This window comes from Mesomycoplasma ovipneumoniae, assembly GCF_038095995.1.
GTDB lineage: Bacteria > Bacillota_I > Bacilli_A > Mycoplasmatales > Metamycoplasmataceae > Mesomycoplasma > Mesomycoplasma ovipneumoniae_F.
The window spans coordinates 807,402-865,072 of record NZ_CP146005.1; the positions used below are offsets into that span (position 1 = coordinate 807,402).

Annotated in this window: 35 protein-coding genes and 5 tRNA genes (1 of these 40 only partly in view); 22 read left to right on the plus strand and 18 right to left on the minus strand. The window is 28.9% G+C overall.

Annotated elements, in window-relative coordinates; translation table 4 throughout:
* The first annotated feature begins 156 nt into the window (after positions 1-156).
* The 5 genes from V3249_RS02925 (at position 157) to V3249_RS02945 (ending at position 10,045) form a co-directional block, all read left to right on the plus strand.
* The gene (locus V3249_RS02925; protein ID WP_337897054.1) at positions 157-2,673 is read left to right on the plus strand and encodes an RNase J family beta-CASP ribonuclease; all 2,517 of its coding nucleotides are present in this window, start codon (positions 157-159) and stop codon (positions 2,671-2,673) included.
* Between the two features lie 3 nt (positions 2,674-2,676).
* Positions 2,677-5,520 (plus strand): excinuclease ABC subunit UvrA, encoded by a 2,844-nt coding sequence (gene uvrA, locus V3249_RS02930; protein WP_341517476.1) that lies wholly within the window; start codon positions 2,677-2,679, stop codon positions 5,518-5,520.
* 692 nt (positions 5,521-6,212) lie between these two features.
* Positions 6,213-6,791, plus strand: a complete 579-nt coding sequence (locus V3249_RS02935; protein ID WP_341517477.1) for a hypothetical protein — start codon at positions 6,213-6,215, stop codon at positions 6,789-6,791.
* A 75-nt stretch (positions 6,792-6,866) separates the two neighbouring features.
* Complete coding sequence (locus V3249_RS02940; RefSeq protein WP_341517478.1) at positions 6,867-7,679, plus strand: MAG4940 family membrane protein; 813 nt, start codon at positions 6,867-6,869, stop codon at positions 7,677-7,679.
* Positions 7,680-7,699: 20 nt separating this feature from the next.
* Positions 7,700-10,045, plus strand: a complete 2,346-nt coding sequence (locus tag V3249_RS02945) for an MSC_0775 family lipoprotein (RefSeq protein ID WP_341517479.1) — start codon at positions 7,700-7,702, stop codon at positions 10,043-10,045.
* Between the two features lie 353 nt (positions 10,046-10,398).
* Here the strand turns inward: V3249_RS02945 and V3249_RS02950 are convergent, their stop codons facing one another.
* The 6 genes from V3249_RS02950 to V3249_RS02975 all read right to left on the minus strand — a co-directional run bounded on the left by V3249_RS02950 (position 10,399) and on the right by V3249_RS02975 (position 18,743).
* Entirely contained in the window at positions 10,399-11,652 is a 1,254-nt protein-coding gene (locus tag V3249_RS02950) for an IS256 family transposase (protein WP_341517461.1), read from the minus strand.
* Positions 11,653-12,160: 508 nt separating this feature from the next.
* A complete protein-coding gene (locus tag V3249_RS02955) occupies positions 12,161-12,640 on the minus strand; it encodes a PTS sugar transporter subunit IIA (RefSeq protein ID WP_318088992.1) in 480 nt (159 codons plus the stop codon).
* A 32-nt stretch (positions 12,641-12,672) separates the two neighbouring features.
* Positions 12,673-12,963: a PTS sugar transporter subunit IIB gene (locus tag V3249_RS02960; protein ID WP_069099495.1), complete on the minus strand. Its 291-nt coding sequence runs from the start codon at positions 12,961-12,963 to the stop codon at positions 12,673-12,675.
* A gap of 161 nt (positions 12,964-13,124) precedes the next feature.
* Positions 13,125-14,870 (minus strand): PTS ascorbate transporter subunit IIC, encoded by a 1,746-nt coding sequence (locus V3249_RS02965; protein WP_337897031.1) that lies wholly within the window; start codon positions 14,868-14,870, stop codon positions 13,125-13,127.
* 71 nt (positions 14,871-14,941) lie between these two features.
* A complete protein-coding gene (locus V3249_RS02970) occupies positions 14,942-16,003 on the minus strand; it encodes a phospho-furanose lactonase (protein WP_337897030.1) in 1,062 nt (353 codons plus the stop codon).
* A gap of 907 nt (positions 16,004-16,910) precedes the next feature.
* The gene (locus tag V3249_RS02975) at positions 16,911-18,743 is read right to left on the minus strand and encodes a P68 family surface lipoprotein (protein ID WP_337897085.1); all 1,833 of its coding nucleotides are present in this window, start codon (positions 18,741-18,743) and stop codon (positions 16,911-16,913) included.
* Positions 18,744-18,881: 138 nt separating this feature from the next.
* Here V3249_RS02975 and V3249_RS02980 point away from each other — a divergent pair, with 138 nt between their 5' ends.
* From V3249_RS02980 to V3249_RS03005, 6 genes are all read left to right on the plus strand, one after another.
* Complete coding sequence (locus V3249_RS02980) at positions 18,882-20,042, plus strand: ABC transporter ATP-binding protein (RefSeq protein ID WP_069099491.1); 1,161 nt, start codon at positions 18,882-18,884, stop codon at positions 20,040-20,042.
* On the plus strand, positions 20,029-20,958 hold the full coding sequence (locus tag V3249_RS02985) for a sugar ABC transporter permease (protein ID WP_337897086.1): 930 nt from the start codon (positions 20,029-20,031) through the stop codon (positions 20,956-20,958). Before V3249_RS02980 ends, V3249_RS02985 begins: the two co-directional genes overlap by 14 nt.
* Positions 20,942-21,781, plus strand: coding sequence for a carbohydrate ABC transporter permease (locus V3249_RS02990; protein ID WP_337897087.1), 840 nt, complete (start codon positions 20,942-20,944; stop codon positions 21,779-21,781). Before V3249_RS02985 ends, V3249_RS02990 begins: the two co-directional genes overlap by 17 nt.
* 9 nt (positions 21,782-21,790) lie before the next feature.
* A complete protein-coding gene (locus tag V3249_RS02995) occupies positions 21,791-22,357 on the plus strand; it encodes a YigZ family protein (protein WP_333503603.1) in 567 nt (188 codons plus the stop codon).
* A 776-nt stretch (positions 22,358-23,133) separates the two neighbouring features.
* Positions 23,134-25,434, plus strand: coding sequence for an ABC transporter ATP-binding protein (locus V3249_RS03000; protein ID WP_337902701.1), 2,301 nt, complete (start codon positions 23,134-23,136; stop codon positions 25,432-25,434).
* Between the two features lie 235 nt (positions 25,435-25,669).
* Positions 25,670-26,848 carry an IS3 family transposase gene (locus V3249_RS03005; protein WP_341517480.1) on the plus strand — a complete coding sequence of 393 codons (1,179 nt, stop codon included), beginning with the start codon at positions 25,670-25,672 and terminating at the stop codon, positions 26,846-26,848.
* A 719-nt stretch (positions 26,849-27,567) separates the two neighbouring features.
* Here the strand turns inward: V3249_RS03005 and V3249_RS03010 are convergent.
* Entirely contained in the window at positions 27,568-28,821 is a 1,254-nt protein-coding gene (locus V3249_RS03010; protein WP_341517461.1) for an IS256 family transposase, read from the minus strand.
* A gap of 89 nt (positions 28,822-28,910) precedes the next feature.
* Positions 28,911-30,740, minus strand: a complete 1,830-nt coding sequence (locus tag V3249_RS03015; protein ID WP_337899234.1) for a P68 family surface lipoprotein — start codon at positions 30,738-30,740, stop codon at positions 28,911-28,913.
* A 975-nt stretch (positions 30,741-31,715) separates the two neighbouring features.
* Between V3249_RS03015 and V3249_RS03020 the strand changes: the two genes are divergently transcribed.
* On the plus strand, positions 31,716-34,016 hold the full coding sequence (locus tag V3249_RS03020) for an ABC transporter ATP-binding protein (protein ID WP_341517481.1): 2,301 nt from the start codon (positions 31,716-31,718) through the stop codon (positions 34,014-34,016).
* A 716-nt stretch (positions 34,017-34,732) separates the two neighbouring features.
* On the opposite strand, the gene V3249_RS03025 is transcribed toward V3249_RS03020, so the two are convergent.
* A complete protein-coding gene (locus tag V3249_RS03025) occupies positions 34,733-35,347 on the minus strand; it encodes a thermonuclease family protein (RefSeq protein WP_081311141.1) in 615 nt (204 codons plus the stop codon).
* An 11-nt stretch (positions 35,348-35,358) separates the two neighbouring features.
* A complete protein-coding gene (smpB, locus tag V3249_RS03030; RefSeq protein WP_303466459.1) occupies positions 35,359-35,796 on the minus strand; it encodes an SsrA-binding protein SmpB in 438 nt (145 codons plus the stop codon).
* A 61-nt stretch (positions 35,797-35,857) separates the two neighbouring features.
* Between smpB and V3249_RS03035 the strand changes: the two genes are divergently transcribed.
* Entirely contained in the window at positions 35,858-38,473 is a 2,616-nt protein-coding gene (locus tag V3249_RS03035) for a cation-translocating P-type ATPase (RefSeq protein ID WP_341517482.1), read from the plus strand.
* Here V3249_RS03035 and V3249_RS03040 read toward each other — a convergent pair whose 3' ends face one another.
* The 5 genes from V3249_RS03040 to V3249_RS03060 all read right to left on the minus strand — a co-directional run bounded on the left by V3249_RS03040 (position 38,474) and on the right by V3249_RS03060 (position 43,247).
* Positions 38,474-39,424 carry a nucleotidyltransferase gene (locus tag V3249_RS03040; RefSeq protein WP_341517483.1) on the minus strand — a complete coding sequence of 317 codons (951 nt, stop codon included), beginning with the start codon at positions 39,422-39,424 and terminating at the stop codon, positions 38,474-38,476.
* Between the two features lie 54 nt (positions 39,425-39,478).
* A complete protein-coding gene (gene yihA / locus V3249_RS03045; protein WP_341495332.1) occupies positions 39,479-40,027 on the minus strand; it encodes a ribosome biogenesis GTP-binding protein YihA/YsxC in 549 nt (182 codons plus the stop codon).
* A gap of 23 nt (positions 40,028-40,050) precedes the next feature.
* On the minus strand, positions 40,051-41,382 hold the full coding sequence (locus tag V3249_RS03050) for a hypothetical protein (protein WP_341517484.1): 1,332 nt from the start codon (positions 41,380-41,382) through the stop codon (positions 40,051-40,053).
* A 21-nt stretch (positions 41,383-41,403) separates the two neighbouring features.
* Positions 41,404-42,660: a hypothetical protein gene (locus tag V3249_RS03055; protein WP_337896904.1), complete on the minus strand. Its 1,257-nt coding sequence runs from the start codon at positions 42,658-42,660 to the stop codon at positions 41,404-41,406.
* Between the two features lie 281 nt (positions 42,661-42,941).
* On the minus strand, positions 42,942-43,247 hold the full coding sequence (locus tag V3249_RS03060) for a hypothetical protein (protein WP_337896903.1): 306 nt from the start codon (positions 43,245-43,247) through the stop codon (positions 42,942-42,944).
* A gap of 231 nt (positions 43,248-43,478) precedes the next feature.
* Here V3249_RS03060 and V3249_RS03065 point away from each other — a divergent pair, with 231 nt between their 5' ends.
* Positions 43,479-45,242 carry a surface lipoprotein gene (locus V3249_RS03065; RefSeq protein WP_337896902.1) on the plus strand — a complete coding sequence of 588 codons (1,764 nt, stop codon included), beginning with the start codon at positions 43,479-43,481 and terminating at the stop codon, positions 45,240-45,242.
* 687 nt (positions 45,243-45,929) lie between these two features.
* On the opposite strand, the gene V3249_RS03070 is transcribed toward V3249_RS03065, so the two are convergent.
* The 3 genes from V3249_RS03070 to V3249_RS03080 form a co-directional block, all read right to left on the minus strand.
* Positions 45,930-47,588 (minus strand): MIP family Ig-specific serine endopeptidase, encoded by a 1,659-nt coding sequence (locus V3249_RS03070; RefSeq protein WP_337902471.1) that lies wholly within the window; start codon positions 47,586-47,588, stop codon positions 45,930-45,932.
* Positions 47,589-47,716: 128 nt separating this feature from the next.
* Positions 47,717-50,743 carry a P110/LppT family adhesin N-terminal domain gene (locus tag V3249_RS03075; RefSeq protein WP_341517485.1) on the minus strand — a complete coding sequence of 1,009 codons (3,027 nt, stop codon included), beginning with the start codon at positions 50,741-50,743 and terminating at the stop codon, positions 47,717-47,719.
* A 10-nt stretch (positions 50,744-50,753) separates the two neighbouring features.
* Positions 50,754-53,864, minus strand: a complete 3,111-nt coding sequence (locus tag V3249_RS03080) for a P97 family adhesin (protein ID WP_341517486.1) — start codon at positions 53,862-53,864, stop codon at positions 50,754-50,756.
* A 299-nt stretch (positions 53,865-54,163) separates the two neighbouring features.
* Here V3249_RS03080 and V3249_RS03085 point away from each other — a divergent pair, with 299 nt between their 5' ends.
* The 8 genes from V3249_RS03085 to V3249_RS03120 form a co-directional block, all read left to right on the plus strand.
* Entirely contained in the window at positions 54,164-54,844 is a 681-nt protein-coding gene (locus V3249_RS03085) for a hypothetical protein (RefSeq protein WP_069099377.1), read from the plus strand.
* 8 nt (positions 54,845-54,852) lie between these two features.
* Positions 54,853-57,009, plus strand: coding sequence for a phenylalanine--tRNA ligase subunit beta (locus V3249_RS03090; RefSeq protein WP_337896947.1), 2,157 nt, complete (start codon positions 54,853-54,855; stop codon positions 57,007-57,009).
* A gap of 25 nt (positions 57,010-57,034) precedes the next feature.
* Positions 57,035-57,232, plus strand: coding sequence for a 50S ribosomal protein L32 (gene rpmF, locus V3249_RS03095; RefSeq protein WP_277446666.1), 198 nt, complete (start codon positions 57,035-57,037; stop codon positions 57,230-57,232).
* A gap of 71 nt (positions 57,233-57,303) precedes the next feature.
* A tRNA-Asn gene (locus V3249_RS03100) sits at positions 57,304-57,378 on the plus strand.
* Positions 57,379-57,380: 2 nt separating this feature from the next.
* Positions 57,381-57,456, plus strand: a tRNA-Glu gene (locus V3249_RS03105).
* A 6-nt stretch (positions 57,457-57,462) separates the two neighbouring features.
* Positions 57,463-57,538 (plus strand) — tRNA-Val (locus tag V3249_RS03110).
* 3 nt (positions 57,539-57,541) lie between these two features.
* Positions 57,542-57,617, plus strand: a tRNA-Thr gene (locus V3249_RS03115).
* 29 nt (positions 57,618-57,646) lie between these two features.
* A tRNA-Leu gene (locus tag V3249_RS03120) sits at positions 57,647-57,671 on the plus strand (it continues 59 nt past the right edge of the window).

Consider the following 57,671-nt stretch of genomic DNA (forward strand, 5'->3'; position numbering starts at 1 on the left):
TTCAAATGAAGTCAATCCAATTTTTAGTCTAGCAGTTATGACTAAAAATTGTTGTTAGTTTGAAAATCATTTTTATAATAAATAATTCATTTTTATAAATTTAGAATTTATTATCTTTTAAAAAATATAATATTTGATAATTATGACAGGAAAAATATGTCACTAACTACTAACCCAACGCGTTTTTTTGGTCTTGGCGGAATGCAAGAAATCGGCAAATCAACCCTTGTAATTGAAGATAATTATGATATTGTAATTATTGATGCTGGTATTAAATTTGCTAACCTTTTTTCAACAGGAATCAAAGGAATGGTTCCAAATTACCAATATCTTTTAAAAAATCAAGCAAAAATTCGCGGTATTTTTATCACCCACGGTCACGAAGATCATATCGGCGGAATTGTCTATCTTGTTCAAGAAGTTCCAATTAAAAAAATTTTTGCGCCAAAAATTGCAATTGAATATTTAAAAGCCAAATTTGTTGACCATAAAATTAAAAGGGAAATTGAATTTGTTGAAATAAAAAAGGACGATGTCTATCATTTTCAAAGTTTTAAAGTTGACTTTTGAACAGCTCAGCACTCAATTCCTGATGCCTTTGGTGTTCGGGTAACTTCAAAACATGGCTCAATTATGTGTACTGGTGATTTCAGGTTTGACTATACACCAATTGGAAATTACACAGATTTTGATAAACTAAAACAAATCGGGAAGAACAATCTGACAGTACTTTTTTCAGATTCAACTAATGCAATGCGGCCAAACCACTCTCCCTCTGAACGGGACATTCTTGCTGATATTGAAATGCACATGCGTGCTGCGACACGAAAAATTATTATTACCGCATTTGCCTCAAACTTAACAAGAATTAAGGCACTAATTGAAATTGGAATTAAATTAGATAAGAAAATTCTTGTCTTTGGAAGATCAATGGTAAATGGAATTAATATTGGACGGCGTTCTGGCTATATTAATGCTCCTGATGAGGCTTTTCTTGGTAAAAATTTATCAGGTGTTGAAGAAAATCAGATGCTAATTTTAACAACAGGATCTCAAGGCGAGCAACTAGCTGCTCTTGATCGAATGTCAAACAAAAAACACCCTAAAATCAGTATTGAACCGCGTGATATGGTCATTTTTTCTTCATCGCCAATTCCAGGAAACAAAATTAAAATTGAGCATTTGATTAATCGACTTTATAAATTAGGGGCAATTATTAAAGAAAATGGGCCTGATGGTTATCTTCATACTTCAGGACATGCTTATAAATCTGAGCATGAAAAAATTTTCCAACTGACAAAACCAAAATATTTTTTCCCGTATCATGGCGAATACCGAATGGCGCTTGCTCACTCTCAGACGGCAATTGAATCTGGAGTCAGTCCAAAAAATGTAATAATTCCGGATAATGGTGAAGTTTTTGAAATTGTTAATCAAGAAGTTCGCAAAACTAAGAGAAAAATTCCGTGCGAGCCTATTTATATTGATGGAGATACAATTTCCCGCGATAATTCGCGGATTATAAATGAACGTCAATACATGCGTGAAAACGGTGTTGTTTTTATTTTTGTTCCTTTTGATAAAAAAAACAATGAAATTAAAGGTAGAATTTCGATTATTACAAAAGGTGTCTTTTCTATTCGAACAGGAAGTCCAATTATTGCTGATATTAGGCGAATTAGTTATTCATCAATTCGCTTTTTTGTGCAAAAAGATCCAAACTGATCAATGCCCCAAGTAAAGCAACTGTTAAAAAATAGATTGGGTGCATATTTCCATCGGTCAAAACGTTGAAATCCGGTTATTTTGTCAAAATTTATTTTTGTTGATGAAAAATTTGATTTTTTAGCAAACTATGAACAAAAAGAAGCAGAAAAATTTGTTGACTATAAAGCAGACCAGACAAAATTGGCAAGTGCAGTTGACAAAAAAGTCGCAAAACCAAGTCCAAATAATAAGTCATCAAGCACAAATTCACAAAAAAGTGGCAACTCAAGCGAAAAAACAGCTGTTAAGCCGAATAATTCAAGCAAAAAAAATCTAAATTATTATAATATCCCAAAAAGCACAGATGAAAAATTAAGTCAACCAAGTCAAAAAAATATTCCAAATAAAACAGTAAAAAAATCATTAAGTCCGCAAAATCTTCTAAAAAATGAGGCTCAGACTAACTTAAATCAGGAAAAAACTTTTTCTAATAGTGAGTCTTCTCAAAATAAAAAAACACGGATTATACGAAAAAAACCTGATTATTTGACAGCAAATTCAGCTAATTCTGGGGATAATTTAAACACTAAAAATATTCAGTCAAAATTTAGAAAAAATCAAAATACACCAAATTCTAAACAATTTTTTGCAAAAAATATAAAGGAAAATCCTGTTGCTTTTTCAAAAAATGCTGATAGTGATAATTTTGAAAACTTAAATTATAATAATAAAAAATTTAATAAAAACAGTAAAAATTTAAATCAAAATTTTGTTAAAAAGCAAACTGCCGGCTTTAAAAACACTAAAATGTGTCCGGTTTTTTACCCTAAAAGTCCCGATTCTACGCAAGCAACTTTTCATAAAAAGCCAATGGCAGCCAGAAAAAATTATAAAAGCCAAAATTTGAATGATAAAATTGGCAAACCTGAAAATTCAAAACCTAAACAAACAACAGAAAGCAATTAAGAAATGTTAAAAAATAAAGACACGCATAATTTTATTTACATCAAAGGTGCAAGCGAGAACAATTTAAAGAATTTTGACCTTGTAATTCCTAAAAATAAATTAGTTGTCTTTACTGGGGTTTCAGGATCAGGAAAGTCATCTTTAGCCTTTAATACGATTTATGAAGAGGGAAAACGACGTTATATAGACTCTTTGAGTTCATATGCGCGACAATTTTTAGGCGGAACTAAAAAACCAAAAGTTGAAGCTATTTACGGACTTTTGCCAACAATTTCGGTTGAGCAAAAAACAAGTCATAATAATCCCCGTTCAACTGTTGGAACAATTACCGAAATTTATGACTATTTTCGGCTTTTATTTGCCAAAATCGGTAAGCCTTTTTGCCCTAATCATAAGGCTGAAATTATTCCGCAAAAAATTGTCAACATTTTAAATTCAATTTTGTCGCGGCCAAAAGGCACAAGAATTGTGATTATGGCTCCGGTTGTCCAATCTGAGCGCGGATCGCACCGAAATTTAATTGAAAATCTTAAAAATCAAGGTTTTTTGCGACTTAAAATTAATGATGTTACATATTATCTTGCAGATGAAATTAACCTTGATCCAAAACAAAGACACACAATTTCTGTTGTTATTGATAGATTTATTCTTGATGATGATGAAGAAACTAGACTTCAATCTTCACTTGAACTGGCTTTTCAAATGGGAAAAGGAATTGCGCTTTGCGAGTTCGATGATTCTGAAGTAGTTAGATTTTCAAAATTACAGGCTTGTCCTTTTGGTGATTTTGAAATGCCAAGTCTAGAAAACCGGCTTTTTTCATTCAATTCGCCTTATGGAATGTGCAAAACTTGTAAAGGATTAGGGACAAATTTAGAGGCTGATTTTGATCTTGTTGTTCCTGATAAAAATTTGTCTATTAATCAAGGCGCCATTAAATACTTCGGAAAATCGATAAATACAAAATCACTAGAATGGCAAGAGTTGCAAATTTTACTTGAGTATTTTGAAATTTCACCTGATAAAAAAATCCACGAACTTACAAAAAAAGAGCTTGAAATTATCAATTATGGCTCAAAAGAATCAATAAATTACTCCTTAGTTTCCGAAAGTGGAAAAAGATATGATTATTTTCGGCCAATTGAAGGTATTTTAAGTCGAATTCAGCGTAAATTTTGGGACACAAACAGTGAAGATCTTCGTCTTTGATTTAAAAAAATGATGTCTGAATTTTTGTGCAGCACATGTCAAGGCGCTAGACTAAATAATTATGCTCTTGCGGTAAAAATTGAAAATTACAATATTTTTGAATTATCACAGCTGTCTATTAAAAATCTAATTGAGTTTTTTAAAAATTTAAATTTATCTGATTTTGATCAACAAGTTTCTAAATTAATTCTTTCAGAAATTCGCGATCGGCTTTCTTTTTTAGATAATGTTGGACTTTCATATTTGAATTTAAGCAGGTCAGCGGCAACACTTTCTGGAGGAGAATCGCAAAGAATTCGGCTTGCAAGTCAAGTAGGATCACAATTAACTGGGGTACTTTATGTTCTTGACGAACCTTCAATTGGATTACATCAAAAGGATAATGACAGATTAATTGCAACTTTGAAAAAAATGGTTGAAATTGGTAACAGTTTAATAGTTGTAGAACATGATCTTGAGACTATTTTGGCTGCTGATTTTTTAGTTGATATAGGTGCTAATGCTGGTGAAAACGGTGGGTATTTAGTTGCTGCCGGAAAACTTGAGGACATTGAAAACGAACCAAAATCGATTACAGGGCAATTTTTAACTAATAAATTAGCAATTCCAGTTCCTAAAAAACGTCGCAGTGGCAATGGTAAATTTATAATTATCGAAAAAGCAAGAGAAAATAATTTAAAAAAAATCAGTATAAACATTCCTTTAGGTAAATTTGTTGTTATAACAGGGGTATCAGGTTCAGGTAAATCAACATTGGTCAATCAAATTTTGGTTAATGGGATTGCAAAACATCTTGGCGCAACAAATATTCGTGTTGGAAAATGTGATGAAATTAGGGGACTTTTTAATATTGACAAGTTAGTTGCTGTCAATCAAAGTCCAATTGGAAGGACACCTCGCTCAAATCCGGCGACATATACATCTGTTTTTGATGATATTCGCGAGATTTTTGCAAACACCGAGCAAGCAAGATCGCTTGGATTTTCTAAGTCAAAATTCTCTTTTAACTTACAATCCGGAAGGTGCGATAAGTGTCAAGGCGATGGGCAAATAAAAATTGAAATGCATTTTATGCCCGATATATATGTTTTATGTGATAACTGTCAAGGAAAAAGGTATAAGCCTGATGTTCTCCAAATTCGTTTTCACGGTAAAACTATCGCAGATATTCTCGAATTAACAGTCTCAGCGGCACTTGAGTTTTTTCATAACTGGCCAAAAATTGTAACAAAATTACAAACTTTAGTTGACGTTGGTCTTGGATATATAAAATTAGGTCAGTCAGCCACAACACTTTCAGGCGGCGAGGCTCAAAGAATTAAATTAGCGACATTTTTACAGAAAAAACCAACAGGAAAGTCACTTTTTGTTCTTGATGAGCCAACAACGGGGCTGCATAATTATGACGTTGCAAATTTAATTAAAGTACTTGATAGAATAGTGGATAATGGCGATAGCGTCGTGATTATAGAGCACAACTTGGATGTAATTAAAGTTGCAGATTATATTATTGACCTAGGACCTGAAGGCGGACAAGAGGGAGGAAATATCGTTGCAAAAGGAACTCCGGAGGCTGTTGCAAAAGTAGAAAAATCCTACACTGGCGCTTATTTGAAAAAGATTCTAAACGTTAAATAAGCCCCTTAATAGAAAAACCACCAAAAAAAGTTTTGGTGGTACAGTTTTTTGCTTTAACTACAACTGCAAAGTCAGAGAAGTTCATTTGAGCGGTTTGAACATAACCAAAGCATAACATACCTAAAAGGTAGCTCAAAGGTAATTATACAATATTTTTGAAATTTAAAAAATATTGTTTTTTTTTTTTTTTAAAAAAAAAAAAGCAGCAATTTTGTGGGCTAATGAATAAAGTGTCTAAAAAAGTAAAAACCCACAAATTTGCGGGTTTTTAAATAGAAAATAATCAAATTGAATTGCTAATTGCTGAAAAATAATGGACATGATTTGCAAAAATTCAAATTTTTGCAACAAACAGCAACATTTTTATAAACCTCAAGTAGTAAAATCCAATCAAAATTCCTTAAGTAGAGTTTATTGATTGGATGGTTTTTTCTTTAATTGTAATTAAAAGTAATTATGCTCAAATTGATAAAGCAAGTATCAAATTTTTATCGTGGATTTAGATAGAGAGGATTCTTGCAGGTGATAAAAAAATCACTACTTGTGAGTATATAATATTAAAAAAGGGATTATTTTTTACTTTTTGGTTAACAAAATGAAATTTTAATAGAAAAATATAGTAATACTTGCATAATTATTTTGCTATAATTTTATTTGCTTACTACTTACTCTAATAAAAAATAGGAGAATATTTGAAAGTAAAATTAAAAATTTTCATAGGCACTAGCATGAGACTAGCTCCTATGTCTTTTTTGGTTGCTTGTAAAGTTCAAAGTAATAATGATGATAAAATCCTTTTTAAAGCTTCTCAAGGTTTGCCAAGACCATTTATGCAAGCTTTGACAGGAAAAAATCAATTGGTAACATATTATAAAAAAATCTTGAAAAATGATCAAGATTTTGTTGCTGTTAAATCTCAAGTTAACCAAGAAAATCCTAACAAACTAAAAAAATTAGAGCAAAAATACTTGCAAGAAATTAATGATCAACAAAACAAAAAAGGAATCAGTGTAAAACAAACAGACAGTAGTAAGATTCACTGAAATCCTTATTTAAAAACGCTGAATTTAGCAAATTCAGTTATTATTTGGCTGAAATCAATGTTGAATTTTCTTAAATCACAAAATACTAGACTTGTCTGAAAAACTAAAAACAAAAGTATAGCACAAATTTCTAACAAAATTGAAGATGTATTAGGTGAAAGTACTCAGCTTAAAAATCCAATGATTACTAAAGCAAATAAAATTCTAGAACAATCGACGGTAGTATAAAATCACTAATTAGTCAAAAAAGTCTATAAAAATAGACACTTTTTATGAAAAATGATTAACTTATAAGGTTGGCTAATGACAAAATTTGAAATGCTTTCTGTCTTTTGAAATACTAGAGTTGCCTTTATTGAGTTTTTAGGATCATTGCTTTTAATATTTTTCTTTTTGACATCAAAACATATTGTACATCAACTAAAGTCAAATATTTTTGTTTCAAGTTTTCTCTATACTCTTTCATTTTTTTCAGCACTTTTTATCGCTCAAGCAGCTTCTGGATTTTTATCAAATTCAGATATTAAACCCTTTTTAATACCACAAATTGTCATATTTGAATCAATTATCAAAGGCCTGACAAATTCTTTTACAGGAACACTGCTTTATCAAGGTTATTTTTACATTTTTGCTAGTCAAATTTTAGGCGTTATTTTTGGTTATTTGGCCTTCTTTTTATATGTAAAAATGGTAAAAAATATCACAAAATATAAAGAAGATTTTCAAAAAATGGTTATGGTCGAAAAAGCCCCTAAAATTAGCACTTATTTACAAAAAGAGATCTTTTTTGGTTCACTGTTTGTCTTTATTTTAATGAGTATTCCAAGAATTCCGTTTAGTGCCAATTTAACTTTATTTGATCATCAGATTGTTTTATTTATCTTGTTGCTATTTTTCTTTATTATTAACACCAATACCGGTTTTATCAATTTTAATTTATGGTCAACTTTAGTGATCATACCTTACTTAGCAATAAGAAAAGTTAATAATTTTAATATTAGACTTTATTTGTGGCAAATCCTTATTAACATACTGACAACTATTTTAATACCTGCGATTTTAAGTCTGATATTTTTAGGTATTGCCAGTTCTTCAAACTTAAGCTTCAATTTATAAAATCTAACAAAGGAAAGAAAATGTTTAGAAAAAAATACAAAAAACTATTTTTAGGTGTACTAACTTCTGCTTTGTCCGTCTCAGTGGTGGTTTCTTGTGGAGTAACTAACAGTGCTAATGTATTTACGAGTTCTACTAATTTAGAGTTAAACAAAAACAACCCTTACTATTCAATTTATGAGCCACAATTTAATATTGATTTGTTTAAAGCGAATAATTTAGAACAATTTATAACAGCAGAATTTGCTAAAGTGCCTTATCAAGTGCAAAATTCTAACTCCAAATTAATTAACATTAATCAAGACTTTCAAGTATCGCATATTTCTGACTTACAACAACTTAATTCTAACAATGAAATAATTAATCCAACAGTTGAAAATAATACTTTAACTTTAGATCAAGCTAAAGTGGAAATCAAAAATTTTAAGCAAAATAAATTAGCAAATCGCTTTATCAAATTAAATTTAGATCTGCAAGGCCTAGAATCCAAAGCTAAACAAATCAATATGGACTTAAATAATTTCTATTATGAAATAAACTATAATCAAATTCAAGAAAATAATGATGACACAAGAATTTTAGATATTCCTATCACTATTAGATATTATAATGCCGATGACAAACAAAACCCTTATAAACGAGAAAATTTCATTACAATTTATAAACAAATTAGTGGTTTTGCTCCAAATAAAGCAAAGCAAGATAATATTAATAAAGCCAAAATGATTAGTAAAATTAACTATAAAAATAAGGCTAATGTTTCTATTTATAGCGCTCTAGAAAATTTAAATTCTAAAGAAGAAATCAAAGGTGAGACTGATACTTTAATTAGAACTAAATATCTTGATAAACAGCTAAAAAATATTGATTTGTTTACAGTAGAAATTCCTGAAAATACTAAAAGTCAATATTATCTAAAAGATGCAAAGCTAGGTGAAGATCTAAAGTCTATTTTAGTTACTGTTGTGACAATTACAGGCAGTGGACAAAATGCTTACAGTACAGAAAAAGTCTATAAAATTGAAGACTTTAAGCAACTGGATCAACAAGAAGTCCAGCAACTATTTAAAAAATATCTAAAAGTTCAACTCAAAGGTGGAATTAGTTTTTTTAACTATGATTTTGCCAATGTCAATAAAGATGATTTTGTAACTAATTTTGATCAAAATAGCTTTTTTGATATTAAAATTAATATTTTAGAAAAAACTAACGATACTAGTTTAGCTCCATACACAACTAAGGCTAAAATTAGCTTTAAATCAAAAAGTTCTATTTTCCAAGATTTTGATATTGACGATTTTAATATTGGAGTGCCAAAATTTGTTCCTTTATTTGATTCATCAACCTCATTATTAAATAAAAATCAAATTTTTTCACCTTATAATGCTTCAGTTTATATACCAGAATTAGAAAAAAGAAATATTGGCGAAATCAGTAACAGTATTAACGAAGAGAGTAAATCTTTTGTGACTTCTGGTGGTTACAAAGAATTTCGTACTTTCTACACTGATAATAAATTAACTCAGGCCGTTCACTATGGTGAAGATGTCTTAGTACCAAGTGGTCTACCGCTAAAAACTTTTTCAAAATCAAAATTACTAGGGGCTTACTACTTACCAAATCAAGGGGCCGCTGAAGGAATTGGAACTACCGTTGCATTACAAGTTGATGTTAAGGACTTAGAAATTAGCCAAGAAATTAAGGACAAATATTTGCGTAATGTAGATGCTGTTGTTTTCTTTTTTATCCACCTAGACAATAATACACTTTCACTTTTAGGTCAAACAGCACAAGTTGAACAAGGTAATAAAAATACTTCAAGAATAGCAACTTATCTAAAAGATGCTAGTCCGATTAATCCAAAAGAATTAGAAAAAAATACTACTTTTGGTACAATTGGACAAATGACTAACAATGGTGGTTGATCACCGCACGTTCACATCGAAGCTTATCCAATTCGATATGAAATCAAAAATGGTAAAAAAGTATTTGCCGAGAAATTTTTAAATCAGAAATATTTGCTTGAACCACAAAGAAATATTAGAATAGCACCAAACCGTATTAATAAATATATCAATGTAGACGAGCAAAATAAGCAAATTATTAGCTTAACCAGTCTTAAAGCTGCGGGTGTACAAATTGATCAAAGCAAAGACATTAACTTAGTTGATAATAGTGGAAAAGATACTAAAAAGCTTGACACACAATTTAAGGGCTATAAAAACAGAGATTACACTAAATCAATCGAGGATTTATTTATTAGAAATCAGGCATTAGATCCAAATATATTTTTCCAATTTCGTGATGATAAATCCTCGCGAGTAAGACTGGATAACTTATTTACAAAGGCAAAACAAAATAGTTAAAAACTAAAAGATAAAAACACAAAGTTCGCTGTTGAATTTTTATCCCGAGTTCCCCGTTTAATGTGATAATCTTAAAAAAGTGTCTGTTTTTTGGGCACTTTTTTAACTTTTTTGGCAAACCCAGAAAAAATAACTATCAAAGCAAAAAAACTAAATTTTAAATCTACCACTCATGAATCCAAAATCTACTTATTAATAAAATAAGGCAAACTAAAAAAGGCTAAATTTTAACTTAAAAGCAAAATTATGAAATGTTTAAACTACCTTTTTTAGTTAAAAGCTGACAAAAACAATGGGTGTGTTCATAATCTTGTGTTTTAAATTTTTATGGATTTTTCAAATAGAAATGTAATCTAATTTAATTTTACATTATTTAACCGATTAGGGAAAATAATTTCTAATTGTTTTTTAATCATGAATCAATTTCTTACCTTTTGTCATTTTGTAGATGCGTTTTGGAGAGTTAAATAAGTTATTTTTGAAAGGTAATTTACACTTTGAATTCCGCCTTTTGTTTTTGTATTTTTCCTAATTATTCTATTCATTGACTCAATTAAATTTGTCGTATAAATTGCTTGCCTCAATTCATATGGATATTTAAAAAATGTCGTTAGTTCAACGAAATTTGTATACCAAGACTTGATAATTGAAGGATATTTTTGGCCTCATTTTTCCGCAAATTTATCAAGATTTTGCATTGCAAATTCTTGATTAGCCGCTTGATAAATCTTTTTCATATCAAGGACAAACTCTTTTTTGTCTTTGTTAGAAACTTTTAAAAGCGAGTTTCTAATTTGGTGAACAACACATTTTTGAACATCTGTTTGCGGGAAAACCGCTTCAATTGCTTGACTAATTCCGCTTAGATTATCGCAAGAAATTATTAGAACATCTTCCAGCCCGCGAGTTTTTAGTTCGTTAAAAACATCAAGTCAATTACTTGCTGATTCGGTATTTTTAATCCAAAATCCCAGTGCTTTTTTATTTCCGTCCCAATCAATTGCAAGAATAAGATAAAGTGATTTTTTGACAAAAACACCGTTTTCTTTAACATTAAAAAACATCCCATCAATGTACAAAATTGGATAGGAATTCTCAATTTTTCGCGATTTTCACTTTTCAATTTCAGGCAATAATTTGTCAGTAACTGAAGAAATTCAGGCATTACTTATTTCTTTTTTATAGATACTTTTTATTGTGTTAACAATATTTTCATATGACATTCCTGATGCAAAAAGTGAAAACACTTGCTCTTCGATATCGCCTAAATTTGTTTCGTATTTACCGAGTAATTTGTTCTCAAAAGTGCCATTTCGATCTCTTGGTATTTTTAGACGAAAACTATTATGATTATAATTCACAGTTTTGTCCGAAAATCCGTTTCGCTTATTTGGCCTATGCACGCCTTTTTTGCTTCGGTTACTTTTTTCATAGCCTAAATGTTGGCTTAATTCCGCCCTTAAGAGCGCCTCAGTAAAAGTTTTAAACATATGCGAAATTTCGTTGTGAAAATCTTCTTTTTTTATTTTTTTATAATCAGCGTATTTGTCAACAAGTTTTTTAGCTTCTAACTCAAATGGGGATAATGTTTTTTGCTGTTTTTTCATATTTTGGTCCTTCATAATAAATTTTATCAAAATAAATTTACTTTAAAAACACAAAATATTTAACATTACCAAAACAATAAAAAAATACAACTACTATTTAAACTCAATGCAAATAGAAAACTCGTTTTTATTTGCTCGAGCCTAAAAAAATATATGAAGTTTTGAAAGAACAATAACCAAAAGCCCTAAATTTATAGATTTCTAAACGGGTAAATTTAAGACATTCCATCATATTTAAAAATATAATGGATAATTCGAGCTAACTGATTTTTTTATGCAAAAAACATTACTAATTCCCCCTTAATTCTAATTTCAAAATTTATTAATTATTCTTAGTGACTCAATTATAGCAAAAAATTTTTTTAAACCAAACATTTTTTTTTTTTTTCTTTTTGCAAACGGTCAACTTTAAAATAATAAAAAGCCCCTCTGGCTGAAACTCAAAGGGGCTTTTTATCTAAAAACCCACAAATTCGTGGGTTTTTAGCTTCAAATTTTAAAGAAAAAGTTATGAATTAAGGTATTTTGAAAAATCAACTTTTTCAAGGATGGCGATTATTTCTTCTTTTGATGTAGCTTTAATAATTTTGTCAATATTATCAACATCTTCAAAAGCGGCAACTATTTGGGGCAGGGCAACTGCGGTGTGAATATCAGCACTTGTTGCTCCAAGAGTTATTAAAATTTGAACAGGACGGCTGTCTTGGTCAAAATAAAAAGGCTTATCAAAAACCACAAGTGAAAAACAATCTTTAAATACGTCTTTTCCAGCTTCGGCATGAGGCATTGCCAAAAAAGGGGCTAATATATAATAAGGTCCGTGCTCGATTGTTGAGTTGATTATTGACTCGACATAATTTGGGCTTATTAAGTTTTTTTCAATCAGCGGCTGACATGAGAGTGCGATTGCTTCTTGCCAAGTTTGGGCTTTTTGATTAATTAAAATTGAATCATTTTCAATTAAATTTGTGAGTAAATTAACTGACATAAGATTTTCTCCTAAATCAAAAAAGGATAAATCTAAACAAGTTGCTCAAGAACTGGACTTAGTGCAGTTTTAATTTCATTTTCGTCCATTAAATTAGTTACACCAACAATTTTAGCTTTTTGGTTTGGATTAAATTCACTAACAAGATGTTTTGAGGCGATAATTATATCTACTGAATTTGTTAGTCCTTTTGACTGACCCATTGAAAGGGCCTCAACAGAAGCTTCAACCCCTAATTCCTTTACTATTTTTTGAACTTTCAACTTGATTATCATTGAAGTTCCCATTCCATTTCCACATGCAGCGACAATTTTTAATGACATAATTACTCCTTTTTTTAGTACAAACAGACAAACAAAAATAATTTTTAATACTATTTTAAAATTATATAACAATTTTGCAAAAAGCAAATAAAAAAATCTCGGTTTTTGCAAGAACCGAGATTTTTTGTACTAAAAGTATAAAAATGTCAAAAACTAAATAATTAGGCTGTTTTTTCAACTAAATCAACATTGACTTTCAGTAATTTTTGCAGTCATGTTTTTTTAGTTTGTTTTGTTGAGTCAACTCCTTGGGCTAAAAGAATTAGACCAATAATTCCAACAAAAACAGTAATTCATCCTAAAACATAGTGGAATTGACCGATAATTAGGCTTAGTCCGAAGAAGAGGTTTCAGTCACCCATTCCTAAAAATCCGGTTGTAACTGGATTTTGACCTTGCGGAATTCCAACATCGCCGATATTTTGCACCAGTTTTAGACCAAATGAAATTACAATAATTTCAAAAAATCCAATAATTGCCGGAACAATAAAGGCAGCTTTTCAACCTCCAGATGCATTAGCATAAACTCCCATTGCTCCTGAGTTGAAAAATAGTGTAATAAAGAGTGGAATTGCAACTAGAGAATAATTATTTCCTGGAATTGCAGCAAGTCCAACTGCGACAAATACGGCCAAAAATTGCCCTAGAACCCCACCAAGGAATCCGTAAGTAACAGCATTAATTGAGTATCCATAAGTAGCGGCAATGTCAATAGCAACAACAGCACCAGGAATTACTTTTTCGGAAATCCCGTGGAATGACTGTTGTAATTCAGTAACAAACATTCTAACACCAGTTATAATTGCAATTAAGGCAGCAATTATTCTGAGTGTTCCACCTAAAATTAGGAACACGAAGTTTGCGCCTTGGAATGTACTATTATTTCAAGCACTACCGATTTTCGCTGCTTGCCCAGCAAAGCCACTGTAAGTAGAATTAAGAGTATTTTCTATACCGTGGTAGCCAATAATTATAGCAAATAAAACTGCAAAAAGAAGTAAAATAATTATTGTTTGTGTGAAAATGTTATCTTCAAAAATTTTGAGTGATTCAGGAAGTTTACGATTTTCAGCACTGTGCTCTTTGTTTCCAAAAAAGCGACCCATTTTGTAGCTAGTAAATAAAGTAAGCATTTGTTGGTGGCCAACAGCAAAACCAGCATTTTGGGTAACAAGGTTAGTTATTTTTAAGGTAGCTACTGACGAAGTTGCCCAGTAAATTCCTAAAAATAAACCTGAAATAAGTACAAGTCCGACTTGAGATCCAGCAGAAATTGCCCCATCGTCAAGTAGCGGAATTGAACGGAATAAAATTACATATAAAAGTGCGGTAACAACTGTTGATTGCTGGAGCATAATATGTCCGGTAATCACAATTGAATTTGTGTTAGTGAACCTTTTTGCTAAAACCATTAAAATATTAACAATAAAAGCAGCAATGAATGTGAATGATGCTAAGGTAAGAAAGTTATTTGCTTGTCCAAAGCTTGTTTGAAGAAAATTCTCAGCAGAAGTTCAGCCCAAATAAGGATCAAGCGGAACAACACCACCGGATTTAATAGCTCCAATTGCGTCAAAAACTGGACGAGCCAGACCAACTAGCCCACCTGCTCCAATTGACAAAAGGAAAATTCCAATAGCGGTCTTTAGAGCTCCAAGAAATGCATCGCGACCACCACGGCCTAAAACAAGATAACCAACAAAAACCAAAGACCCAAGCAAAAGTGCATTTTGTCTTAAATAGTTATCAAGATAAACCACTCGAACAAGGAAAACAAGAGCAGTTGAAAAACTCTCGCCATTGTGTCCCATTCGAACACCGAGGGTGATCCCGATAATTAAAAGGTTAACAAACAAGAAAATAAGTAGGCCAAAAAGTAATTTATTATTTTTTTTACTAAGCGACATTTTATTTCCTTTCTTAAAATTTTTTTTAAAAATTTAAACTAACAAAATAGTTTTGTTAGAATTTAAAATCGCTAGATTTTAAAGGTTTTTTTGAGTTCTAATACGTACTCAGGAAGAATTGACGGATCAAATTTTCGCGGCTGATCAAAGGTCAATATTTCGGCTGGATTGTTAATCAAAATATCATCGATTGCTTCTTGACTAACACCAACTTGTCTTAAAAGTGGAATAAACCGATCAAAAAGATAAGCAAATCCATGGCTCACCTTCCCTTTTAGCATTCCGTAGTTTTTCTGATATAAAACCCGGCCTGCATCAAGTGATAAAGTAATATGCTTTTGGAGTCCAAGATCAACTAGATATTTAATGTTTTCGGCTAAGGTTGCATCAGTATAATACTTAACACGATCAGGGCCATCAAAACACAAAGTCACACCTAATTCCTTGATTATTTTTGCATAATAATATTTATCAGGATTTTTATTTAAGTGTGAAAGTTGAATTTTACGCGGATTAGCGCCAAAATCAATTAAATATTTAGCAGCCTCATAAGCCATTGTTCCTAGTTGGGTGTGAACCAAAATTGGCGCACCGGTTTCAATTGAGGCTCTTGCGGCAACTTCCAGTGATTTTAACTCAAGGCGGTCAATAGCCCCATAACCTGTTCCGGCTTTAATTATTCCTGCTTTTGCCTTTGAACGTTTAACAACTGGGCCAGAATAATTATACTCATCCATTCCTTGGGTTATTTCGGCAACAACCATTTTGGTAATTTCATCAGTTGGAACAAGCGCGAGTCAAGAAGCACCTTTGTCATAAAAAGCGGCCTTGTGGAAACCGGTGGACATAATAATATGAACTTTACCAGCTAATTCCTGGGCGATTTCGAGCATGCGATAAACATCTCTACCAACATTTGGCGGGTCCATTGTCACCAATGTTTTCCCGCCACGAGCTGCAAATTCGAGCGATTCGGCAATTGCAGCTTCGTTTGAAAGCATCACAAAATCAGGGTGTTCATGAGCTTCAGGACCATAATTTTTAATTAAATGGTCATGACAGTCAACGACCCCTAATTCTGAGGGACAAATATCTCCTAAAACAGTTCTAGAAAATTTTTCCGTATTTTGCATTAAAAATTTTTTTTCCTTTCTTTAGTTTTAAAGTCAACACTTAACAAATAAAATTTGTTTTTAAAATATATTTTTTATTATACCACTTTTTTGAGCGAATGTGAAAAAAGCAAAACAAAAAATGTTTTGCGATTATAAACAACTATATTAAGCTTCGTTAAGCTTCTTTGAAAATATAAAATCCGTATTATTTTAACAAAAAAAATAAAAAATAAAAACTAAAAATTTTTGGAATTTTTCTGAACTTACCAGTTTGATGGAAAAATTCACTTTTTATTGAGTATAAAAACACAAAAATACCCGTAAATCCGTGTTTTTTGACACTAAAACCTTAATCTTTATTATTTAAAATTACCCTTTTGCAAAAAAAAAAAAAAATGCTTGGTTCAAGAAAAAATTATGTTATAATAACTCTCACTTAAGAATAATTAATAAATGAATATTAGAATTAAGGAGGAATTACTTATGTTTTTTGCCATACTAAAATCAGATAGTGCGGATTATCCATTATATTTTTAAATATGATGGAATGCCTTAAATTTACCCGTTTAGAAATCTAAAATTTATGGCTTTTAATTATTGTTCTTTCAAAACTTCATATATTTTTTTAGGCTCAGTTTAAATAAAAACGAGTTTTCTATTTGCATTGAGTTTAAATAGCAGTTGTATTTTTTTATGATTTTGCCAGTGTTTTAAAGTAGGTAATTAACTTTTGCCAAAAAAGTTAAAAAGCTAAAAACCGGACAATTTTTTTAAGATTACCTCACCAAACTGAGAAACTCGGGAAAATATATAAAATGCGTATTATTTTAAGAAAAAAATAAAAACTAAAAATTTTGCGAATTTTTAGTTTTTACAAACAGCAGAATTTATATTTTTTTTTTAAAATTACCGCTAATTTAAGTTTTTATTGATTAATTAATGTTAGTAATTTTTCAGGAGTTTCGGCTTTACTATTTTCGAATTTTGTTGATTCAATTAGTGAATCTGTAATTGTTGCCGAAATTTTTGCTTCTTTAAAATTACCATTATCACTTAGAATTTTAACTTTGGATGCATCTTCTTTAAAAGCATTAAGCATTGATTCCATTGAAATTATAACTGATCTGAGATTTGCCATTTTTTCATACAAACTTCAGTCGATTTTTTTGGCATCTTCGCCAACTAGTTCAATACTTTTCTTGTTATTAGATTCAAATTCAACAATTTTATCATAGTATTCTTTATATTTTTTCTTTACTTGTTCCAATTTTTCTTGAGTTACAACCGCTTTTGTAGGAAGAAAATAACCAGTATTTTCCATTAAATAATCAGCATTATCGACCATTGTTCCGGGTTTGTCAATATCATTTTGACCAGTAAAGAGTCATTCTAAAAATTTAATTGCTGCTTTATTAATTTTTTCTGTGTCAGTTTTAATTGGGATTAGGGATGATCCACCTGAGTTATAGACAAAAAAATGAGAATCTTTGCGTGACTTTAATGGTTGGTTTGTTGTGAATACGTCATTAAATGTTGCAAAACCTTTGGCAAGTTCAGAGTTGCTTTTTGCGAATAAGCTACGGGTTGTTGCTGTGTCAATTGATTGCTTAATCCCAACTCCAGGAACATAGCCAAAAACGGTACGATATTGAAGAATATCATGACTTCCTCATTCACCAATGTTGTCTTTTTTCTTAAAGTTTTTAAACTGAAATGCTTGCAAAATCTTGGTTTTTTGACCTACTTTTTGTTCGATTTTTTTGTTAGTTTTTGTAAATTTTTCGTAAGTTTTTTTAAATTCATCTTGCAAGGATGTATCTGTCGCAATATTAAAAGTTAAATCTTTACCTTTTGCTTCTCAGAATTTTTTACCTGATTTTGAAATAATATTTTTGTGGAAAACTAGACCTGAATAGTCAATATCAAAAATAGACGCATTTTCTGTATTTTCATCAATTTTTGCATCAGCTTTTAATTTTACACCATCAATAAATTTAGTTGAAAACTCAAGTGCTTCTTCAATATTTGAAAAAGTATCATAATTTACGTTCAAATCTTTGAAAATTTCGGCAGATTTTACTTCAAGATTGCTAAAAAAACTGTTTTCAGGAGTCGAGTTTCCTTTTTGAGCTGATTCTTGTGCTTTTTTGTAAATTTCGGCTGACTCATCAACTTTTCCGCCACCTTTTTTTACTAAGTCAAAAATAATCCGTAAATTATCAAGGTTAAATCCAAGTGCATCAACATCATTTACGTTAAAAGGAATGTTATAAAACTTATTTTCGCCAAAATTAAATGAATTGTATTTTCCTACAATTTGATCAGTGAATATTCCTGGCTTCAATTTATCACTTGTTATTTCTAAAAGTCGATTACGTTCTTGTAAAACACTCGCAGTTGAAGAATCCCCTAAAACAATTGATGGAAGTTGATCTGAATTTGTGTCCAGTAATTTTTTAATGTTTTCGGTTGTTTGTTGTTGAGTTACTGCTTTTGACTCATCACTCAAAACAAGTCTAACTGGCGCAAAATCAGGATCATCTTTAAACTTTTGGTTGTAATAAGGGATTAATCCTTTTTGATTTTTACCATAAACATTAAGTCCAAAAATTAATGGTCAAAAAGGACCTTGACTTGTTGTCATAACAACTTGAGTTTTTGGATCAATTGTATTCTCGCTTACTCCACAAGCACTCGCAATTAAGAAAAGACTTGGTGAGGTAAGTAACAAAGGTTTAAAAAATTTTTTAAAATTCATATATTTCTCACTTTTTCTAATTTTATGAAATTTTTTTCAGAAATATCAATAATTAAATATTAGTTATTTATAATTTTAATAAAAATAACTATACAACATTTACAAAAAAATTTTGAAAAAAAGGTAAAATTTTTTAATATGAATCACTTAACAATTGCTATAAGTATTAAAAACCTTATATTTTCGTATGATAAAAAGGCTTTTCTTAAAATTAATGACCTCGAAATACCAGCAAATAATATTATTACAATTTTAGGACCCTCAGGTGCAGGAAAGTCCACTTTCCTTAATATTTTAGCGGGTTTTTTACCAGTAAAGACAGGTATTGAATACCATGAAAAATTCAAAAACTTTGGCTATATAATGCAGAAAAACAACTTATATGAAGAAATTTCGGTAAAGAAAAATCTTTGGATTAGTGCTAAAAATTCGCCTGAATGAACCTCAAAAGTGTGAAAATTGAGCTGGGAAAATTTCAAAAAAGATAAAAATAGTCAAGATTTTAGCGACTCTCTCGGAAATTTGCTTTCAAACAAATCTACTTTAGGCGTACAAAAGGTTATAAAAAAATTCAAATTTTACTTTTATATATTGAAAAATATAAAATTTTATATTTTTTTCCTAAAATTTAGAAAAAAATATTTCGAAAAAGAAGTCCTAAATGTGTTAAAAGCCTTAGAAATTGACGACATTTTTTTAAAAAAAGCCAAAAATATTAGTGGGGGTCAGCAACAGCGCGTGGCTTTTGCCAAATCAATTATAAAAGGGGATAATTTAGTTTTAATGGATGAACCTTTTTCATCACTTGATGCAAAAATTAAGGAATCAACTATTAAATTATTACTTAAAATCAAACAAGAATTTAACATGACAATCGTTTTAGTAACTCACGACCAAACTGATGCAATGAAAATTAGTGACAAAATTATTCTTTTAAATAAAGGGGAAATTTTGCAATATTCTAATCCAGAAGAACTTTTTGAAAATCCCCAGTCTATTTTTGCCGCTAAATTTATTGGAATGCCAGAAATCAATTTTATTGAAAAACAAGGAGAAATTGAATATTATATCCGCTCTAAATACATTAAAATTTCAAGCACATCTGAACCAACCAATGGAAAAGTTTTCTATAAAAAAAATATTGCAGATAATTTTTATTACCAAATTCATGATACTGAAAAAAATATCGACCTTGAAATTATAAGTCCTATTGATATTCAAGGTGAAAATGTAAAAATAGAATATAATAAAGATAAAATTTTTGCTTTTGACAAAGGCGGAAATCGTGTTAATAGTTAATAAAGAGTCCGTAAAAACAGTTCTTTTTCACAAAAATACAAAAGCAATCTTACTTATAGGACCACTATTTATTTTTCTTTTTATTTTTTCAGTCTACCCAATTCTGGATTCATTATTTAACTCTTTTAATGTCGGATCTGGCCAAAACAAACATTTAGGATTTGACAATTTTAGAGAATTATTTGCAAAATCAAATTTTAATGACGCCCTAAGAAACAGCACTTTACTATTTTTTATTAGCTCACCGATTGCACTTTTTCTAGGATTTATTATTGCAATTTTGCTCTCAAAACTTAAGAGTAAATTTCTTAGAATGTTAATAATAACTGGACTTTATTCCCAGTTTTTTATTTCATCTTTTGCAATCGGGACAGCTTTTTCTTTCCTTTTTGGTCAAAAAAATGTCTTTGCAAAAATGCTCAATCTAAATTTTTCATTTGTCGGCGGAGACAATAAAATTGATTTAATTTGACTATATTTAATTTATCAACTCTGAAGGGCAATCCCTTTTAATTCAGTGCTTTTTTTCTTTGCAATTTCGAGCATTCACACAAAATATCAAAAAAATTTACAAATTGACAGAATTAACCTAAAAGATAAGATTTTTAACCTTTATTTTAAGGAAATTGGTAATCAATTTTTAGTCATTGCCTACACAAACTTCATTTTTGCAACAATGCTATACCCAAATGTTATTACAGGCGACATAAATTTGGATCTAAATAGAGGCCACACTCTTGCATCATATATTTTATCTTCAAGCGATAATTCAGGACTCCAATCTGCCGTGAGTTTAATGACTTTCTTTTATCTTATAGCAGTTTTTTCAACTTTTATTATTTTTAGACCAAAAACATGGAAAAAAATGTTAAAACTTATTAAAAATAAAAGGGGTAAAAATGTCATTAAAATTTAATTTAAATAGTTTTTTTCTACAATTTTTGCTATTTTCCTTTTTAATAATAGTACTTATTTTTTTCTTGTTTCCTTTATATTATTTAATTGTAAATGCTTCGCTGCCTAATGAATTGCAAGATAATCCTAATTTGACTTTGAAAATAGGCTCAAATTTACTTGAGAACTTTAAAAATTCTATTAATGATAATTTTTGAATTGGAATTACCACTTCAATTTTAGTAATTATGCTCATTAATTTTTTTAGAATTCTCCTGTATTCACTAGCATCTTTTGGACTTTGAATGGCAAAAAAAAGACTGAAATTAACGTTTATTTCTCTTTTTGTAGCAATTTCTTTTATTCCGGAAATTAGCACTTATATTCCCCTTGCAAGAATTCTAAACAGCAATCAATTAGTAACAAATTCGCCAGTTTTTGCACTGACAGTTAACCAAATTTTTTCCTTTTTTAACTTTTTTTACCTTTATAAAAGTATTAACAAAATTGATAAAAAGCAACTTTTACTTGCAAGAATTGACAATTTATCACTGTTTTCAAAGATTAAATTGATAATTTTTCCAAAAATAAAAATTTCCTATTATTTATTAATTATTTTTACAACAATTCAAGCTTGAAACGACTTTTTATGACCAAATTACATTTTTTCAAACCGCTCATACCAGACAATTTCAACTTGATTTCAGTATTCAGGTCAAAGTAGCCTTGGATTTTTGCAAAACATTCAAGCAGCAGGCTCACTTTTTACAATAATTGTTCCGTTATTTTCTTATATAATTTTTTCCAAATTTATTAATAATGCAACGGCAAACAATATTAAATAATTTTGAAAAATGCAAAAAATTATCACAAAAGAAGCTGTTTTTGAATTAGAAATCAAAAAATCTAAATTTATTTCTTATAGTTTTCTAGTAGAATCAAAGGAACACTCAGAAGCGGTACTAACAAAAATTCAACAAGAAAATAAACATGCAAGTCATATTGTTTATGCAGTTTGTTTTGATTTATATAATTGTAAATTCAGTGATGCAAACGAGCCAAAAGGTTCAGCAGGATGACAAATTTTTAACATTTTAAGAACAAAAAAAATTACTAATTCATTAATTATTGTTGTCAGATATATGTACGGGGCCAAATTAGGGCTAGGTCTGTTACAAAATAGTTACAAAAAAGCGGCAATTGAAGTCTTAAATCTTAGTTTGGTTGATGATTTTAAAATTTCTTATCACTATTTGTGCGAAGTTGACTTGGAAAAAATGAACTGGGTACTTCAATTAATAAAGAAAAATGGCTGTACAGTCCAAAAAAAGGAATTTGGGCTAAAATTAAAAATTGAATTTAAGTGTCCTTTAAAATTAGAAGAAAATTTTGAACTTAACCTTAAGGAAATTATAAAATAATTTGTTAAAAAAATTATTTTCTGAGTTTGACAGTTTGATGGCTAAAATTCACTTTTTAGTGAATATAAATATGCAAAAATACCGCTAAATCCGGGTTTTTTGACCTAAAATTTTAATTTTTATTATTTTAAAATTAACCATTTGCAAAAAAAAAAAAAAATGTTTGGTCTAAGAAAAAAATATGTTATAATAACCTTCACTAAGAATAAATTAATAAATTTTTAATATTGAATTAAGGGGGAATTAGTTATGTTTTTTGCATGATAAAATCAGAAAATGCGAATTATCCATTATATTTTTAAATATGATGGAATGCCTTAAATTTAACCGTTTAGAAATCTATAAATTTAGGGCTTTTAGTTATTGTTCTTTCAAAACTTCACATTTTGTTTTTAGGCTCAATGTAAGTAAAAACGAGTTTTCTATTTGCATTGAGTTTAAATAGTAGTTGTATTTTTTTATGATTTTTGTTGTTTTATCCATAAATTGATTTTTGTCAGTGTTTTAACTAAAAAAGCTAGTTTAAATATTTCATATTTTGCTTTTTAAGTTAAAAAAGCACGGAAAACCAGACAGTTTTTAGGATTATCTCATCAAACTGGGAAAGTCGTGGAAAAAAAGAATTTGTACTAAAATTAAAAATTGAATTCAGCCATCCTTTAAAATTAGAAGAAAATTTTGAGCTAAATCTTAAAGAAATAGTAAAATAATTTGGTTGAAAAAATTTTTTTATATTAAAATATACACAATATTAAAAAAGCTATCTAGGTGCAAAGATGATTCAAATTCGTAACATCACAAAAAGACTCGGAACAAAAATAATTTTAAATAACATTAGTTTTGATATTCCAACTAATAAATTAACGTTCATTTCTGGTCAATCTGGTGTTGGAAAAACGACGCTTTTGCATATTATTGCCAAAATTGCCAAAGCTGACAGCGGGCAAATTTCCTTTTTTGATAAAAATCAACAAGTTTTAAAAAACCCAAATGTTGACATTTTTTTTCAAGATGTCAATCTTATTGAAAATATTTCAGCTATTGACAATGTTCGAATTGGGACAAGTATTTTGGGTTATAAATTTAAACAAGATGAATTTAGTAAAAATGCAAATTTTTTAAATCTTGACCAAAGTGTTTTTAAAACAAAAATGGAAAATCTCTCTGGTGGTGAAAAACAAAGAATCGCAATTCTTCGTTCTCTAAATCGGGGTTCAGAATTTATTTTGTTTGATGAGCCAACTGCCGCACTTGATAAAGAAAATGAGCAAATTATCTTTGAAAAAATTAAGCAAATGTCAAAAAATCACACAGTTGTGGTTATAAGCCATAATACTGAAATGATTCACAAATATGCTGATCAAATAATTTTTTTACAAAAAGACAAGCCACCAATTATTAAAATTAACGACACTAATATAATAGAAGACCAAAATTCTGAACAAACTAGCGAAACTAAACATAAAAAAGTTGCAAAAGTAGTTCAATATAAGAATAAATTAAATATTTCGCCGATTTTTGTTATTGCTGATATTAGCAAAAAATTAACGCTTAGTATTTTAATTATAATAGCTTTTTTAGCGGCCGTATTTTCGATTAGTTTTGCTTTTGAATTAAATCTTGGAACGGCAAAAGTCGAACGGCAGCAAAAATATACGCTCTCACTTGACAAAAACTTAATTGAAAAAAAATCAAATGCTGCTTTTAACCAGGATGAAATTAAAAAAATTAGTGAGCTTGAATCAATCAACGCGCTTGTTGCAAATAGGCCAACGACAAATATAAACTTGCACTATGAAAATCGAAAAATTAATCTTAGAGATGTTGATCAAGTTGAAATTAATAGCTTTTTCAAAAACAGAATTGAAAATGATCTTGTTAATTTTGAAGGAAAATTCATTGAAAATTCTCGGGAAATTATCCTTTCAAAATCAGCAATTGACATACTTAAAATTGAAAATCCAATAGGAAAAACAATTCATTTGGTTTATGATTCTAATAAAGAAATTGAGGAAAATCAAAATAAAATTGAACTAAAAATTGTCGGAATTAATAATGGAATTAAAAGTTCCGTTGCCAGATTAGATACTTTTAATTTAATTAGTTTTCCATCTTTTATTAGCACTCAATCAATTAAAGATCTTGAAAATTTAGTTAAGCAAAATACAGTTGAAGAAAACAAAGACCAAAACCCTCAACTTTTTAAGGAAATTAACTCCTATATTCCTAGTGAAAATGCCCAAAGCTCCGCGCTTGAACCATTCAAAATTCCGCTAAAAAACACAAAAGTTTTCCCGCAAAACAATCTAGAATTAATAACTGGAACATTTCCAAGAAAAGTCGATGAAATTCTACTTTCAACAACAGCAATTGATTCAAATGCTAAATATAAATTAAAAGTTGGCGATATAATTCAAACAAACTCACCTTTAAATCAAACATTTAATTTACTTGTTGTTGGAATTTTTGACTCGCCAGATTCAGAATTATATTATCACAAAGATGCCAAAGAATTTTATACCAGGTTCCAACCAGCCAATCTTACTGCTTATTTAACAACAACTGACGAACAAAACAACCTTGATTTAGAGGCAAAAAATGCTAAATTTGACCTTAGAATTACTCCACCTTCAAGCTTAATTCGGGTAATAACTAGCCAATCTTTAGCGATTATTTCGATAGTTAACAAAGTTACTTTTGCAGTGTTTATAATTTTTGTTATTATATTAATTTCGTTCATTTTAGTTTATGCCAAAACAATTTCTGAATCAAAACAGAGAATGATTGGAATTCTAAAATCGCTTGGTGGTTCGACTTTATTAACACTTTTTTATCATACTTTAAATATTGTTTTGATATCGATTGTTGTTCTAATTTTAAGTTTTGTAATCATTTTCCCGTCAATGGAATCGATTCATATTTTAATAGTTGGCAATGATTTTCCTGCCGCTTCTCAAGAAAATTTAGCCCTGATTTTATTATCCTCTTGAGCCGGACTTTCAGCTGCTTTTATTCTAATTTATGTTTTAATGTCGTTAATTACTTACAAAAAGACCACTCAACAGTTATTAAAATAAAAATGAAAGGTGTAAATGCCTTTCATTTTTTATTTCTTTAATCCTGAGTTTATCAATTTGATGGCAAAAATTCACTTTTTAGCGAATATAAAAATGCAAAAATACCGGTAAATAAACTAGGACAAAGAAAAGTAACACTAAGGTGTTGGCTTTTTTTGTCCGATTTTAGGAGGAGGCTAACACCAAAAGTGTTAGCTTTTTTAAATTTTCAAATTCAACAAAAAGGAGAATACTAATGTCAAGACACTTTAAAAAGGACGAGTTTGATATGATTTATAAAATTTACAATGAATTTGGATTAAAACAAACAATAAATTATATAAATGATATTTCGCCAGATACAAATTTTATAACCAGAAGTCAACTACTTCGAAGAATCAAAAAAATTATTAGATATTATAATAATGGTATGCAAGACCAATTATTAGATAAAAAGGGTGCAAGGAGAAAGCCAGGGAGTGGCAAACCTAAAAAACAAATTGAACCCGATTGAAACGAATTTACAAAAGAAGAATTAATAGAAATAGCTAAGAGATATTACGAAACCAACAAAGATAAATCAAAATCAGGAAAACTTAGTGAAGCCAAAACACTAAATATTCCCTACAGCAAATCTGCAAAAATTTTTAATGTATGCAGACAATCAGTGGCAAAATCTAAAACTAGAGTTATAAAAGTAAAGGAGCACAAAAATGACGCAATAATTAAAAAATCCTTTCTTGACAACAAAGGTAGATATGGTCGCCTAAGGTTGAGTGCTTATATTTCTATGAAATATAATATTGACATTCACCCTCGAACTCTTGGAAGACATTTAAAAAGATTGAATTTAGTATGCAAAATTAGAAAACGAAGAAGAAAGAGCGAAATTAAGAACACCAAATTCGCACTTCCGGATATTGTTAAACGCGACTACAATGATAAATTAAATAGAAATATTTTTGCTACTGATGTTACATATATAAAAGCTCCCAGAGATGTTAAGGAAAACCATGTATTTTTGTCTGTGATAATTGAGCATAAAACTAAAAAAATCAGAGATTTTAAATTATCACTAAGCAATGATCTTAATTTAGTTATGGATAATATAAAGACATTCAGGACTATAGATAAAGATTTTGTTATTCATTCAGACCATGGATTTCAATACACTTCAAAAGTCTATATTGACAAAATAAATAAAATGGGAGGAACTGTTTCGTTGTCTCGCATAGGAAATTCTTTGGATAATAGGGAGGCTGAATATTGATTTTCAATTATAAAAAGTGAATGCTTAAACGAGTTAAACTACAGTAAAATAACTTTTGAAGATCTGAAAAAAATAATTGCAGATTATATATTTTGATACAACAATTATAGAATTCAATCGATTTTAAATTGAAAAACACCACAGCAATATGCTATGATGTTATAATAATATTAAACTGTTAATTTTCTTTGCCCTAGTTTAAAATCCGGGTTTTTTGCGATAAAACCTAATCTTTATTATTTGAAAATTAACCTTTTGCAAAAAAAAAAAAAAAAATGCTTGGTCAAAAATAAAATTATGTTATAATAAACTTCACTTAAGAATAATTAATAAATTTGGATTTTAAAATTAAGGGGGAATTAATTATATTTTTTGCCATAAAAAAATCAGAAAATGCGAATTATCCATTATGTTTTTAGTCATGAATGGAATGCCTTAAATTTAACCGTTTAGAAATCTATAAATTTATGGCTTTTGATTATTGTTCTTTCAAAACTTCATATGTTTTTTTAGGCTCAATTTAAATAAAAATGAGTTTTCTATTTGCATTGAGTTTAAATAGTAGTTATATTTTTTTGATTTTTGTTGTTTTATCCATAAATTCATTTTGCCAGTGTTTTAAAATATGTAATTAACTTTTGCAAAAAAAGTTCAAAAAGCGCCCAAAACAGGAGACTTTTTTAAGATTATCTCATCAAACTGGGAAACCCGGGAAAATATTTAAAATCAGAATTATTTTAACAAAAAATAAAAAATAAAAACTAAAAATTTTGCGAATTTTTATTTTTTATAAACAGCAGAATTTTTACTTCTTTAAAATTCCGCGGGTGTGTTCATAATCTTGTGTTTTAAATTTTTATGGATTTTTCAAATAGAAATGTAATCTAATTTAATTTTACATTATTTAACCGATTAGGGAAAATAATTTCTAATTGTTTTTTAATCATGAATCAATTTCTTACCTTTTGTCATTTTGTAGATGCGTTTTGGAGAGTTAAATAAGTTATTTTTGAAAGGTAATTTACACTTTGAATTCCGCCTTTTGTTTTTGTATTTTTCCTAATTATTCTATTCATTGACTCAATTAAATTTGTCGTATAAATTGCTTGCCTCAATTCATATGGATATTTAAAAAATGTCGTTAGTTCAACGAAATTTGTATACCAAGACTTGATAATTGAAGGATATTTTTGGCCTCATTTTTCCGCAAATTTATCAAGATTTTGCATTGCAAATTCTTGATTAGCCGCTTGATAAATCTTTTTCATATCAAGGACAAACTCTTTTTTGTCTTTGTTAGAAACTTTTAAAAGCGAGTTTCTAATTTGGTGAACAACACATTTTTGAACATCTGTTTGCGGGAAAACCGCTTCAATTGCTTGACTAATTCCGCTTAGATTATCGCAAGAAATTATTAGAACATCTTCCAGCCCGCGAGTTTTTAGTTCGTTAAAAACATCAAGTCAATTACTTGCTGATTCGGTATTTTTAATCCAAAATCCCAGTGCTTTTTTATTTCCGTCCCAATCAATTGCAAGAATAAGATAAAGTGATTTTTTGACAAAAACACCGTTTTCTTTAACATTAAAAAACATCCCATCAATGTACAAAATTGGATAGGAATTCTCAATTTTTCGCGATTTTCACTTTTCAATTTCAGGCAATAATTTGTCAGTAACTGAAGAAATTCAGGCATTACTTATTTCTTTTTTATAGATACTTTTTATTGTGTTAACAATATTTTCATATGACATTCCTGATGCAAAAAGTGAAAACACTTGCTCTTCGATATCGCCTAAATTTGTTTCGTATTTACCGAGTAATTTGTTCTCAAAAGTGCCATTTCGATCTCTTGGTATTTTTAGACGAAAACTATTATGATTATAATTCACAGTTTTGTCCGAAAATCCGTTTCGCTTATTTGGCCTATGCACGCCTTTTTTGCTTCGGTTACTTTTTTCATAGCCTAAATGTTGGCTTAATTCCGCCCTTAAGAGCGCCTCAGTAAAAGTTTTAAACATATGCGAAATTTCGTTGTGAAAATCTTCTTTTTTTATTTTTTTATAATCAGCGTATTTGTCAACAAGTTTTTTAGCTTCTAACTCAAATGGGGATAATGTTTTTTGCTGTTTTTTCATATTTTGGTCCTTCATAATAAATTTTATCAAAATAAATTTACTTTAAAAACACAAAATATTTAACATTACCAATTCCGCTAATTTAAGTTTTATTGGTTAATTAATTTTAGTAATTTATCAGAACTTTCGGTTTTACTATTTTCAAATTTTGTTGATTCAATTAGTGAATCTATAATTGTTGCAGAAATTTTTGCTTGTTTAAAATTACCATTATCACTTAGAATTTTAACTTTGGATGAATCTTCTTTAAAAGCATTAAGCATTGATTCCATTGAAATTATAACTGATCTTAAGTTTGCCATTTTTTCATACAAACTTCAGTCGATTTTTTTGGCATCTTCGCCAACTAGCTCAATACTTTTTTTGTTTTTAGATTCAAAGTCAACAATTTTATCATAGTATTCTTGATATTTTTTCTTTACTTGTTCCAATTTTTCTGCAGTTACAACCGCTTTTGTAGGAAGGAAATAACCAGTATTTTCCATTAAATAATCAGCATTATCGACCATTATTCCGGGTTTGTCAATATCATTTTGGCCAGTAAAGAGTCATTCTAAAAATTTAATTGCTGCTTTATTAATTTTTTCTGTATCAGTTTTAATTGGAATTAATGATGATCCTCCTGAGTTATAAACAAAAAATGGAGAATTTTTGTGTGATTTTAACGGTTGATTTGTTGCAAAGACGTCATTAAATGTTGCAAAACCTTTGGCAAGTTCAGGTTTTTTAACCGCAAATAAATTACGGGTTGTTTGTGTGTCAATTGATTGCTTAATTCCAACTCCAGGATCGTACCCAAAAACGGCACGATATTGAAGAATATCATGACCTCCTCATTCACCAATACCTGTTCCTTTAAAGTTTTTAAACTGAAATGCTTGTAAAATTTTGGTTTGTTGACCTACTTTTTGTTTGATTTTTTTGTTAGTATTTGTAAATTTTTCGTAAGTTTTTTTAAATTCATCTTGTAAGGATGTATCTGTTGGAATATTAAAGGTTAAGTCCTCACCTTTTGGTTCTCAGAATTTTTTACCTGTTTTTGAAATAATGTTTTTGTGAAAACTTAGATCTGAATAGTCAATATGAAAAATAGAAGAATTTGGTGTATTTTCATCAAGTTTTGCATCTGCTTTTATTTTTACACCGTCAATAAATTTAGTTGAAAAGTCTAATGCTTCTTCAATATTTGAAAAAGTATCTTGATTTACGTTTAAATCTTTGAAAACATCCGCAGATTTTACTTCAAGATTACTAAAAAAACTGTTTTCAGGAGTCGAGTTTCCTTTTTGAGTTGATTCTTGTGCTTTTTTATAAAATTCGGTCGACTCATCCACTTTTCCGCCACCTTTTTTTACTAAATCTAAAATAATTCGTAAATTATCAAGATTAAATCTGAGTGAATCAACATCATTTATATTAAAAGGGATATTATAAAACTTATTTTCACCAAAATTAAATGAATTGTATTCTTTTACAATTTGATCTTTAAATAATCCTGGATTCAATTTATCGCTTTTTATTTCTAAGAGTCGATTATGTTCTTGTAAAACACTCGCTGTTGAAGAATCTCCTAAAACAATTGACGGAAGTTGATCTGAATTTGTGTCTAGTAATTTTTTAATATTTTCAGTTGTTTGTTTTTGAGTATTTGCTTTTGACTCATCACTCAAAACAAGTCTAACTGGCGCAAAATCAGGGTCATTTTTAAACTTTTGGTTGTAATAAGGGATTAATCCTTTTTCATTTTTACCATAAACATTAAGTCCAAAAATTAATGGTCAAAAAGGACCTTGACTTGTTGTCATAACAACTTGAGTTTTTGGATCAATTGTATTCTCACTAGGTGCGCAAGCGCTCGCAATTAAGAAAGGACTTGGTGAGAGAAGTAATAAAGGTTTGAAAAATTTTTTAAAATTCATATATTTCTCACTTTTTCTAATTTTATGAAATTTTTTTCAGAAATATTAATAATTAAATATTAGTTACTTATAATTTTAATAAAAATAACTATATAACATTTATAAAAAAATTTTTAAAAAAGGTAAATTTTTTTAGTATGAACCGCTTAACAATTGCTATTAGTATTAAAAAGCTAATATTTTCGAATGACAAAATGTTTTCTTAAAATTAATGACCTCGAAATACCAGCAAATAATATTATTACAATTTTGGGGGCATCAGGTGAAGGAAAGCCCACTTTTCTTAATATTTTAGGCAGTTTTTACCAGTAAAGACAGGTATTGAATACCATGAAAAATTCAAAAACTTTGGGTATATAATGCAAAAAAAAAAAAAAATGTTTGGTCTAAAATAAAATTATGTTATAATAAGTTTCACTAAGAATGTATTAATAAATTTTTGATATTGAATTAGGGAGGAATTAGTTATGTTTTTGCCATAAAAAATTAGAAAATGCGAATTTTCCATTATATTTTTAAATATAATGTGATGCCTTAAATTTACCCGTTTAGAAATCTATAAATTTAGGGCTTTTAATTATTGTTCTTTCAAAACTTCATATGTTTTTTTAGGTTCAATGCAAATAAAAACAAGTTTTCTATTTGCATTGAGTTTAAATAGTAGTTGTATTTTTTATGGTTTTTGTTATTTTGTCCATAAATTGATTTTTGCCAGTGTTTTAAAATTGTAATTAACTTTTGTCAAAAAAGTTAAAAAAATGCCAAAAACAGAGACTTTTTTGAAATTATCTCATCAAGCTGGGAAACTCGGGAAAAAAAGAATTTGGGCTATAATTGAAAATTGAATTTAAGTGTCCTTTAAAATTAGAAGAAATTTTTGAACTAAATTTTAAAGAAATAGTAAAATAATTTGGTTGAAAAAATTATTTTATATTAAAATATACACAATATTAATAAAGCTATCTAGGTGCAAAAATGATTCAAATTCGTAACATCACAAAACGACTCGGAACAAAAATAATTTTAGATAACATTAGCTTTTATATTCCAACTAATAAATTAACGTTCATTTCTGGTCAATCTGGTGTTGGAAAAACGACACTTTTGCATATTATTGCCAAGATTGCCAAAGCTGACAGCGGGCAAATTTCCTTTTTTGATAAAAATCAACAAGTTTTAAAAAACCCAAATGTTGACATTTTTTTTCAAGATGTCAATCTTATTGAAAATATTTCAGCTATCGACAACGTTCGAATTGGGACAAGTATTTTAGGTTATAAATTTAAGCAAGATGAATTTAGTAAAAATGCAAATTTTTTAAATCTTGACCAAAGTGTTTTTAAAACAAAAATGGAAAATCTCTCTGGTGGCGAGAAACAAAGAATCGCAATTCTTCGTTCTCTAAATCGGGGTTCAGAATTTATTTTGTTTGATGAACCAACTGCCGCCCTTGATAAAGAAAATGAACAAATTATTTTTGAAAAAATTAAGCAAATGTCAAAAAATCACACAGTTGTGGTTATAAGCCATAATACTGAAATGATTCACAAATATGCTGATCAAATAATTTTTTTACAAAAAGACAAGCCGCCAATTATTAAAATTAATGACACTAATATAATAGAAGACCAAAATTCTGAACAAACTAGCGAAACTAAACATAAAAAAGTTGCAAAAGTAGTTCAATATAAGAATAAATTAAATATTTCGCCAATTTTTGTTATTGCTGATATTAGTAAAAAATTAACGCTTAGTATTTTAATTATAATAGCTTTTTTAGCGGCCGTCTTTTCGATTAGTTTTGCTTTTGAATTAAATCTTGGAACGGCAAAAGTTGAACGGCAGCAAAAATATACGCTCTCACTTGACAAAAATTTAATTGAAAAAAAATCAAACGCTGCTTTTAACCAAGATGAAATTAAAAAAATTAGTGAGCTTGAATCAATCAACGCGCTTGTTGCAAATAGGCCAACGACAAATATAAACTTGCACTATGAAAATCGAAAAATTAATCTTAGAGATGTTGATCAAGTTGAAATTAATAGCTTTTTCAAAAACAGAATCGAAAATGATCTTGTTAATTTTGAAGGAAAATTCATTGAAAATGCTCGGGAAATTATCCTTTCAAAATCAGCAATTGACATACTTAAAATTGAAAATCCAATAGGAAAAACAATTCATTTAGTTTATGATTCTAATAAAGAAATTGAGGAAAATCAAAATAAAATTGAACTAAAAATTGTCGGAATTAATAATGGAATTAAAAGTTCCGTTGCTAGATTAGATACTTTTAATTTAATTAGTTTTCCATCTTTTATTAGCACTCAATCAATTAAAGATCTTGAAAATTTAGTTAAGCAAAATACAGTTGAAGAAAACAAAGAACAAAACCTTCAACTTTTTAAGGAAATTAACTCCTATATTCCTAGCGAAAATGCCCAAAGCTCCGCGCTTGAACCATTTAAAATTCCGCTAAAAAACACAAAAGTTTTCCCGCAAAACAATCTAAAATTAATAACCGGAACATTTCCAAGAAAAGTCGATGAAATTCTACTTTCAACAACAGCAATTGATTCAAATGCTAAATATAAATTAAAAGTTGGCGATATAATTCAAACAAACTCACCTTTAAATCAAACATTTAACTTACTTGTTGTTGGAATTTTTGACTCGCCAGATTCAGAATTATATTATCACCAAGATGCCAAAGAATTTTATACCAGCTTCCAACCAGCCAATCTTACTGCTTATTTAACAACAACTGACGAACAAAACAACCTTGATTTAGAGGCAAAAAATGCTAAATTTGACCTCAGAATTACTCCACCTTCAAGCTTAATTCGTGTGATAACTAGCCAATCTTTAGCGATTATTTCGATAGTTAATAAAGTTACTTTTGCGGTGTTTATAATTTTTGTTATTATATTAATTTCGTTCATTTTAGTTTATGCCAAAACAATTTCTGAATCAAAACAGAGAATGATTGGAATCCTAAAATCGCTTGGTGGTTCAACTTTACTAACACTTTTTTATCATACTTTAAATATTGTTTTGATATCGATCATTGTTCTAATTTTAAGTTTTGTAATTATTTTTCCGTCAATGGAATCAATTCATATTTTAATAGTTGGTAATGATTTTCCCGCCGCTTCTCAAGAAAATCTAGCCCTAATTTTATTATCGTCCTGAGCCGGACTTTCAGCTGCTTTTATTCTAATTTATGTTTTAATGTCGTTAATTACTTACAAAAAAACCACTCAACAGTTATTAAAATAAAAACGAAAGGTGTAATTGCCTTTCATTTTTATTTCTTTGACTTTTTAACGCCATAAATTGTTGAAATATCTTCTTGCCAGAACATAAATTTTCTTTTTTTGATAGATTACTAGACTTCTCCCAAGTTTCCAGTTTGATGGCAAAAATTCACTTTTAGGAATATAAATACACAAAAATACCCGTAAATTCGGGTTTTTTTACGCTAAAATCTTAATTTTTATTATTTTAAAATTAACCTTTGCAAATAAAAAAAAAATATTTGGTTTAAAATAAAATTATGTTATAATAAATCTCACTAAGAATGAATTAATAAATTTTGATATTGAATTAGGGAGGAATTAGTTATGTTTTTGCCATAAAAAATCAGAAAATGCGAATTTTCCATTATATTTTTAAATATAATGTGATGCCTTAAATTTACCCGTTTAGAAATCTATAAATTTAGGGCTTTTAATTATTGTTCTTTCAAAACTTCATATATTTTTTTAGGCTCAATGTAAGTAAAAACGAGTTTTCTATTTACATTGAGTTTAAATAGTAGTTGTATTTTTTTATGGTTTTTGTTGTTTTATCCATAAATTGATTTTTGCCAGTATTTTAAAATAGGTAATTAACTTTTGCCAAAAAAGTTAAAAACCGCCCAAAACTAAACTAGGACACTTTTTTAAGATTATCTTGTCAAACTGAGAAACTCGAGGTGTAATTGCCTTTCATTTTTATTTCTTTAACTTTTTAAGTCCATAAATCGTTGAAATATCTTCTTTTCAAAGCATAAATTTACTTTTTTTGGCAGATTCTTGGGCTTTTAAAATTTGGTCTATTAAACTTTTATATTCAGGATAATAATAAGTTTTTTTAGGGTTTTGATATTGGGCATAACGATGAATTGCAAGACCTTCGCTAACCATTTTGATATTAATTATCTCACGCTTTTCGTTTTTTAGAACAACAATAATCCGCTCATACGGATCATGGCCAACGACTTCAAATGAAATTCAGCGATTTAAAATTAGCTGTTCTAGACGTTTTTTGGCTATTAAACCGTGAAATTTCATAGTTTTTACGTTAATTAAACGATTTGGACGGCTAAGTTCAAGTTCGGGAGTGTCAATCCCGAAAATCCGAAAACGCATACCGTTTTTATCAGTAAAAGTGTCACCGTCATAAACACTTTTTATAAATGTTGTATAAGTTAGACCTTGTTTAATTCGTGAATTTTTAGAAAAAATAGGTAGTTTTTTTATTGGATTTAAACCATCAGTTGGAACTATTTTTTCTGAAATAATTTCTGAAAGATAATCATAACAACTTGTAAGCGAAAAAAGTGGCAAAAATCCTGGAACTAATAGTAATTTTTTAAAAATTTTTGCGCCTCCCTTTTTTGATCTCGTTCTTTTATGGCGTTTCTTTTATCAACCTTAGTTTTCCCTTTTGCAAGTGCAATTTCGATTTTGATTCTACGGTTTTTTAGACCAACAAAAAGTGGAATAATTGTTAATTTTTGTGTAACTTTTTCTTTAAAAATTTTTTTTAACTCATGTTTGTGCAATAAAAGTTTTCTTGAGCGATCAATTTGACCTCGGGATCCTTTATAAGCACTAATTGTAGCATTTGACAAATAAAGTTCTAAACCCTTAAAATAACAAAAAGAACCTACAAGCGATATATTTTTTGCCTGAACAGATTTAACTTCTCATCCTTCTAAGACAATCCCCGCTGTAAATTTGCTAATTATTTCATAGTCAAAATAAGCTCTTTTATTTTCAATTAAAATTTTCATTTTCGAACCTAAAAAATTATATAATTATATTCAAAATAATTTTATATAAAAAAAGGCAAAAATGATCAAAAAAGAAAAAAAAGAGAAAATCGACTATAAAAATACCGATAAAATTACATTTTTAGAGCAAATTGACAAAAAAAGGGGGCTGAATCAAGAACAAATTGAAAGATCAAAAAATTTTTTTGGCGAAAATAGACTACCAAAAATTCCGGAAAAATCGTTATTTTTCCGTATTTTATTGCAACTAAAAGAGCCGCTTACCTTAGTTTTAATTTTTGTTATTATTATTTCGGTTATTATTAGTTCGGTTTTTGAACATGATTTGCCTTTTTGAGCTAAATTAATTTCGTATCTTGAGCCAGTAGTTATTGCTTTAATTATTGCAATTAATGTTTTTTTCTCTTTGGTTCAAGAAACTAAATCAAAAAAAGCAATAGATGCAATTTCAGATCTTAACTCGCCAGTTTCGACACTAATTCGTGATGGAAAAAAAATAAGCCTAAAATCTGATGAGATTTTAGTAGGAGATATTCTTGAAGTTAGTTCTGGTGATTTAATTAGCGCCGATGGACTCGTCATTGAAAATAAAGAATTATCCGTATCTGAGGCAATTCTTACCGGTGAGTCAACATCAGTTTTTAAGGACGAATTTAAAAATTGGGATGATAAAGCCGCAAAAGTTTACAGTGGAACAAGCGTCTTGAATGGACAGGCAAAAATTTTAGTCTCAGATGTTGGCCAGAATACTGAACTTGGAAAAATTGCTTCACTTGTAACAAAAACAGACGAATTAGAATCTCCACTTCAGAAAAAAATCGCTAAATTTTCAAAAATTATCACTTTTATTGCCGCTTTTTTAGCAATTTCTTTCTTTTTTATTTATATATTCTTAGTTGAAAATGGCGATTTTAACCAGTCAAAACACGCAGTTATAATATCACTTTCACTAGCAATTGGCTTTATTCCCGAGGGTTTGATTCCGCTTGTTACTATAAATTTAATTATTGGTGTTAAAAAATTAGCAAAAAATAATGCGATTGTAAAAGATTTAAAAACAATTGAAACTCTTGGAGCAGTTTCAATTGTTTGCTCAGATAAAACTGGGACAATAACTGAAAATAAAATGCAAATTAAGGAAATTTATTATCACCAAATTGAGTCAAAAAATTTCTGGACACAAGCTGTTTTAAACACAACCGCATATAGTTTTTTTGATAACTCAGTTGAAAAATACTACGGTGATCCTGAGGAAATTTTAATTTTACAAAAGGCAAAAACTTTTGAAATTCAAAAAGAAGCAGTTGAAAAACAACATAAATTTTTAGACAAAATTGTCTTTAGTTCCAAACTTAAATTTTCAGCTACTTTTTATGAAATTGATAACAAAAAGTTTCTTTTTATCAAAGGGGCTCCTGAAATTATTTTTAAAAAGGCAGACAATTTAGACCCTATTTTAGAAGAAAAATTAACCCAAATGCAAAATTTAGGATACCGTATTTTTGCATTTGGATATCGTGAAATTGAAAATGAACTTCAACCTAATGAAAATCTAGAAAATTATGTAAAAAACATAAATATTTCAGGCCTTGTATGCTTTCAAGACCCGCCACGAAAAGAAATTAAACCAATTGTCAAAGATCTTTTAGATGCAGAAATTAAAACGATAATGATAACAGGAGATAATTTTCACACTGCCTCATCAATTGCAAAAAATGTTGAAATTTTAGGTCCTGAATCACTTGCAACAGGCAATCCTGATTGAAAAAAAGATGACTTTTGACGTGAAAATGTTGAAAAATTTCACCTTTATTCACGTGTTCAACCTGAAGATAAATTAGAAATTGTCGGCGCACTACAATCAAAAAAACATGTTGTTGCTATGCTAGGTGACGGAGTTAACGATGCTCCTTCATTAAAAAAAGCTGATGTTGGTTTTGCAATGGGGATAACAGGCTCACAAGTTTCAAAACAAGTTGCGAATGTTGTTTTAGCGGATGATAATTTTAAAACCCTTTATCAAGCAATAAAAATTGGCCGTAATATTGTTGCAAATATTAAAAAACTGTTTGTTTTTTTACTAGTTGCTAATTTTTCAATGCTTTTATCAGTTATTTTTGCAACTTTAATTTTTAAGGAACAAATTTTTACATCTCTACAAATACTTTGAATAAATGTTGTTTCTGAAACTTTCGGGGGAATCGCCCTTGGTCTTACAAATATTTCAAAAAATGTTATGAATCAAGGCTTTTTAAACGAAAATAAATCACTTTTTAATAAAAAACTGATTTTTAGCATAATGTTTTGGGCAATTTTCATCTCATTTTTAGCGCTGCTAAGTTTTTGAATCACAAATTCACAAACCTTTTCCTTTTTAATTATCAGCATTAGCCTTTCAAGTCTTTCTTATATACTTGCCGCCGATGAGAGTATTTTTAAATATAAATTTGCAGATCTAAAATTTTTACACCTTGGTTTCTTAGCTAGTTTTACTTCAATTCTAATTGTTTCCTTTATTCCCGGAATAAATTTTGTTTTTTCCCAAAATGATTTTAGCAACTCAAACTATCTTATTTTAAAAAATAATTATAATTATCTGTTACTTTTAACTATTTTTGCCCCGTTTGTATTAGACCAAATTCTAAAATTTTTTAAAATATACTTTAAAAAATTTTAATTAATTTTGATTTTTTCAACAATCAAGATCAACTGTGGTTTCATCAAATTTAGATGGGTCTTCAATATTAAACAAAATATACAACATTGTTCGTTTTATGCGTGAATTTGTGTAACGTTTTGAATTAGTGGCACTCAAAAAACTATCTAAGTCAGGTTGGTCGATATGTTTTTTGAATAAATTTTCAATTCCTTCTTTTACTAGTCAAATTTTTCTTAGTGATTCAGGCGACTTTTGACGAATAATTTCCTGAAATTTTGGATATAACAAGGCTAACGAACAAACTGGTTGGCTAAATTCCATTGGCGAAAATTCAGAAATTGACTTATTTTGGCTAATTAATTTTCGCAAGTAAGTTGCTGAAGCAAACTTTCCAGTTGGTGTTGTTTCATTGTAATCAACAGTTCTTTTAAGACTATATGGCTGAATTGGATAATTATTTAGCACAATTTGTTTAACATATTCAAATCCGAGAATATCATTAGGGTAAATAATTTTTTGCGAACTAATTTTTTCAAGGGCAATTGCTGCTGCATTTGGAAAAGAATTGCCTAATTTCAATGCTTTTTTAAGATGAACATTATATTCATCAATGTTATTTTTTCACAAATTTGCTAAATTATACAGATTTTGAACATCATTTGATTCTGATCCAAAAATTAATTTGTCTATTTTATGGTCAAAAATTAATTTTAGCGCGCCTTGGGCAAAAATATGAGCAGCTTGACTTGTGTATTCAAAAGGCAATCTAATTACAAAATCAGCTCCATATTTTAGTGCTATTTTCTTTTTTGTTTCAAAATTAGCAAGACTAATCTCACCTCGTTGGGTGAAATTTCCGCCTAAAATTATGTAAATTTTGTCATTAGGAAAGTTTTTTTTAACATATTCAAGCTGATAAATATGACCATTATGAAAAGGATTATACTCAGCGATAATTGCAATTGCCATTTTTCCTCTTTTTTAAAAATAGTGTTACTTTTTAATTTAAAAAAACCTATGAATTTATAGACTAATTTTTTCTTGATTAATTATTTGGTGAATTTTATCTAAATTTGCGCCAGTTTTTGCCGAAACATTTAAACACTCAAGTGATAAATTTTTGCACACTTTTAGCAGTTTTGAGCGCTGGGATTGATTTGTTTTATCGATTTTATTAGCTAAAATTTGCACTTTTATATTTAGTGAAACCAAAAACTCAATCATACTAAAATCAAGATCAGTAAAACCGATTTGACTGTCAATTAGCAAAAAAACTAGTAAAATATTGCTATTTTTACTAAAATAATTAAAAATCATCGATTCTATTTGATCTTTCTTTGCATGAGAAAGGCGAGCATATCCATAACCTGGAAGGTCAACGATTAACTTATTTTGGCTAGTCTGATAATAATTTAAAAGCTGAGTTTTTCCAGGAGTAGATGAAATACGGGCAATTTTTTGCCTTGCTAGCGCATTAATTAGCGATGATTTTCCAACATTTGAACGTCCAATAAAAGCAAATTGATCTTCAGAAAAACACTGCTCTGGACATGATTTAAGAAATTTTCACATTATATACTTCTAAAAATTATAAATTAATTATAAAATCCTTTTTCACTATGACTTGCCTGCCCAAAACGACCGCCAGTTTGAGTGATAACACTAATATTTTTATTATTTCCGGTAGTTTGTAATTGTAATTTTTCAATTATTTGATTTCTTCACATCTCGCGAACCCGATCTACAGCAGCTTCATTTGGATAAAAACCGGCATAAGATTGAGTTCAAAAGGTGATTAAATTTGAGATAGCTTGATTAGTTTTAACTTCTGGCAATTTTTCTAAAAATAATTGCATTTGTGATTCTTTTGTAAATTTGTATTTATCTAAAAGTTTGTAAGCAAAACTGTGATTCAAATCAGGGTCTTTTGCCATAGATTTTACCATTTGATCGACTATTTCTGCATCGGATGAGACGTTAGTTTCAGGGTTTTTTGGACTTGAAGAATTAGATTTTTGACTATTATCATCTAGGTCATTTTTTATTGGTTGCGATTTTTGTTCTTGTTTTTGTTGGTCTAATTCTTCGGGTGGTTTTTGGTTTTGAATTTTTTCTTGACTTTCAGTTTTAGGTGCAATTTCTATTGGTTTTTGATTTTGGGACTCTATAATTGGTTGCTCTGGCAAATTTTGCACAGGTTCACTGGTCAAACTTAATGGAAGTTTTTCCTGAGGTTCGTTTATTTTTTTGATTTCAGATTCAACTATTACTTGCGAAGATATAGTCGGATTTTTGGGTTTAGTTTTGTCTTTTGAGTCTAAAATTGATGGTGAAAATGAAGTTTTTGGCTTGACATCTTTTTTGTCAACTTTTGGAATATCAACAGGTAAATTAGCTGGTTTTTCAGCAGATTTTTGAATTTTTGGACTTTGAGATCTAGGGGTTGCAAAACTTCTTATTGAATGTGAACTTTCAATTTTTTGTTGCTTTTTTTCAATTTTTGGTAGTGGAACTGCTCTTTTTGACAAAATTATTATATTCTTTGGGGCCTTATTAGTTTTAGCGGTTGGCGGCAAAGTTAAGGGAGTTTTAACTTGATTATTCTGAGTTTGATTAATTAACTTTGAATCAATTTGACCTTGTTTTTCCGTTGTTTTTTTAGTATTTAAATCAGAAACACTAGAATTTTTAGGTTCCTTTTTATCTTTAGCTAAATCTTGTAAAATTATTGTATCAGCAATTTGATTTCCAGCTTTTTGTGAATTTACAAGCGAAGACGCCAAGGTACTAACCTTAATATTTCCTTCACGAACTTCATTTTGATTCAAAGGAAGGGTAGAATTACCTAGACTAAAATAAACTACCGTCCCTACAGAACCAGCAACAACCGGGATAAACCCTAGAGCTAACTTAAATAATTTTGTCATTTTTTCTACTTTTATAAATTTTTAGGATTTTTTAGCACCGGCTGGCGTTACTGGTTGAGCCTCAACTCACCCATCGCTATTTATATTTGTTTCATCGATAATAAACACATGACCACCTGTTGTTCTGTTAAAAGCGCCAATTTCTGGTGTTTTAATAATTGTAAGAACTTTTTGAAGTTCTTTTTTTCAATTTTCACGAGCAGTATGGGAGCTTGCACGCCTAGGATAAAAACGAGCGTAATTATTCTCCCAAAAGATATATAAAAATGCTGCTGCTGCTTCAGTTATTGGTGTTTTTGGGAATCTTTCTTTAAAAAGTCTCATTTGGTCGTTCTTTTTAAAGACATATTTATAAAGATTATTTTTTGCTTCGCGATATTTCTGAGCATTTTCGCCTACTGAAGATTTTAATAATATTTTTAAATCTTCTTGTAATTTGTCAATTACTTCATCAACTTCAGCCTCTGATTCGGTTGTTGCAGGAGAAATTGAATTGGATGATGTTGACTTGGAAATATCACTTTGGGTTTGGGTTTTAGGTTTGGGAGTATCTTCTTTGTGTTCAATTTTTGGAGTTTCACTAATAACGATAACTTCAGGAGTTTTTACAATTTTGGGCGGTAAAACCGGTTTTACATCTTCATTAGAAACTACAGGAGAAATTAATGGGGTTGGATCTTGAATTTTCTCTTCATCCTGAGTCGGTTCTTGCTTAATTATGACAACTTTTTGAACAATTTCTGGTGAGTTTGATGGGGATTTGTCTAAATTTGTTGGCTTTTGGGGTTCTAAAACTGAAATAGAAGAATTTTTACTTTCACTACTTTGAATTTTACTAACTGAAACAGATTTTTTTGTTTCATCAACTGGTTTTTTAACAGGTTCGACCAATAAGATTTTTGGTTGTGTGTTTGATGAATTTTTTGGTAGTTCAATTTGTTTATTAGAAAAAATTATTTTTGGTTTTTTTGTGTTTTTAGTAACATTAATAGGCTGAGATTTTGGAGAATCTTCTGAGACTTCCGGACTTTTTAGAACAATTGTTTCATCATTTTTTACAGTTTCCTGGGTTGATAATTCTTCAGAATCTTGGTTGAATTCATTATCTTGTGAATCAGAAAGTGGTGAAAGATGGGTTTCAACTTGAAGTGTTTGGCGTGCTAAACTTGTATTGTCCAAATTAGAAAAAGCATTACTAGAAGTCAAATAAATAGCCGTTCCTGCTGAGCCTGCAACAACTGGAACTAATCCAAAAACCAATTTTAAAGATTTTCTCATATTTCACTCCTAGAAATTAAAACCAGCACCAATAATTTATAATAATACCACGAATATAAAATTATTTAAAAAAATAAAACAGGAATGATCTAGCTCATCCTGTTTGTTTGATTTACTATATTTATTAATTATAAACAAAAAATTTTAAAAGTCAAGTAAAACCTAAAAAATTTATTTATATCAATTCTTCAGAGTATTAAAATATTTCTAACTTGAAAAATAAAACACAATTATAATAATGCAGTATTTTAACTTCTTTTAGTCTATAATTTAAGGATATTTTAGCTATTTTTCAAATATAACTTATTTACTAGCAATAAAATTTTAGGCTGATCTTTTCATGAATTTGCTGGAATATTAGGATTATCGCTGGACGAAATTATTTCTGGTTGATTTATTTTTTCACTAGATTCTACGGGTTGAAAGCTTGGAGGCGGATCAAAAAGACCATCAGGGACTTCTACGGTAATTGAATTTTTTTCGTCTTCTTTAGTATTTTTATATTTATAAATCAAAACAAACGCAGCTGTTCCTGCTACAACAACAGCCGATCCTAATATAAGTGCTATTTTTCAAAATTTTTTCATATTTCACCCCTAATAATTAAAGTCTAAACCAAAATAAATTAGTATAATTATATCAAAAATATGAACTTATTTATAAAATAAAAATTGAATGTACCTAGCCTAGCAAGAATCGACAAAAATTTTAACCAACAAAAAACAGCTTTCTATGTTTTGAATAATAGTATTTTTTAAAATATATTAGAAAACTAGCTATTTTTATGTTATAATTTAATCTAACTTGTGAGGAGAATTATGAAAAGAATATATCCAAAAAAATGGTTTTTAGGAAGTCTTACAGTTTTAATTCCAACGTTTTTTCTCGCTGCAGCATGTGGGCAAAATAACGACGATAAAAATAAGGAAGATAAAAAAAATCCAAAATTAGACACTATAAAAAACCCTAATCCACCAAAAAGTGATCCTAATGTGCAAGGAGATCCTGTTGCTTTTCTTGACACACAAAAAGGCAAAATTGAATCAGACACTTTGAAATTAATCGAAGAAACAAAAAAACAAAAAGAAAATATCGAAAAAACAGAAGAACAAACAAAAGAAATTCAAGAAAAACAAGCAGAAATAAACAAAGAACTTGATAAAATTAAACAAAATCAAGCTTCAACTGATGATCAAAAAAGTAATAAAATTTCAGAAGATATCAAGAAAGAAAAAGAAAAACTAGAAATTGAAAAGAAAAAATTAGAAAAACAAAAAAAGGAACAAGACGAAAAACTACTTAAAGAAAAAGAACGGCTTTCAAAACTTGAGGAAGAAAAAAGACAAAAAGAGCTAGAAAAACAAAAGATAATACTTGAAAAAAATAGACTTCATATTCAAACAGTCAATGATTTGAATGCTGTTTTAGCAAAAATTCCAAATTCTTTAGAAATTACTGAACAAGAAAAAAAATCATCAAATAATGTTGCAACTGTACTTTTTCATTACAGGGGAAAACCTTCAACTTTTCATTATGAAAATTTTGTAAAAAAAATTGATAACTTTGATGACCAAAATTATACAATTACCTTTAGTTTTCCTTTTGAGGTTAAAACTTTTGAAAATAATAGCGATATTAACCAAAGAAGGCTAGAAAATGTTGAACTTTCAGTGTCCAAAAAGGGGTCAAACACAAAAGTCACAAAACGAGTGAACCTTTTTTGAGATTTAGAAAAATCAAAAAAGGTTCAACAAAATGATGAACCAGAATTATATCAAAAAGAATTACGGCCTGTTTTTAGTAAAATAAGTCCTTCAATTTTGGCATACGCATTAGTCAATTCTGAAAATGAAGCCGTTTTAAATTCGGTACTTTTTGGTGATTTTAATGCTGCATTTAACGAAGTTTCACTTTCCGTTGGCCTTAAAGATGAATTTTTAGGGATAAAATCAATAAATGATGAGGAAAAATTTTCCTTTGATATTATAAGTGCAACTCCTGATGATGAAAATGGGGCTTTAAAAATTCAAGTTAAAAAAACAAAATTCAAAGAGCAAAAAGAACAAATTGGTGATTTTCAAGAATTTACTTTTTCCAATTTAAAGAAAAATGATAAAAATATAGCTGAATTTGAATTTGAAGTTGACAATAATAAAGTTTGGCCTCAAATAAGAGAAAAAGGAATTTTTAAAAACAATAGACATAATAGTAACCAACTATCAGAGATTCAAAAGGGTCGAATAGCTAAAATAATTTTTGACAGCCTCTATTTAAAAATAAAAAATCCCGATCCTGAGGTTCTTTTAAAGGAATTTTTAGTCAAAGATCATATTAAAAACAACAACTTTTTCCCTTATCCACAAATTATTTCCCTAGAATGAGATAACATGATCAGAAATGACGCCCACAAAAAAATTAGTCTCAAACTAGAAAATAAGAAGTTAATTTATAGTTTTGAACTAAAATATGCAAATCTTTTACCAAATTCAACCATTACTCCTCAAGATCAGACACTCCAATTTTCAGATTACAAAACCGCTCAAATTAGAGGCGAAATTCCCCTTGATCAATTTTTAATTTAAATAAAATTTTGTAATTTTACCAACAAAATTATCCTTTTATTTTAGAGCAACAACTAATAAACTAGATGTTAAAACCCTTTGATTTAGATGATAATTTGTATTCTAGGCACTTTTTTTAATAATTTTGGCAAAAAAATATGTGGTCATCACAATTATAAATTTGTTGGCAAAAAAACCTTAATTTTTTAAGTTTCACAGTTTAATGGCAAAAATTCACTTTTTATTGAATTTAAAAACGCAAAAATACCCGTAAATCCGTGTTTTTTGACCTAAAATCTTAATTTTTATTATTTTGAAATTAACCTTTTGCAAAAAAAAAAAAAAAATGCTTGGTCTAAGAAAAAATTATGTTATAATAGAGTCACTAAGAATAATTAATAAATTTTGATATTGAATTAGGGAGGACTTGATTATGTTTTTGTCATAAAAAAATCAGACAGTGCGAATTATCCATCATATTTTTAAATGATGGAATGCCTTAAATTTAACCGTTTAGAAATCTATAAATTTAAGGCCTTTAATTATTGTTCTTTCAAAACTTCACATATTTTTTTAGGCTCAATGTAAGTAAAAACGAGTTTTCTATTTACATTGAGTTTAAATAGTAGTTGTTTTTTATGATTTTTGTTGTTTTATCCATAAATTGATTTTTGCCAGGTTTTAAAATAGCAATTAACTTTTTAAGTATTAAGGACCATCTGGAAATAGTAAAGTTTTGCGAAAATCTTTAAATTCGCCTTCATTTTCAGATAATTTTTTTAAGTTCTGTCGATATGATTTTTCTTGTTTGGGAAACAGTTTTTTATTTGTACCATCAATTAAGTTGTGTCTTAGTCCATAAGAGTCAAAATCAGCAATTTGGACAAAAGGAGTATAACCAGCTTTGCCACTAATGTCTAAATTACCTCCTCTGGTTTGAACAGCAGAATAAATACCAACAGGTAAGCCATAATCGTTAATGACGAGCGACCCAGAGGCTCCATAATACAGTCCACTATTTTCAATAAAGGTTATAAAGCCAAAAGAAGAATAACTTCTGTTAGGGCTGAGGATGTCATTTAGTGCTAAACCATTGCTAAAACTATCGTTGGAAATTGCAAAAGCCTTGTTAGTTAAATTTTTTGGATAATTTCTCATCAAAAATTGTTGTCCATCAAGGCTTGGATAACCTAATAAATAAAGTTTTGTGGTATTAGGAGATAAAACGCCAGATTCGCTAATTCCTAATTTTTCTGGCTCAGCAATACCTTTTTGATAAATTGAGGTATAATCATAACTTATATAAGGTACTGCCTTTTTGTCATGATTTGGATACTGTTGTGTCTGAAACTTAGCAATATCTTGCTCGATGTCTACAATTGCCCTTTCGATATGCTCTTTGAATAATTGAAAATTTTCCTTGTTTGCATCATTTTTTGAAATGAGGTCATCTAATTTTGCTAAATTAACTTTTAGTCCAAAAACGGCAAAATCTTTACCAATTCCATTGTTTATTTTTTGACTACTAGGAGATGTGGTCGATGTTTGTTTTAGTTGCTCATTTGTTTGATCATCAAAAATATTTAAAGCCACAAAGACAGTTTTCGGATTATCAAAAATTCCTTCGATACCAATCTCACTCCCTTCTCCTAATTGCTTGTTAATAAAGTAAACGGGGGTATTGTTTGCATCTGGTCTTGAATTATTATCAATTGCTTGGATGTTAGCTTCTTTTTTTGGCACACCAATAATAAAACTATCTACTTTTTCGCCTTTGTTTGGCTCAGTAAAATATTCAGGGAAAGTGTGTTTATATTTTGAATCTAAAGTGTTAAAAGATCTGGCAAAAATGTGAGCATTTGTAGCAATATACAACATTACTTCCGTCTTGTTTTCATTGTAAGCAGCATCTAATAATCAACCTGTTCCTGTCGGCTCATATTTGACAACATCATCAGGATTGTTCTCATTTGTTTTGTCAACGCTATTGAAAGCGATTGCAAAAGTTCTGTTTTTTAGTTTTTCATATGCTTGCACATCTGTTAGTTTTGCTAAATTAGTTGCTAATTCTTGTTTTTGTTGTTCTCTTAAGCGTTTAGCATTTTCTATTCCTCTTTGTATAAAATTCGGATTGAAATGAGGGACAAAATCCTGTTGGCCATTTTGCGGGTTATTTTCTGATGGAGTAGTTATTGTTTCTTTTGCACTATCTGATGAAGTGTTTGGTTTTTGTTCTATCTCTTTTTTTGGTTGTTCTTTTTCATGGCAAGCAACTAGAAAGGCCACTGTACTTAAAGGTGTAACAATTGAAACGGAAGTGATTAAAAATGTTTTCAATTTTCTTATTTCTTTATTATTTTTTATCATAAGTTTGCACCCCTAAAAATAAAAGTTTGATTAAATTAGTAGAAAAAATTCAGACAAATAGTTTTTTATCTATGATTTTGATTACACCACTTTTGTTAATTTTTTCTACTAATTTAGGTGCAAAGATTTTATTTTAAATATGCATTAATAAAAGAGCGTTTAATTTCTTCGCGAGCTGATTTTCCTAAAGGGCTAGTCAATTGAGGATCATTATAAACAGCAAGACCTTTAAGAATTATAGTAGCATTTGAATTTTGACTTTGATTTTGAGTTGAATCTGGTTCACTTGTGCTAGGATTAGTCGTTATTTTTTCAGGATTAGGACCAATTTGAGCTCAATCAAGATTGAAAAAATTAGGAAATGGGGTTCACTCTTGAGTTAAATGGTTTATATTATAAATTGTTTTAGCATTTAAACTAACCGAGAATGGCGAATTTAGTTGATTATTTGACGAAGAATAGGCTGTAATTTCTAAAGATCAAGGCGTTTTAATAATTTCAAGGAGAATATCCTGGTCTTGCTCAATTATTGGATTAATTTGTTGGCCAACAAATGGTGAAGAATTTCGAAATTCTTGTGAAAAAAAACGGCTTTCATCTGTACGATTTGCAATTTCCATTGATGGGCGATATTCAGAATTAGGCGGAAATCCAGTAGAATTTTCATTTATATCTGCCGAAAAAAACCTATTTTTTATATTTCAAGAATTATGACCAAGAACAACAGCTTGTTTTTCTTTTAAAGAAGTTGAAAATGATTCTAATCCTAAATGTAGTGAATTTTGACCTTGGCGAAAATGATTATTATACGATTTAAAATCTTCAACTTGTTTGAAGTCAATACCAATAACATATTCGTCAATTTTTGCATCAACCTGTCCGGCATCTTTTGAAGGACCGGGATTAATTTCTACTTTACCATTTCCAATTTTTCCTTCAATTGGCTTTGATTTTTCAACATATTTAGATCTTCCAATTTTTTGAATGAAAAGTCCACTACCATTTGAATCTGAAAGTAAATAATGTCTTTTATAGTCGTTAATATTTTTTGGTCTAAAAGCTAAGTAAACAACCCCTGAATTGACTCGTGAAAATGGGGCGGGATTTGTTTTTGGTTGCTCGGTTGAACTAGAAGTATTCTCGGTTTTTGGCGAATTATCCATGAATTTAAAGGCTTTTTTGATTTCAAAACCATTGTGGGTTAGCTTATTTTCGACAGAATTACTATCCTGAAAATGAATGTCATTATCAGATAAGTCTTGAATTTTTAGTGATTCAGTTGATGAAGTTTGTGAAAAACTAGCTTTTCCGTCAAGGAAAAAGGTTGGATAAAATTTGGAAGCAACATCAAAAGCACTTTGTTGCGAACTTAAAACATTATTAATCTGGATTTTTGAAGAGGCTAATTTTTCGTTGTTTTTAGTAGAAACCAATGAAAATTCAATAACAAAATTATCGCTTTGTTTTTCAAAATTTATTTCTGGTCTGACATCAAGCGAAATAAAATTATGCTGTAAATTTAAAGCTTTTCAGATAGATTTTCCTAAAGTTAATGGTTTATTTTCACTTTTTTGGTCATCTAAATCTGAAAAAGTTTGGGCTTGAATTGCTTGAGATTTTGAACTTTCTGAAATTTCTATTAACTCTTTTTTATACTTTTCAAGCGAATCTTTGCTTGGATTTTTACCAAAATCAAGCAAATAAAGCTGACTAACTAATTTTTCATTAGGATTTTTGGTGTCAATTTGACTAGATGATTCCTTAATTTCATTAAATATTTGAACCAATTTATCCGAACTGAGTGCTGGAGTATTTGAAGCTTTTGGCAAAGAAAAATCTTGTAATTTAGTTTCAGGTAAATTCCTTGCAAAAATACGTGAAAATTCGTTTAGATCAGGTTTAATATCAGTGTCCAATTTAAAATCTAAAATTTTTATAAATTTTTGATGGTCTCTTTTTGTTAAGGTTCCGCTTAAATTTAGGCGAACTTTTCCGTCTTTAATTAAATTTAGGCGATCTTGTTCACTAATTTCAGACAAATCTTTAAGAACAATATCTATATTTACGAAATAATTTTTTAATTTATTAGTATTTAGACTAAATTCATTACTGGTGTAATTAAATAATTCTGAAAAATTTTTTGACAGCGAACTGTTTGTTTCATCTTGAACTGAATACAAATATGATCCAAGTGATAAATTTTTGCTAACAAGGTCTTGCTGGATTTGAGGTTTTAATTTTATTTCAGGAATTAGCTCATCATTTATTCAGGATTTTACTTCTGATTCAATTTCTTGATCGGTAGCAATTCCTTTTATTTCCAGTTGAATTGGAGTTTTTTTATCCCCGTCAATTAACTCAAAATTAAGATAATTTTTGCCAGCTTCAGAAAAAAAACTAAGATTATTGTCAACAATCGCTGGTTCAAGAGTCAGCCCGTTGCGAATAAAGGACGGATTTCCTAAATTATTTATAAAATTATAGCTTCCTTTGAGTGCTAAAAGTGCTTTTTCAAATGCAATAAATTTTTGGTTTTCTGTTTCTTGAGCTGCACTAAAACTATTTTGAATTTTAGATTTAAATTCAGAAAAGCTAATTAAATTTTTGGAATCTATATTAATTGATGACTTTTTTTCATCAATTTCAAATTTTGAAAAATCAACAACTTTATTTTCATCTGCAAAATTTTTGATATCAATTGCTTTTGAAAAAATTTGGTTGTCATTTTTTGACTTTAAAAATAAGACAATATTTTTTATCGAATTTCCACTAACTTGTGCATTTACCAAATCATAAGTAATTTGATATTCGTTTTCATATAATTTATCAAGATCTATTAGTGATAAAAGGTCAAAATTATAAATTTTGCTTTTTGCCAAATTTAGTGCGGTAAATGCAGTTAAATTTTTAAAATCATCTTTAACTGTTAAATTATCAAACAAACCAGCTAGTCCATTTTTAAAAGGATTTTGTTCTTGATCTAAACTCAATGTTTGAATTTCTTCATTTAATTTTTGATAGTAAGAACGGTTATAAGAATAAATTCCTAAGGGAATTGAAATGGCTAGCCCGCTAACTATTGTTAAAGATGAAATTCCGATAACTATATTTGATGTTTTACTTGAAAAATGCTGAAAATTAAAGAACTTTTTCATTTTGACCTCGTTAGTTTGTTTGTTGATCTGAAGCAGATGACTGAGAATTATTTGATTTTTTTACTGAAATTTTTAAACTGCGTGAGGCTAAAACTTCGGCTTGATTTGTATTATTTTCGCCAGAATTTTGAGTCTGAGAATTTTTATCAAGAATAGAAACTGTTAGTAAAAAATTTATTGTGTCTGTTTTTATTGAATTTTCAAAACTAGGAAATATATCAAATCTTAGTTGAGCATTTCCTAATGGTTTTGAAAAATAATCTTTAGTTTTTTGCAAATTATTAAGATCGGTTTCTAATGATGAAATTTGTGAAGTTTGACCACTTTGTTGTCCAGTTGTGCTAGTTTGGGGTTTAGAAATTTTGTTAAATGTATCATCATCTACTTCAAAATTCAATAATTCAGAAGGAATTGAGTCCGCTAGAGAATTAAGTTTTTCTTGATCTGAAACTTTTGGATCAATTTTTTCGGTAGATAAATTAATCAAAATTTTTCTAACAGGTGTTTGAAGGGAAAATTTGTTAGTATTTTCATCCCCAATATTGTAATAAAAATTTAGTGTTAAATATTCATAATTTGGGTTATTTGGTAAATTTTGCGGAGATTCTTGGGGCAGTTGAGACTGTTGAGTCCCTTCAGACTGAACAGTCTGTTCAGTCGATTCAGCCTGTTGAGCCTCTTCGGCCTGTCCTTCAGTTTGTTGTTGTTCAGCTTTAGGTTGCTCTGTTATTTTTTTAATTTCTTGTTCGAGAGTTTGCTTTGAAATTTCATTGCCTTTTTTAAAAACTATTTCATAATTTAAATTTGAATCTATTTTTTCTCATGCCAAAAAATTACTCAACTGAGCTGATTTTAAATAGAAAGCTAATAAAACATCAGCAAGAGTAGAAAATTTAACACTTTTTTTGTAATTTTGCTTTATTTGATTAAGGTCAAAATTAGTGTTAGATTCCTTAAAAATTTCCTGATCTTTCAATGTAGCTAAAACATCTGAGGTTGATTTTTCTTTCAAATCACCAATTTGAGTTTTTATCGACTCGGGTAAAAATAATGTTGAAAAAAAGCCTTGATTAAAAACATCTTCAAAATGATTATTAAAACTTAAAACTTGAATATTTGTGTTATTAAGATTAATTTTTGCTGCTTTTTTAAAGATATCTTCCTGCAAATTGTCATCAAAAAGTTGTAAAGAAAAACGATTTTGATCAAGAAGTCCAAAATATTTAGCTAATTCAAAAAATGTTTTAGCAATTTTATTTGGTTCTTGCTGAATATAGTTTGCAAAAAAAGCAGCTACATCAGATGGATTTTGAAAAAAAGTATTTGAAACTAAAGAACTAACTGTTAAATTTTGAGATGAATTTGAGGAATTTATACTAGTTGTTGTTTCAAACTTTTTAAAACGGGAAATATCGTCCAAGCTAGGAATCAAAGTTTTGCCTGCTCAAGATCTAACTTTTGCCTCAAAGTTATCAAAATTATAATTATAAGATGAAGGTAAACTCAATTTATCGGCCAAGGTTTTATAATCCTGTTTTAGTAAATCCTGTTTTAGTAATAAATTGTCTAATTCTTCTTTATTTAGCGGGACTTTTGCAAAAACAGGTTCGCCAAAAGTTGAAATAAATTGCACTAAATTGGCAGTTTTATTGTCAAAAAGTGGATTTTGTTGATAAATTATCCCTTTTTGTGTTCCAGGGATAGAAAAATTACCAAAACCACTTCCAGGAGCAACATTAGAATTTATAGGCGAACCAAACCCTTCAATTCTTAAAATTAAGTCCTTTTCATTGATAATTTCGTTTGAATTATTATCAAAAAATGACTCATATAAGACAATTTTATACGGTAATTCGATAACGTATTTTCCGTTGTCATTTATTAGTTTTGCATTTGGTGTGTCAAAAATAAAATCAATACCTTGCTTATCCGAAGGGATTAACTTATTAAAATTACCAAAATCTAATGATAAATTTTCAGCTAACAACGGGTTTATCAAGTCTTTTATGCTTGAATTTTTTAAAAAAGGGTTAGATTCAAATTTCATTTTTGCAAAAAAATCAAAAGGATTTTGCTTGCTTATAAGAAGTTTATTATCTTTTTGCTCTGTATTATAAATTAACGGTTTTAATTTGACATTTGCAAAAAAATCATTAACATCCAAAAATATTGATTTTTTATCTTTGGATTCAAGGTTTATATTAATAATTTTATTTCCATTATTTTCAAAATTATCGCCTAATTGATCAAGTGCCGACTGAGTCAAACTAGCCTGCAAAAACATTGTCGCAATATTGTTTTGAACACTAACAAATTGGTTGGTTGTAGCATCTTTTGCAAAATTTATATCGAAAATTTGGGCATTTGTTTCAGGAATTAAATTTTCTTTTGAATTTCTAACAGAAGAAATTAAATCAGTAAGTTTTGGAAAAATTTGCGCTAAATTTTTTTCAACTTCAGAAGAATCTTGACTAGAATTAATTTTAGCGGCAAAATCTGAAGCTCGGTATAAATTATTTTGCGCTAAATTCGAATTTTCCTCAGAAAAATTCGATATTGTCGTATTAAAATTAGAGACTGCATCTTCTATTTTTTTTGTAATTTTTTGCAGTGCAAAGTTAAAATCTGCTTTTAAAAACTTTCTTGAGTCATAAAAAGAAACAGGATATAAAACAAAATCTGACTGTGCAAAATTTTGGTCAGTTATTTGTTGTCTTGCTCTAAATTTAATAATAAAATTTTGATTTAAATCATCAAAATTTAAATCAACAAAGTCAAAAACTGGCGAGTTAGTTTTTTCATTTTTCTGTTCAAATTTAACAAGTTGATTTGAATCTTTACTAAAATAATAAGGAATCAAGTACTCATCAAGTTTAATTGTGTTTTTAAGAGCATTTCCGTCAAATAATAAACTTTTGATTGCAGAAAAATCGCTATTTTTGCTTATTTTTTCAGGATTAAATGCAACATATTTTACTTTCTTTACAAATTGCTGGACTTCTTCGCGGGGATGTTTTCCGTTATATTTAAATGTAAAACTAATTCCGACTGTTATTCCAACAAAAGCCAGTCCTGTGAAAAATGATGACAAAATTAATACTTTTCTTTTGTTTTTTTTCATTTTGGTTGCTAAACTTGATGAATTCATAGTCCACACTCCTAAATTTTAATAAATTAATAAATTATAGCATATTTTGCCTTTTTGGCATAGAACTGCTATTATTATTAATTTTATGTTTAAAAATAATAGCAAATTGATTTTTAAAACATAAAATAAGAAAATTAGCAACTTTTTTGCTTTATTTGCTAAAAAAGTAAATAAAATTTTGCTTTTGTTTAAGTAAGTTATGCTATAATTTTACCTTATTTAATTTAAATCTCTTTCTATTTTAATATTTTAAAACTTAAAACTCTTAGATCATGCCAAACTCACTTAATTTAATATCACTTTTAACTAAAAGAATTACTGATTTTTTATCTATCTACGGTTTTGAACACATTAAATCTGATGAACTGACAACTTTTGAGAAAAATTTTGTAAAGCTGAATATTGACAAATCTCACCCTGCTTTTGACCCAACTCAAAGTCTTGTTTTTGATAACGAAAATTTGTTGGCAACTCATAAAACTGGTGTTTCAATTGAAGCAATTGCAAAATATCCTAATCAAGAACGAGCTTTTTTCTCTTTTGGAAAAGTTTTCCGAAACGACGAAGAAGACTCAACTCATTCTCATCAATTTAATCAATTAGATTTAGTTGCAACCGGAAAATACACTGTCTCACATCTCAAAGGATTGCTTAGTGATTTGCTTGAATTTGTCTTTGAAACAAAATTAGAAACCCGTTTTCGGCCATCATATTTCCCATTTACACAGCCTTCTTTTGAAGTAGATATTTTTTATCAAGGGCGTTGAATTGAGGTTTTAGGATGTGGACTTTTACACCCGAAAGTTATGAAAAATGCCGGATTTACTGATAAAAATATTTACGGAATTGCCGCTGGAATTGGGATTGAAAGACTAGCTGCTATTAAATTCGGGATAAGTGATATTCGTGAATTTTATAAAAATGATTTACGTTTTTTAAAACAATTTTGATAGGTAAAAAAATGCTTTTTTCATTAAGAAGATTAAAAAAAATAGCTAATATTGATCATATTAGCGACGAAAAAGTTATTGATGCTTTGATTAGTCTTAGTTTTGAAGTTGATAAAATTTCAAAACTAAACGAAATTTCCGGCATAAAATTTGGAAATATTCTAGAAGTTAAAAAAAATGAAAATGCTGACAATTTAACGATTTGTCAAGTTCAATTTGACGACAAAATAAGACAAATTCAAACTGCAGCAAAAAATGTCCAAAAAGACAAGCAAGTTTTAGCTTTTGTTCCTGGCTCAACAAATGGAAAAATAACTTTTGAAGCTAAAAAATTGCGCGGCCATATTTCTGAAGGAATGCTAGTTTCAGCTAGTGAATTAGGTTTTAGCACTAAACTTTTAAGTCCAGAACTAGACCAAGGAGTGCTTGTTTTTGATCCAATTTTTGATCTAAAACAAAATCCGCTTGAAATTTTAGAATTATCTGACCTAATTTTAGATATCAAACTTTTATGAAACAGGCCTGATGCAAATTCTTATTTAGTAATAGCAATTGAACTTGCTGCTTTTTTTGGCACAAAATTGGATTTGGAGTTTGACAAACTAAATTTTGACAGCAAAAGTAAATCAAATTTAGAAATTATTACTAAAAAAAATGAGTCAAAAGTTGCTGCTATTGAGATTGAAAAAGTTCCTAATCTTGGCTTAGTAGATATTTTTTTACTTTTAAAATCAGGTGTTAAAATTTCTGATTTAAACCAAAATTTTGCTAATTTTGTCTTAATTTACACAGGTCAGCCATCTTATTTTTTACAAACAAATAAAGATCAAAACCAAATTAAATTAACTTATCAAGAAACAAAATTACCTGAAATTCAAGACTCATTTGCTACTTTTCAATTTTGAAACAACGATGAATTAATACTAATTCCGGAAATATTCCAAAAACCAATAGAAAAAGATCAAAATTTATACTTAATAATGCCTAAATTTGACTCAGCAAAAATTAGGCAAATTAATCATAATTTTAATTTAAGCAGTCCCTTAGCAAGACAATTGGCAAAAAATTACAGTCAAGGAACAACACTTTTAAGCTTTATTTTTCTAGAATTTTTCCTTGAAAAACACGGAATTAATTTTTCTGCACCAATTAATTTTGACAAAAATCAATTTGACCAAAGACCTAGCATTAATTTTGGGCTTGAAGAAGTCCAAAATATTTTAGGAATTGAACTTGAGCAAAAAGATTTTGAAAAAATTAACTCAATTCTTCAGAAAATCTATTATAATTTTAATTCTCAGAGTTTTTTAGCGCCGTTTTATCGTGTTGACATTGAATTTTTTGCCGATTATTCTGCTGATTTTCTTAGATTTTACGGACTTGAAAAATTAGGAAACAAAAAATTAGCTAAGGTAGAGAGATCAATTTCTGTTGTTGATCCAAAGCCAATCCAACTAAAAACTTTAGGTTATTTTGAAGCTAATTCATTCCTTTTAATTTCTCAGTCAGAAAATTTTAATCCTTTAAATCTAAAAACACAAACCTTATCAACTTATACATCCCAAGAACATACAACAATTAGATACTCGCTTGCCTGACAATTAGCAAAAATTGTAAAATATAATGTTAAGCGAAAAATGACTGATATTAGTCTTTATGAAACAGGTAGTGTCTCTGAGAAACATCGAGTTTTTGCCATGGCTTCGACAGTTTATAATCTTGAAACTCTAAAAGATCATTTAAAAATTTTATACAGTGATAACTTTAGTTTCAAACCGGCCAAATCTGAATTTCTAAATCCTTCAGTGTCCCAATTTATTTATTGAAATAATGTTTTAGTTGGCTGAGTTGGACAAATAGATGAAAAATATGACTACCAAAATATCAATTTTCTTGAAATAATCGTTTCAAAAATTGATCTTGAACATAAAAATAAACTTGTTAAGTTCGGACCATATGATAATTCGCAACTTAAATATCGAGATATTACGTTATCTTTAGATAAAAATGATATTCCTGACACTTATTTAGACGTTATTAAAAAAATTCCAGAAATTTTTTCAATAAAATTAAAAGATTATGTTATAATTAATAATCGCCAGAAAATTACTTACAGAGTAACTGGAACTGACAAGGTTTGTCAGGAAATAGATAAATTTTATAAATAATTTCTTCTATTTTTAAAGGAAAAAAATGGCTATAGTTCCGAAACGAAAAACCTCCAAGCAAAGAAAACATAAGCGAAATTCTCATTCAGCATTAACATTGCCAAACCTTGTGAATTGCAGCAATTGTTCTAATAAACAATTACAACATCATGTTTGTCAATTTTGTGGATTTTATAAGAATCGTAAAGTTGTAAATTTCCGCGCGATTAATGATAAACATTAACAAGAAAAAAAATTTAAAAATTTTCTTGTTAAAATAAAATTTTATAGTATAATTACTTTTGGTTTTATTTTGCCGATTTAGCTCAGCGGTAGAGCAGCTGGCTGTTAACCAGTTGGTCGCAGGTTCGATCCCCGCAATCGGCGCCATTGGCCCGTTGGTGAAGCGGTTAACACACATGGTTTTCATCCATGGATTCACGGGTTCGAGTCCCGTACGGGTCACCAAAGTTTGGAAGATTAGCTCAGCTGGGAGAGCAACGCCCTTACAAGGCGAAGGTCAGGGGTTCAAGTCCCTTATCTTCCACCATTAGCCACTTTAGCTCAGCAGGCAGAGCAGTCGCCTTGTAAGCGAAAGGTCGTAGGTTCGATTCCTATAAGTGGCACCATCTTTTTAGATAGAGTTTCTAAGTTATGCGCGCAAGTGGTGAAATGGCAGACAC